The organism is Pseudomonas sp. RGB (assembly GCF_007713445.1).
Lineage (GTDB): Bacteria > Pseudomonadota > Gammaproteobacteria > Pseudomonadales > Pseudomonadaceae > Aquipseudomonas.
Genome location: NZ_VMSH01000010.1, coordinates 114324 through 170026, shown reverse-complemented (window position 1 = coordinate 170026; position 55703 = coordinate 114324). Strand labels below are relative to the sequence as shown.

The window sequence follows — 55703 nt, the reverse complement described above, 5'->3', positions numbered from 1 at the left end:
AAGACCTGGACCGTGCTGGAGACGTTGATCTCGGTGGTCGCGTTCGGTCTGACATACGGTCTGTCACTTGTTTTATGAGCCTCATTGTGTAATCCGGAGCCCCGATGGACATCCTCTACCAGATCCGCGCCCGCCAGGACTCTTTCAGCGCCGGTGAAGGGCGTATCGCCAAGCTGATGCTCGATGACGTGGGCTTCGCCGCGTCGGCCAGCCTGGAGGAGTTGTCCCAACGCGCCGAAGTCAGCACGGCGACCTTGTCGCGGTTTGCCCGCAGCGTCGGCTGCCGCGACTTGCGCGATTTACGCTTGCAACTGGCCCAGGCCAGCGGGGTGGGCAGTCGCTTCCTGGACCCGGCGGGGTTGCCGGAGCAGTCGGCGTTTCATCGGCAGATTCTCGGCGATATCGAATTGACCTTGCGTCAGCATCTGTCGGGGTTCAACCAGGCGAGTTTTGTCGATGCCGTCAGCCTGTTGGGCAAGGCGCGGATGATTCACTCATTCGGCATGGGCGGCCCGTCGAGCCTGTGCAGTGAAGAGTTGCAAGTGCGACTGGTGCGCCTGGGTTACCCGATTGCCGCTTGCCGCGACCCGGTGATGATGCGCGTCACCGCCGCGACCTTGGGCCCTGAGCAGGCGCTGATCGTGTGCTCGCTCTCTGGCCTCACGCCCGAGTTGTTGGACGTGGTGAGGCTGGCGCGCAATTACGATGCGCCCATCGTCGCCATCACCTTGGCCGATTCACCGCTGGCGCAGCTGGCGGACGTGTTGTTGCCGCTGCAGCCGGCCGAAACCAGTTTTATCTACAAGCCCACCGCGGCGCGCTACGGAATGCTGTTGGCCATCGACCTGCTCGCCACCGAGCTGGCGCTGGTCATGCCGGACGAGAACCAGGAACGCCTGCGCCGGATCAAGCTGGCCCTGGACGATTATCGCGGCGGCCCCGATAGCCTGCCGCTTGGAGATTGATATGAAGTACGACACGCTGATTCGCCAGGCGCTGATCATTGATGGCAGCAACACACCAGGTTATGTCGCCGATGTAGGGCTGCGTGACGGGCGTATCGAGACAATCGGCGACCTGGCGACTGCGCAGGCCGAGCATGAGATCGAGGCGCAGGGGCGTGTTCTGGCGCCGGGGTTTATTGACGTGCACACCCACGACGACACGGTGGTGATCCGCCATCCGCAGATGCTGCCCAAACTCAGCCAGGGCGTGACCACGGTGATTGTCGGCAACTGCGGCATCAGCGCCTCGCCGGTGAGTTTACGTAGTGATCCGCCGGACCCGATGAACCTGCTGGGCACGCGTGAGGCGTTCGCTTACCCGCGGTTTGCCGATTACCGCGCTGCTGTAGAAAGCGCTCATCCGGCGGTCAACGTCGCGGCGTTGATCGGCCATACGGCGCTGCGCAGCAACCATATGGACGACCTGCACCGCACCGCCACGCCGGATGAAATCGGTGCCATGCGTGTGCAGTTGCGAGCAAGTCTTGAGGCTGGCGCGCTGGGTTTATCCACAGGCCTGGCCTACGCCAGCGCGTTTAATGCCCAGACCGATGAAGTGCTGCAACTCAGTGAAGAACTGACGGCGTTTGGTGCGGTGTACACCACGCATTTGCGCAGCGAGTTCGAGCCCGTGCTGGAGGCGATGGACGAAGCGTTTTTGATTGGCCGACACGCCAAGGCACCGGTGATTATTTCCCACCTCAAGTGTGCCGGAGCAGGCAACTGGGGACGCAGTCCACAGCTATTGGCGTCGCTGGAACTGGCTGCAAAAACCCACCCGGTGGGCTGTGATTGCTATCCCTATGCGGCCAGCTCTTCGACCCTGGACCTCAAGCAGGTCACCGATGCGTTTCGCATCACCATCACCTGGTCGACGCCGCACCCGGAAGTCGGCGGGCGCGACTTGCAGGATATTGCCGCCGAGTGGGACGTTTCGCTGCTGGACGCAGCACGTCGCCTGCAACCGGCGGGGGCGGTGTACTACGGGATGGATGAGGAGGATGTACGACGCATCCTCGCGCATCCGCTGTCGATGGTGGGCTCTGATGGCTTGCCGGAAGACCCGTTCCCGCATCCACGCTTGTGGGGCGCGTTTCCACGGGTGTTGGGGCATTTCAGCCGGGACGTGGGGTTGTTCCCGCTGCACACGGCAGTGCACAAGATGACCGGGCTGTCGGCGGCGCGCTTTGGCTTGGCCGAGCGTGGCGAAATTCGTCAAGGGTATTGGGCTGACCTGGTGTTGTTCGACCCATTGCGGGTGCGTGACGTGGCGGACTTCAAGGCGCCACAACGCGCGGCTGAAGGCATTGATGGCGTGTGGATCAATGGCGTGTTGAGCTACAGCGATGGGCAGGCCAATGGTCAGCGGGCAGGGCGGTTTTTGGCGCGCAATGGGGATTTGCGTGGTGGGTTTTCGACTCTATAGTGGGCGCTTTCATACACGGAGCTGTCGTCATGCACTTAGGAAAAGTCACCCCCATTCTGCGGATATTCGACGAAGCCAAAGCGTTGGAATTCTACGTCGACTTCCTCGGGTTCAAGGTCGACTGGCAGCATCGCTTCGAAGCGAATTTCCCGTTGTATCTGCAGGTGTCGTTGGGTGAGTGCGTGCTGCATTTGTCCGAGCATCATGGCGATGCGTCGCCGGGGTCGGCGGTGCGGATTCAAGCGCAAGGCGTGGACGCCTATCAGCAGCAATTGCTGGCCAAGGATTATCGGTACGCCAAGCCTGGCGTTGAAGAAACGCCGTGGGGCTCGCGGGAGATGAGCATCGGCGATCCGTTTGGTAATCGGCTGGTGTTTGTCGAGGAAGGCGAGGGCTGATCGGTCAATTGCAGGCAATAAAAAACCGCCTTAGTAGGGCGGTTTTTTATTGCAAACCCAGTGAGTGGCTGGGGTTGCTATCTCAAAGGACGCATCGACCCGCGGGTGGATACTACCTGCCAGTCACATCGTCACGCAAGACGGAAAGGATGGTCGGCAGGGAGCGCTTTTCGGACTTCATCCCTGGACAGATTTGATCGCAAAAGCTTGCAATGAATCTATCGATAAATGCTGGATGTTTGACCACTGTTGGACACACCTCCGGCAGGAATGTTGGTTAGGCTCTTCCTCGTTCTGCGTTTGTCGCTTTTCAGGTGAGCCGGGTATGCGCGCGAATTCTGGACCGACCGCCACGGGCTAGTAATCCGTGCCGGATTGATGCGGAAGGACCACTAGCCCGGCCACCTCAAAGGACGCATTGACCCGCGTCCAAAGGCTCACGTGTTCCGGTAAGTGCGCTGGAGGTAAGGCCCAACGCTTGGAGGGCCGAGTATGTCTAAGTTTGCACGACGTACGTGGAACCTCGTAGTGAGTGCCCTGCGTGTTTATCACGTGTGGACATTCCTGCGGGACAGCTTCGATGACTTTTAAGGTCTGAGAAGTGGAGCCGCCTCGGTTTCGGCCGAGGCGGCTTTTTGGTTTTTTAAACCCGGAAGTGGCTGACCATCTGCTGCAATTGGCTGCCCAAACGCGCCAGTTCCACGCTCGACTTGGCCGTTTCGTCGCTCGCCGTTGCGGTCTGCTCGGACACATCACGCACGTTCACAATGCTGCGGCTGATCTCTTCGGCCACGGCACTTTGCTGCTCGGCCGCGGCTGCAATCTGCTGGTTCATCGACTGGATGTTCGACACCGTACGGGTGATGTTTTCCAGCGACACACCGGCCTTGCGCGTCAGCTCAACGCTGCTGTCGGTGAGGCTGCGGCTGTTGTTCATCACGCTGGCCACTTGCTGAGTACCGTTTTGCAGGCCGGCGACCAGGCCTTCGATTTCTTCGGTGGATTTCTGTGTGCGCTGCGCCAGGCCACGCACTTCGTCGGCGACCACGGCAAAGCCGCGACCGGCTTCACCGGCACGCGCCGCTTCAATCGCGGCGTTGAGTGCCAGCAGGTTGGTTTGCTCGGCCACGGCCTTGATCACGTCCATCACGCTGCCGATCTTGTTGCTCTCTTGCTGCAGGTGCGTCATGGCGTCGGTGGAGCGCGCCACTTCAGCCGCCAGGCGTTCGATCTGGGCGATGGCCTCGGCCACCACTTTGTCGCCTGCGCGGGCTTGGCCGTCGGCGTCGGCGGCGGCCAGGGACGCTTGCTCGGCGTTGCGTGCGACTTCCTGCACGGTAGCCGTCATTTCGTGCATCGCCGTGGCGACTTGATCGGTCTCGATCTTCTGGCTGTTGACGCCGGCACTGGTCTGTTCGGTTACGGCCGACAGCTCTTCGGCGGCGCTGGCGATCTGGGTCACGCCATCGCGAATACCGCTGATCAACTCACGCAGGGTGGTGCCCATGCGCTGGATGCCTTGTTGCAACACGCCCAGCTCGTCACGACGGGTCACCTGGATGTTGTGGCTCAAGTCGCCGGAAGCGATACGCTCCACCACGGCCAGGGTGTCCTGGATCGGGCGAGTGATTTGGCGGGTGATCACCAGCGCAGCAATGATGCCGACCAGCAGGGCGAGCAACGTGCTGATCAGTTGCAGGCTGCGGGCCTGGGTACTTTCGGCGTCACGACGGTCCAGCTGAATGTCATACAGTTTGTCGCTGATGGTGACGATATCGGCGCCTTGAGTGGTCATTTCGGCGCGGGCGCTGACGATGTTGGCGTTGGCCGCCTTGTAGCTCTGCACGGCGCTGCGATAGGCGCCCAGGGCGGCTTCCAGCGAGGTCAATGCGCTTTGCTGGCTGGTGCCGAACACCGCGCTGAGGTCTTTCAAACTACTGATGGCTTTCTCGATTTGCGCAGCGGCGCGAGCTTCGGTCTCGGCATTGACGGTGTTGGTGTAACCGCGCACCTCGTAACGGGCCAACTGGAACTCTTCCTTGGCGTGAGTCACGGCCTGGTACTGGGTGAAGCGCTCCGGGCTGTCGGGCATCTGCTGCACGCTGGTATCCAGCGCATTGATCTGTGCGTTGGCGATGTCGGCTTTGTCGCCCATGACCTGGCGCGCGGCGTTACCGTTACGGTAGGCCTCGCGCATTTTGTTCAGGGACTGCTGGTACGCGGTGATGACGGCTTTCTGCTCGTTGAGCAGCTTGAGGTTTTCCGGGCTCTTGAAGCTGTCCAGCAGTTTCTGTTGCTGGGCGGCGAAGGCGTCCAGGCTGGTCTGTACGTTCTGTGCCACGGCTTCGTCGCCATTGGCCAGCATGTACTGCAGGCGCACGATGCGCAGCTTGGTCAGTGAGGCATTGAGCTGGGTGATGTCGCTCATCCAGTTGCTGCGGTCGATCAGGCTGCCCAGGCTGGTCCAGCCGGTCAGTGCCAGGATCGACGTGAGGACCAGCACCAGGCCGAAGCCCAGGCCGAGTTTGAGGTTGACGCTGATGTTGCCGAACCAGCTATTCATCGAATGCTCCGCAAGAATGATGTGTGTCTGCTGGACGGTGTTGTTGTTTGAGCCAGCCAAAGTGTGTAGGGCTGTATCGGCGCAGGCGGGGGATTCTGAAATGTTTTTAATCCGGGTGCGACAAAGGGTCGCCATCGCCGTAGAGCAATCGATTCCCTGCCGGCCCTCAGAGGCCGGGGACGGGGGGCTCATCATCGGCGGGTCTTGTGTGCTAGTCTGCTGGCCCTTTTAGTTCAGGGTCGCCACGCAAAACAGCGTTTTTCGTAACGGCCCTACAGCGGAGCCTCTTCATGTCCGAAGTTAATCTGTCCACCGACGAAACCCGCGTCAGCTACGGTATCGGCCGTCAGTTGGGCGACCAACTGCGCGACAACCCGCCACCGGGCGTGAGCATCGACGCCATCCTGGCTGGCCTGACCGACGCGTTCGCCGGCAAGCCAAGCCGCGTTGATCAAGAGCAAATGGCGGCCAGCTTCAAAGTTATCCGTGAAATCATGCAAGCCGAAGCGGCTGCCAAGGCTGAAGCCGCGGCTGGCGCTGGCCTGGCGTTCCTGGCTGAAAATGCCAAGCGTGATGGCATCACTACCCTGGCTTCCGGCCTGCAGTTTGAAGTACTGACTGCCGGTACAGGCGCCAAGCCGACCCGTGAAGACCAAGTGCGTACTCACTACCACGGCACCCTGATCGACGGCACTGTGTTCGACAGCTCCTACGAGCGCGGCCAGCCTGCAGAATTCCCGGTTGGCGGCGTGATCGCCGGCTGGACCGAAGCCCTGCAACTGATGAATGCCGGCAGCAAATGGCGTCTGTACGTGCCGAGCGAACTGGCTTACGGCGCTCAAGGCGTTGGCAGCATCCCGCCGCACAGCGTTCTGGTGTTCGACGTCGAGCTGCTCGACGTTCTGTAAGACCTGATAGCACTGGCATCGGCTTTATGTGGGAGCCGGGCTTGCCCGCGATGCAGACGACTCGGTCTGACGCCTTACCGAGTTGAGGCTATCGCAGGCAAGCCAGCTCCCACATAGGGCCTGTGTGTTGGCTCGCTCATGGATGGAACTTGCCATTGACCTCAGTCGTCGGGCGCAACGCTCGGGCATAGCAGAACAGAAACAGATTACGCACCACTTCCTTCAGCACCCCAGGTTCACTGGAACTCAGGCCATTCACGTCCAGATCGCCCTGGTCCTGCAGCTCATTCAGCGCTTCTTCTTCCAGCACTGCACAGACTTCACCGGTTTCCCGATGCAGGATTCGCAGGTATGGGTGTGGGCGGTCCAGCCAGGCATCTATCAAATAAGTCATGAGTCGTTCTCCTTGATGAGTTTCAATGAGAATAATTCTTATTCGTAGAATAGCAAGTGCCTATTGGCGGTTTCCTGGTTTTTCTGTGTGGATATTGCGCGTGATCAACGCAGAGGGCGAAACGCCATCCCGCGGCGGGCGCGGGATGGAGGCAGCAGATTCAGACTTTGCGCACAAACTCGGACTTGAGTTTCATCGGGCCGATACCGTCGATCTTGCAATCGATATCGTGATCGCCGTCGCACAGGCGGATGTTTTTGACCTTGGTGCCCACCTTGACCACCAGGGAAGTGCCCTTGACCTTGAGATCTTTGATCACGGTAATGGTGTCGCCGTCTTGCAGGACGTTGCCTGCAGAGTCTTTCTTCACGGTTTCATCACCGGCTGCTTCGGCCTCGCCATTGGCGGACCACTCATGGGCGCATTCCGGGCAGATCAGCTGGGCGCCATCTTCGTAGGTGTATTCGGAATTGCATTTCGGGCAGGGTGGCAACGTGCTCACTAAAGCTCCTTGAAAGTCAGGAATTGCTAAAGTCGCACATTATATAGGGATTTGAAGCGCGAGCGGGTAGTGGTTGGCAATGGGATCTAGATGTGGGATCGGGCTTGCTCGCGAAGGCGGCGGATCAGCTGGATATTTCTCACCGATCCACCGCCTTCGCGAGCAAGCCCGCTCCCACACAAGCCCACTGCATCAATCGTCGTCAGTGCGTACGGGCGACCGCGAACTCACTCAGCTCGACCAGGGCGTCCCGGTATTCGCTGGCAGGCAGGGCTTCAAGGCACTTGATGGCGCGGGCGACGTAGTCACGCGCCAGTTGCGCGGTGTACTCCAGAGAGCCCGAGGCTTCCACGGCTGCGCGGATGGCCTCCAGGTCTTCGATCCCGCCTTTCTGGATCGCCTTGCGCACCAGGGCAGCCTGTTCCGGCGTGCCTTCGCGCATGGTGTAGATCAGCGGCAAGGTCGGCTTGCCCTCGGCCAGGTCGTCACCGACGTTCTTGCCCAGGGTTTCGGCGTCGCCCTTGTAGTCGAGCAGGTCGTCCACCAACTGGAACGCCACGCCCAGGTGATCACCAAAGGTGCGCAGGGCTTCGGCCTGTTCGGCAGTGGCGCCGCACAGGGCAGCAGCACTGTGAGTGGAGGCTTCGAAGAGCATCGCGGTTTTGCCGCGGATCACTTCCATGTAGGTTTCTTCGGTGGTGCTGGCGTCGCGGATCTTCGACAGCTGCAACACTTCGCCTTCGGCAATGATGCGCGTGGCTTGTGAAAGAATCTTCATCACCGGCATCGAGCCCAGTTCGACCATCATTTCGAACGAGCGCGAGTACAGAAAATCGCCGACCAACACGCTGGGGGCGTTGCCCCACATGGCATTGGCGGTCTCACGGCCACGGCGCATGCCGGACATGTCGACCACGTCGTCATGCAGCAGGGTGGCGGTGTGCAGGAATTCGATGGTGGCGGCCAGCAGGCGCAGGTCATCGCCTTCGCGGCCCAAGGCCTTGCCACACAGCAACACTAATAAAGGACGCAGGCGTTTGCCGCCCGCCGACGTAATATAGTCGCCAATTTTGGAGACCAGCGGCACTTTAGAAGTCAGCTGCTGCTTGATGATGCCGTCGACGGCGCTAAAATCGTCCGCGACCGCGCGGTAGAAAGCTTGGGGTTGCATCAGCGACAGTCGCTCCAGAAGGGTTGCGCGGCATGCTAGGACCCTCACCCCCGGGTGTCAAGGCGCGATAGACGGCCTCTTGCAACGCTCCGTTGCCTTGCGTACAATCGCGCACCCTGAACTTCCTGGGCAGCACCTGCCTTACGCAATTGCATTCGGGACGTCCATCCCATGCAGCCATGCCAGCCAATACCTCTTCTTATAAAGCGCTGGGTGAGCAGGATTATCGGAGAAATACCATGTCGTACGCAGTAATTGTTACTGGTGGCAAGCAATACAAGGTCGCCCCAGGTGAATACCTGAAGATCGAAAAACTGGAAGTCGCCACTGGCGAATCCGTTACCTTTGATCGCGTTCTGTTGGTCGCCAATGGCGATGACGTGAACATCGGCGCTCCAGTTGTTGCTGGCGCTACCGTTGTGGCTGAAGTGATCTCCCAAGGTCGTCACGATAAAGTCCGCATCATCAAGTTCCGTCGTCGTAAGCACCACATGAAGCGTATGGGCCACCGCCAGTGGTACACCGAGATCAAAATCACCGGTATTCAGGCTTAATTTCAGCCTAATTCCTCACTAGGAGAATTGACTCATGGCACACAAAAAAGCTGGTGGTAGTACCCGTAACGGTCGCGACTCAGAAGCCAAACGCCTTGGCGTGAAGATGTATGGCGGCCAGAAAATCATTCCGGGCAACATCATCGTGCGTCAGCGCGGCACCCAATTCCACGCCGGTTACGGTGTTGGCATGGGTAAAGATCACACCCTCTTCGCTAAAATCGAAGGCGTGATCAAGTTTGAAGTAAAAGGCGCTTTCAACCGCCGTTACGTGAGCGTTGTCGCCGCTTAATTGCGCGATCGCTGGAAAAGCCCTGTCTCGCGACGGGGCTTTTTCGTTTGTGGAGTGAGTCTCTTGCAAAGCTGTTTGTAATGAGCTCAGGCGCTGGATACGCGGTCATTGTTTGAGGTCGCTGCGCTCATTTTTGCAAGAGTCTTATGTCTTGGTTTCTTAAGCTCGTCCATGCGACGAGAGGCGTTTTGTTATGAAGTTCGTTGATGAAGTTTCCATCCGAGTAAAAGCAGGCGACGGCGGTAACGGTTGCATGAGTTTCCGTCGCGAAAAATTCATCGAAAACGGTGGCCCCAACGGTGGTGACGGCGGTGACGGCGGTTCTATCTACATGATGGCCGACGAAAACCTCAACACCCTGGTCGACTACCGTTACACCCGGCACTTCGATGCCGAACGTGGCTCCAACGGCGGCAGCACCGACTGCACCGGTAAAAAAGGCGAAGACCTGGTACTGCGCGTACCGGTCGGCACCACGATCATCGACTCAGCCACCCAGGAAGTGATTGGCGACCTGACCAAGGCCGGCCAGAAACTGATGGTTGTGCAGGGCGGCTGGCACGGTCTGGGTAACACCCGATTCAAGTCCAGTACCAACCGTGCACCACGCCAGACCACGCCGGGCAAGCCGGGCGAGCAGCGTGACCTCAAGCTGGAAATGAAAGTACTGGCAGACGTCGGCTTGTTGGGCCTGCCGAATGCTGGCAAAAGTACCTTCATCCGCTCGGTCTCGGCCGCCAAGCCGAAAGTCGCCGACTACCCGTTCACCACCTTGGTGCCAAACCTGGGCGTGGTCAGCGTGGACCGCTGGAAAAGCTTCGTGATCGCCGACATTCCAGGCTTGATCGAAGGTGCTTCCGATGGCGCCGGCCTGGGGATTCGCTTCCTCAAGCACTTGTCGCGTACCCGTTTGCTGCTGCACCTCGTCGACATGGCGCCGCTGGATGACACCAGCGCACCGGACGCCGCCGAAGTGATCGTCAGCGAACTGACCAAGTTCAGCCCGGCCCTGGCCGAGCGCGATCGTTGGTTGGTGCTCAACAAGTGCGACCAGATCCTGGAAGAAGAGCACGAGGAGCGCGTCAAGGAAATCGTCGACCGCCTGGAGTGGGAAGGTCCGGTCTACGTGATCTCGGCCATCGCCAAAGAAGGCACCGAACGCCTGACCCGCGACATCATGCGTTACCTGGAAGACCGCGCCGACCGCCTGGCGGCCGACCCGGTATTCAAGGCCGAACTCGCTGAGCTCGATCAACAGATCGAAGACGAAGCCCGTGCCCAGCTGCAGGCTTTGGATGACCAGCGTGCCCTGCGCCGCAGCGGCGTGAAGTCGGTCCATGACATCGGCGACGATGATTGGGACGAAGAAGACGTGGATGATGAAGACGGTCCGGAAATCATTTACGTGCGCGACTGATTCGTTGCAGTAAACTTAAGCGCCGCTCACTCGAGCGGCGTTTTGGTATCTGGGTATACGAGCAGTCACTAAAGTAGTCACGAATAACGTTATGGGCCGCGCTGGGTCGCGCAGCCCTCAATCTAAGGTTGAAGATGATGCGGAGCAAAGTGACAGGTGCGCAGCGCTGGGTCGTAAAGATCGGAAGTGCGCTGCTGACGGCGGATGGCAAAGGTCTGGATCGCGCAGCCATGAGCGTCTGGGTCGAGCAGATGGTGGCCTTGCATGAGGCCGGTGTCGAGTTGGTGCTGGTGTCGTCCGGGGCTGTGGCCGCCGGCATGAGCCGCCTCGGCTGGACCGCGCGACCCAGCGCGATGCACGAGCTGCAAGCCGCCGCTGCCATCGGCCAGATGGGCCTGGTGCAAGCCTGGGAATCCAGCTTTGCCGAGCATGGCCGCCACACGGCGCAGATCCTGCTGACCCACGACGACCTGTCCGACCGCAAGCGCTACCTCAACGCCCGTAGCACCCTGCGCGCGTTGGTCGAGCTCAAAGTGATCCCGGTGATCAACGAGAATGACACGGTGGTCACCGACGAAATTCGCTTCGGCGACAACGACACCTTGGCCGCGCTGGTGGCCAACCTGGTGGAGGCCGACCTGCTGGTGATCCTCACCGACCGCGACGGCATGTTCGACGCCGACCCGCGCAACAACCCCGATGCCCAACTGATCTACGAAGCCCGCGCCGATGACCCGGCGCTGGATGCCGTGGCCGGCAGCGTCGGCGGCGCGCTGGGCCGTGGCGGCATGCAGACCAAGCTGCGTGCTGCACGCCTGGCCGCGCGCTCCGGTGCGCATACCATCATCGTCGGCGGGCGCCTGGAGCGTGTGCTGGACCGTCTCAAGGCCGGTGAGCGCATTGGCACGTTGCTGTCGCCGGAACGCGGCATGCTGGCGGCGCGCAAGCAGTGGCTGGCCGGGCACCTGCAAACCCGTGGCACGCTGGTGCTGGACGAGGGTGCCGTGTCGGCGCTGTCCCAAGGCAACAAGAGCCTGCTGCCAGTGGGCGTCAAATTGGTGCAGGGCAGCTTCCGCCGTGGCGAGATGGTGGTGTGTGTGGCGCCCGACGGTCGTGAGATCGCCCGTGGCCTGGCCAACTACAGCGCCCTTGAAGCGCAGAAAATCATTGGACAATCGTCTGACGCGATTGTCGGACTATTAGGTTACATGGCCGAACCCGAACTGGTTCACCGCGATAACCTGATCCTGGTCTAAATAAAGGGAATACACGATGCGCGTCATGAACGGAGTACTCGGCCTGTTGCTGGCTCTGCCGCTGCTGGCCTCGGCTGAAGAAATTGGCCAGGTGTCGACGGTGTTCAAATTTGTCGGGCCTAACGACCGGATCGTGGTCGAGGCGTTTGATGATCCCAAGGTTGATGGCGTGACCTGCTACCTGTCGCGCGCCAAGACGGGCGGCGTCAAAGGCGGCCTGGGCCTGGCCGAAGACCGCGCCGAAGCCTCGATAGCCTGCCGCCAGGTTGGCCCGATTCATTTCAACGGTGAGCTCAAGGATGGCGACGAAGTGTTCAAGGAACGCACCTCGCTGGTGTTCAAGACCATGCAGGTGGTGCGCTTCCTCGACAAGAAGCGCAATACCCTGGTTTACCTGGTCTACAGCGACCGTTTGATCGAAGGCAGCCCGCAAAACGCAGTCACGGCGATTCCGATTTTGCCGTGGCCGACCGCTCAGTAACCGGCGGGCGAGTTTTGTAATCGGCGTCTATGATTGCAGGCTTGCAGTCTGTAATCTCGAACGGCCGCAACGCGAAGAACATGGGATATCTGGAGTTCGTCATGAGTGCTTTCCACGACCTGAAACTCAAAGCTTTGGACGGTCAAGAGCTACCGCTGGCGCCCTTCAAGGGGCAAGTTGTGCTGGTGGTGAATGTGGCCTCCAAATGTGGCTTGACCCCGCAATACGCGGCGTTGGAAAACCTCTATCAGCAGTACAAGGGCCAGGGATTTACCGTATTGGGCCTGCCGTGCAACCAGTTTGCAGGCCAGGAACCGGGTACCGAGGAAGAAATCCAGGCGTTCTGCAACGTGAACTACGGCGTGACCTTCCCATTGGGCAGCAAGCTCGACGTCAACGGCCACGATCGCCACCAGTTGTACCGCTTACTGGCGGGCGAGGGCGCCGAGTTTCCCGGGGATATCACTTGGAACTTCGAGAAATTCCTGCTCGGCAAGGACGGCCGAGTGCTGGCTCGATTCTCGCCGCGTACCGCGCCAGATGATCCGACGATCGTGCAGGCCATCGAAAAAGCCCTGAGCTGAACGCTGCCAGAGGCTTTATCGGCAAGCGCGCTCCTTGTAGCGAGCGCTCTTGTCGTGGCGAGCGGGCTTGCCCCGCGTTGGGCTGCGAAGCAGCCCCAAAACCCACACCGCATTAAGCCGATAACCGCGCTAGCTTCAAACAGGGCCACTACGCCGCCCAACCCGAGTCAAGCCCGCTCGCCACACGTTCGTGGTGCTTCACTTCCTGACTTTTACCCCTTAATCACCCAAATCAATAGTGCTTTCACGCGCTGCGCACTGCCCATATTATCCGCATCATAAATACCTCTTCCGCGGAGTGCTCCCATGCCTGTCCAAGCCTTGTTCAAACCTTTCCAGCTCGGTGCACTGCAACTGTCGACCCGCGTGGTCATGGCGCCCATGACCCGTTCGTTTTCGCCGGGTGGCGTGCCCAATGCCAAGGTCATCGAATACTACCGCCGCCGCGCTGCCGCCGGCGTGGGCCTGATCATCACCGAAGGCACCGTGGTCGGTCATCAGGCCTCCAACGGTTACCCGAACGTTCCGCATTTTTACGGTGAGGCCGCGCTGGCCGGCTGGAAAGAAGTGGTCGACGCCGTACACGCCGAAGGCGGCAAGATCGTGCCGCAACTGTGGCACGTGGGCAGCGTGCGCCGTATCGGCACCGAGCCTGACGCCAGCGTACCGGCCTACGGCCCGATGGAAAAACTCAAGGACGGCAATGTGGTCGTCCACGGCATGACCACCCAGGACATCCAGGACGTGATCAATGCCTTCGCCCAAGCCGCCAAGGATGCCCAGCGCATCGGCATGGACGGCGTGGAGATCCACGGCGCCCACGGTTACCTGGTTGATCAGTTCTTCTGGGAAGGCACCAACCAGCGCACCGACGAATACGGTGGCAGTCTGGCCAACCGTTCGCGGTTTGCCATCGAATTGATCCAGGCCACCCGCGCCGCCGTAGGCCCGGACTTCCCGATCATCCTGCGTTTCTCGCAGTGGAAGCAGCAGGACTACACTGCGCGCCTGGTGCAAACACCCGAGGCGCTGGGTGAGTTCCTCAAGCCGTTGTCCGACGCGGGTGTGGATATTTTCCACTGCTCCACCCGTCGTTTCTGGGAGCCGGAATTCGAAGGCTCCGACCTCAACCTGGCCGGCTGGACCCGCCAGCTCACCGGCAAGCCGACCATCACCGTCGGCAGCGTCGGCCTGGACGGCGAGTTCCTGCAGTTTATGGTCAACACCGACAAGGTCGCGCAGCCCGCCAGCCTGGAAAAGCTGCTGGAGCGCCTCAACAACGATGAGTTCGACCTGGTCGCTGTGGGCCGTGCCTTGCTGGTGGACCCGGATTGGGCGGTGAAGGTGCGCGAGGGGCGCGAGGGCGACATCCTGCCGTTCAGTCGTGAGGCGTTGACGACCCTGGTGTAAGAGGCGAAAGGGCGGGCACCGGGTGTCCGTCCTTGCACACTCCGCGTAACTGGCGTTCGAACTGTTCGATAATCGCCGGCCAGCCCTGGCGGCTCGCATGTTGGCGAGCATTCAGGCGCATGCGGCGCAGGCTCTCTGCATCTTCCAGCAGCCAATTGGCGGCATCGCAAAACGCAGCCTCATCCCCCGGCATCGCCAGCACGCCGTTGTAGCCATGGCGGATATGCTGGGTTGCGGCCGCCTGGTCGTAGGCCACCACCCCCAATCCCGAGGCCATCGCCTCCAGCACCACGTTGCCGAAGGTTTCAGTGAGGCTGGGGAACAGGAACACATCGCCTGAGGCGTAATGCCGGGCCAGTTCTTCACCGCGCAGGGTGCCGCAGAAAATCGCCTCCGGCAGTTCCTTTTCCAGCATCGTGCGTTGTGGGCCATCGCCGACGATGATCAGTTTCATCTGGCGCAACGGATACGTGTCTTGCAAGGTTTCAAAGCAGCGCTTGAGCAGCCCCAGGTTTTTCTCCTGCGCCAGTCGACCTACGTGCAGCACGGCGATCTGTTCAGCGTTCAATGCCCAACTTTCCCGCAACGCGTGGTCGCGTTTCGCCGGGTGGAACAACTGGCTGTCGACCCCGCGCGCCAACATTCCCAGACGCTCGAAATTCCGCCGCTCCAGCTCCAGGCGCTGACTGGTGCTGGGGACCAGCGTCAGCGTCGAGCGGTTATGGAACCAGCGCAAATAGTGCGTGACCATGCGGCTGAGCAGGCTCAAACCGTATTGGTTCGAGTACTGCTGGAAGTTGGTGTGAAAGCCACTGACCACGCTGATGCCCAGGCGCCGTGCTGCGCGCAACGCCGACAAGCCCAATGGGCCTTCGGTGGCGATGTAGAGCACGTCGGGGCGCTGACGGGTCCAGCGGCGCAGCAACTTATGCATCGACGACTGGCCCCATTGCAGGCCGGGGTAGCCCGGCAGCGGCCAGCCGCGGCACAGCAACAACGCGTCATCGCTGGGGCGGCTTTGATCGCTGCCCTGGCGTGGGCGCACCAACTCGACCTGATGGCCGCGCGCGCGCAAACCTTCACACAGGCGGCCAAGGGTATTGGCCACCCCGTTGATCTCTGGCGGGAAGGTTTCGGTGATCAGGGTGATGTGAAGCGAAGCTGTCGTCATGACCCACAGTGTCACCGTGGGCCATGTCGTCATTGTGTCATTGGCATGATGGATTTATGACCGGGTCACTTTCTGCATTGCCATCGCCTCGGCGCCTTGCTCGCGCACCCAGAACAGCGTGGCCCCGGCCACCGCCGCCGGCATCATCAGCAGGTTGACCACGGGCACCAGCAGCACCAGGTAAACGATCCCGCCGAAGCTCATGCTCTGCCAGCGCTTCTGGCGCAGCCAGGCGAGCATTTCGTTCCAGCCCAGCTTGTGGTTGTCTGCCGGGTAGTCGATGTACTGGATCGCCATCATCCACACGCCGAACAGCAGCCACAACGGCGCGGCGATCAGGTTGACCACCGGAATGAACGACAGGATAAACAGGCCGATGGCGCGTGGCAGGAAGTAGCCCAGCTTGCGCATTTCCCGCGCCAGCGTGCGGGGCACCATCGCCACCAGTTCGCCCCAGCTGAACGGCGGGAAGTCGTCGGTGCCGCGCACCACCACTTCAACTTTCTCTGCGAGAAAGCCGTTGAAGGGCGCCGCGATGATATTCGCCAGCATGGTGAAGGTGAAAAACACCATCAGCACCACCAGCACCACAAACAGCGGCCACAGGATGTAACTTAGGAAACTCAACCAGCCCGGCAGCGTCGGCATCAAGGTGTCGACCCACAGGCTGAACTGATGGCCGGCGAAGTAGATCAAACCGACGAACAGCACCAGGTTGATCGCCAGCGGCAGCACTACAAACAGGCGCAGGCCTGGGCTCAATACCAGTTTGAGGCCTTCGCGCAGGTATTGCGGGCCGGAAAGAGCAGGGGCGGGCATGGAGAACTCCGAGCAGAATGACAAACGCGCCGACCTTACCGCCTTTGCATCTTGGGCGAAAGCAGCGACATCACAGGTAACATCTAAGCACAATGGCGTCGATTAATCGGGTGGCAGGGATAGAGACCACCTATGAGCTGGATTGTTATTCCGTATTTCCTTAATCTTGCCCCCCTCGATACGCTGCACCCATTATTTTTCAGGACCGGCGAGTTCAAGCCTTCCCCAAGTGCTTCGCGGTCCTTTTTTATTCCAGCCGTTCTGTAGTCCGGACGGTCGATAGGAGTGAGTCATGTCTGATACCCGTCATTCGCGAGTGATTATTCTCGGTTCCGGCCCTGCCGGTTACAGCGCTGCCGTTTACGCTGCCCGGGCCAACCTCAAGCCGCTGCTGATCACCGGCATGCAGGCGGGCGGTCAGTTGACCACCACCACTGAAGTCGACAACTGGCCGGGCGACGTCCATGGCCTGACCGGCCCGGTGCTGATGGAGCGTATGAAAGAACACGCCGAGCGCTTTGAAACCGAGATCGTTTTCGACCATATCAACCAGGTCGACTTCTCGAAAAAGCCTTACAGCCTGACCGGCGACAGCGGTGTGTACACCTGTGACGCGCTGATCATCGCCACTGGCGCCAGCGCCCGTTACCTGGGCCTGCCGTCGGAAGAAGCGTTCATGGGCAAAGGCGTATCCGCCTGCGCGACCTGCGACGGTTTCTTCTACCGCAACAAGCCTGTTGCCGTGGTCGGTGGTGGCAACACCGCCGTCGAAGAGGCGCTGTACCTGGCCAACATCGCCAGCACCGTGACCCTGGTTCACCGCCGCGAAACCTTCCGCGCCGAGAAGATCCTGATCGACAAGCTGCACGCCCGTGTCGCTGAAGGCAAGATCATCCTCAAGCTCAACGCCACCCTGGACGAAGTCCTGGGCGACAACATGGGCGTGACCGGCGCTCGCCTGAAAAACAACGACGGCAGCTTCGACGAGCTGAAAGTCGACGGCGTGTTCATCGCGATCGGCCACACCCCGAACACCTCGCTGTTCGAAGGCGTGCTCGAAGCCAAAGACGGTTACCTGGTGGTGCAAGGCGGCCGTGAAGGCAATGCCACCGCGACCAACATCGAAGGCATCTTTGCCGCCGGTGACGTGGCTGACCACGTCTATCGCCAGGCCATCACCTCGGCGGGCGCCGGCTGCATGGCGGCCCTGGACGCCGAGCGTTACCTCGACGGTTTGAAGGACGCTTCGTTCTGAACCCGTTGAAATGAAAAAACCGGCTGCGAGGCCGGTTTTTTTATGCGCGGGATTTGATGATCACCGCCGTTCAAATGTGGGAGCGGGCTTGCTCGCGAAAGCGGTGTGTCAGGCCGTAAATGTATTGACTGATCTACCGTCTTCGCGAGCAAGCCCGCTCCCACATTTTGATCTATGTTCGACTCAGGATTTACGGCTCAGTGGCTGCGCGGCAAATGTCACACCGGCCAAACCGTGCGCAATCAACGCGCGAATATTGCCGTGGTCGCTGCCTTCCGGCGTAGCCACCACCGAACGGTAATGCTCACCAAACGCCAGCAGCGCTTCCTGATCGCTCAGACCTTCCAACAGCGCCAGACCCAGCGTCTTGCACGACCCTTCGTTCTGCCCGGCGGCGTTTTCCACGCTGCCATTGGTGAAGGCTTGCGGCTGGTAGTCGTAACCGGCAGCGACAAAAGCCAAGGTGTCGGCAAAAACGTGTTCGCCGCTGTTGAGGCTGGCGCGCAGGGTGTTCAAATCAGTCATGGGGTTTTCCTTGGGCAAATGCCGCCTGTTGCTCGGCATTGGCTTCTTTCTGGTATTGGGCTTTCCACTCGGCGTACGGCATGCCGTACACCACTTCACGGGCGTCATCGAGGCTCAGCTCGATGTGGCGCTCGTCGGCCTCGGCCTTGTACCACTTGGACAAGCAGTTACGGCAGAAGCCCGAGAGGTTCATCAGGTCGATGTTCTGTACATCCTTGCGGCTGTCCAGGTGTGCCACCAGCCGGCGGAAGGCGGCGGCTTCGAGTTCGAGGCGTTGTTGATCGTTCATGGTGGTCTCTTTGAGACAGCTTCAAGCGGGCAAGCTTCAAGCTGCAAGTTGGAGTGTGGTCGGCCTTTAGCTTATCGCTTGCCGCTAACGGCTTGCAGCCAGCGTTATCGACACCGACTCGGCAAAGCGCAGCGCGTGAGGCTTGTCCACTTCGACTTCGGCGTACAGCACCGACTCGTTGCTCATCACCAGGTCCAGCAGCTCCTGGGTCAGGCGCTCGAGCAGGGCGAAGCGGTTGCCTTCTACGTGGGCGATGATGGCCTTGGTGATGGTGCGGTAGTTCAGCGCGTGGTCGATGTCGTTGTCGCGCACGGCTTCCTGGGCGGCATACAGGATGGTCAGGTTGATCAGCACGTCCTGCTTGTTGAGGATTTCGTCCTCGTTGATGCCGATAAAGGTGCGCAGGCACAGGTCCTTGACCCGGATGCGCGCCATGCCTGGTTGAAGTTGTGGCATTGCTACTTGCTCCGTCCAATCAGTTGCAGGAACTCCATGCGCGTGGTGTTCGACTCGCGGAACGCGCCGAGCATCACCGAGGTGTTCATGGTTGAATTCTGTTTTTCCACGCCGCGCATCATCATGCACATGTGCTTGGCTTCGATCACCACCGCCACGCCGGCGGCCTGGGTGACCTGCTGAATTGCGTCGGCGATTTGCCGCGTGAGGTTTTCCTGGATCTGCAGGCGCCGGGCGTACATGTCGACAATGCGCGCCAGCTTCGACAGCCCGAGCACCTTGCCGGTCGGAATATAGGCCACATGGGCCTTGCCGATAAAGGGCAGCAAATGGTGCTCGCACAGCGAATACAGCTCGATGTCCTTAAGGATCACCATCTCGTCATTGTCGGACGCGAACAGCGCACCATTGACGATTTCGTCCAGGTTCTGCTCGTAGCCGTGACACAGGTACTGCATGGCCTTGGCAGCGCGCTTGGGGGTGTCGAGCAAGCCTTCGCGTTGCGGGTCTTCGCCCAGGCCTTTGAGAATTTCGCGGTAGTGTTGGGGCAGGGACAAGGTCATACAACATCCTCACAAACGGCTTACTTGATATGCCGCCCGCCGTTGACGGTCAGGGTGGTACCGGTGACATAAGGGTTGTCCAGCAGGTAACGCACGCTCTGGTAGATCACCTCGGGCCCGGGCTCGATGCCCAGTGCCGATTTGGCCAGAACCTTGGCGCGGTAAGCCGCGTCGTCGCCCTCGTTGAACATCACCATCGCCGGCGCAATGCCATTGACCTTGATCAACGGCGCGAACTGCGCAGCAAACGACAACGTGAGGCTGTCGAGCCCGGCCTTGGTGGCGCAATAGGCAATATGCTGACGGCTGCCTTTGCGCACCACGTCGTCGCTGATATGCACAATATCGGCAGGTGAAGAGCGTTGCAGCAAGGGTGAACAATGCAGGTTGATCAGGTACGGCGCAAGCATGTGCACGCTGAACATGTCGGTAAATGCGCGGCTTTCGTCGCCGGGCGTTTCCGCGACCCACGCCGAAGCGTTATGGATGATCGCGCGCAGGCTGTTGGTGTGGGTTTGCAGTTGGGCGATGAAGGCCAGAATCCCGGCTTCACTGGAGAAGTCGGCAAACACGCCGATCGCGCCACGCTCGCGCAAGGCCTCAACGCCTGGACGCTCGCTGCGGTAGCTGAAAATAACCGGCTGGCCCTCGTCCAGCAGGCGCTCGGCGCAATGCAGGCCGACACGCTGGCCGGCACCGGTGATCAGGATCGGGGCGTTCGTTGCAGTCATGGGAGGCTCAAGTCGCTGGCAGGTTGAAACTATACCAGCGACCGGCCGCCCCTGTACTCAAGCGGCAGCTTCGGCGACCTTGCGCGGCGGCGGTGTGGGGTGCAGCCAGTTCGCCAGCAGGTGCGTCGACAGCGGAATGAACCAGAAAACCATCAAGGGCGTGAGCGCCAGGGTGCTGACCAGTACGCGTGGGGCCAGGTCCAATTCGTTGAGCAGCGGCCCAAGGACGAAGTTGAACAGCAGCGACACCGGGAAAAACGCCAGCCAGATCGCCACAGCCTGTTTCCAGCGCGGCGGCCGTGCGCCCACGGCGCCGAACCAGCCATCAATGCCACTGACGCGATGCTCGGACGGGTCGGCGAACAGCTCGCTGCCACGGCTCAACCAGGCACTGCGCGAGGCGGAAAACTCCCAGGCATGCAGGGTTTTTTCGTCGGCAAAGCGGAAGATGATTTGAAATTCGTCGTCATTGGGCGGCGGTGCCAGTACACCGGAACCCAAATAGCCGGGGAAGTCAGTGGCCAATTGCTCGCCTTCGCGCAGCCAGGCCATCAACTCTTCATAGCGCCCTTTGGCCACGCGGCGCGCAACCATCAGGGTGACAGGGGAGGTAGACATCGTGTATCTCCAAATAATCAGGTGCGCTGAGCCGGGTAGGCGGCGCACGAAGGTGGCGGCCGGGTAGGCCATCACCTGAAAAACAGGCAAGGATTATTCCTGTTTTGCAAAATTACGCCAGTGACATTGGTCAGAAGGGGGCGGGCCTTGAAAAGGACAAGTAGAAAGGCGTTAAATGGGATCCAAATCTACACGGATGTTTTTGATCCCCGATGCCTGAAATTACTGCTCCTGTTCACGAAATCGCCCATGGCAGCCTTGCCGATTCCAGCGAGCTTTTTCCGATTCGTGAAGTCTCGAGATTGACAGGTGTCAATCCGGTCACCTTGCGAGCCTGGGAGCGACGGTATGGTCTGATTCAGCCCGCGCGCACCGAAAGTGGGCATCGCCTCTACTCCAAGACCGATATTGAGACCGTCAACAGGATCCTTGATTGGATTGAGCGCGGTGTTGCGGTAAGCAAGGTCGGCAAAATCCTCGCACGCGATGATCAGCAAGCCGATGTGGTTCGCGCCGAGCGAGACTCGGTCGAGGACACGCAATGGCAAGCGCGGTTGAGACAGGCCATCAGTGCCTTCGATGATCGCGCCCTTGAACACGTGTACGGTCAGTTGTCAGCGACCTGTGCGCTGAGTGTGGCGTTTCAAGACATCCTCATGCCCCTTTGGTACGACTTGCTGCGGCATCAAGGCCGTTTCGGCCAAGCCAGCGAGTGGTTATTTTTCGATGCTTTCCTGCGTGAGCAAGCCTGGCTGCGCTTGCAACTGGGCAGCGGCTCGCCCGGGTCCCGGGTCTTGCTGGCGGCGTTGCCCGGCGAATGCCGTAAGTTGGAATTGCTGGTGGCGGCGCTATTGGTCGGTCGGCAGGATCTGCCCATGAAGGTGCTGGAAGTGGGCCAGCCCCTGGACGAACTGACATTGGTCTGTGAAAAAATCCGGCCCCAGGCGCTCGTCATCTTCTCCAACCATTCACACAACCATGAGCTGGCCGAGCGCCTGAGTCGCTTGGCGATGACGCTCGATTGCCCACTCTTTCTGGCGGGCGCCGCGTCTGACTTCGCCGAAAAAGACCTGGCAGGTTCCTCGGTCGGTTGCCTGGGCAGCGATGGGCTGGTGATGCAGCGCCGCTTGCAGCAGTTTCTGAGTGGGCAGCTGGATACCTGAGCTCAGGCGTGTACGTGCGGATGAACCAGGCGGTGCTGGTGCAGGATGAACTGGCGCAGCCGCTCGATCTCATCGGCATCACTTTGGCTCAAGCGGTAAGCGAATAAGCCGCGGGCCGTTTCCCGCTCCAGCGTGCCGCGCAAGGCAATGCGTTCGTAGCCGGAAGGGCTGAACCACAGGGAAAAGGTTTTCGGCGGTTTGACCCGGCCGCGAATCTCAACCAGTACGCCTTTGAATGACACCTCGTGAACCCATAACGCGGCAGGGTTGCCCTTGACGTTTTCCAGTGCCACCGGGGTTTCGAGGGCCAGGCGCCACGGCCGGATCATCGGCCCGTCTTCAAAAATGCTCGGCACACCCAGGCGCAGATGCACTGCGTGAAACTCGTCTTCGACCAGGTGCAGCGGGAACGTGAGTTGCTGGTTATCGAACTGCGCCTGGATGGTGACATGGTCGTGAGCGGCCAAGCGCGTGAGCAAATCCCGAATCTGTGCACCGCCGTTGACCGTCAGGCTCGACCACGCATCCCGCAGGTTGAGCTGCGGGTTGTGTTGCATGTCCTGGATAAAATCCAGTTCGTCCTGCGTCAGTAGCGCGTCGCGGTGCATTGATGTAGCTCAACGATGAGACATTAAAAAGCCATTATCGCTCTAAAGACCGTATTTTTTACACTTTGTTAATTCCGCTCGTCGCTTTGAGCGCCGCCAACTCGCCTTTAAGCTCGGTCACCTGTGCTTCCAGCTGGGCCACGCGTAGTTGTGCTTTGACCTGCGCGCTGACGTCTTTTTGCACGCCCACAAAATAGGTCTGCTTGTCGGCTTCGTTGTAAACCGTCGACAGCGATAGCTCGTTCCAGAACGCAGTGCCGTCCTTGCGGTAATTGCGCAGGATCTCCCGGCACGAACCGCCGTTGTCGAGGGCTTCACGAATCGCCATCAAGGCGGGCTGGTCGCGGTCGCCCGCCTGCAGGAAGCGGCAATCCTGATACAGGATGTCGTCCAGTGCATAACCGGTCATGCGCTCGAAGGCCGGGTTAACGTAGATCAGCGGCTTGTCTTTGCCTTCGCGTTCGGCGACTACGATGCCGTCGTTGGAGGCGTTGATGACCAGTTGCATCAGTTTGGCGTTAATCATAGAGCGGTCCATGGCTTGTTTTTAGAGATTGCAGTGTATGGCATGCCCTGAATGTTGCGCGGCATGCGCCGAAATATTTGCGCCAGCTGCTAACATCCCACGCTTTGGCTCAACTACAGGATCAGATTGATGAAAGTCGCCATCCTTTCCGGCTCGGTCTACGGCACCGCTGAAGAAGTCGCCCGCCACGCCGCCGGTATCCTCAACGCGGCCGGTTTTGAAGCCTGGCACAACCCGCGCGCCACCTTGGCCGATGTGCAGGCCTTTGCTCCCGACGCCTTCCTGGCGGTGACATCCACCACCGGCATGGGCGAGTTGCCTGACAACCTGCAACCCCTGTATTCGAGCATTCGCGACCAACTCCCCGCCGCCTGGCGCGGGCTGCCCGGTGCCGTCATCGGGTTGGGCGATGCCAGCTACGGCGACACCTTCTGCGGCGGCGGTGAGCAAATGCGCGAGCTGTTCGGCGAGTTGGGCGTGCGTGAAGTGCTGCCGATGCTGCGCCTGGACGCCAGCGAAAGCGTCACCCCGGAAGCCGATGCAGAGCCGTGGCTGGCCGAGCTGGTCACTGCACTGCGCGGTTGACCGGGAATTCGCGCAGCAGCGCCAGCCAGGCCTGGGCGGCTTTGGACAAATAAGCGCCCTCACGCCAGATAAAGGCAATGTCCCAGCGTAAAAAGTCGGGCGCCTTGAGTGTCAGGCGCACCACGCCCGGTCGCACCAACCCACGGGCGACCACGCTGGGCAACAGCACCACGCCCTGACCGGCCGCGACCAGAGCGACGAGAAAATCCGCCTGGCCGCTGCGGCCGATCTCCTTCGGCGTAAAGCCCAATTGCTGACAGGCCTGCATCAGTCGGTCATTGAGCACAAAACTGCGTTGGTACATCAGGAAGGGCGTGTCCGCCAGTTCCTCCAGGCGCACCTGGGCATTGTCAGCCAGTGGATGATCCATCGGCAGCAAAGCATCCAGCGGCTCGTCGCAAAAGGGTTGCCAGGCAAAGGCCGGATCACTGGGCATCAGCGTGCCACCCACGTCCAGCTCACCACTGAGAATCGCCTGCTCGATCGTGCGGCTGCCGCCTTCGAGCAATTGGATGGTGACCTTGGGGTAACGCCTGCGGTACTCGGCAAACAGCCCGGCGAACAGAGTGTCGCCCGCCAACAACGGCAAGCCCAGGCGCAGCTCGCCACGGGCCAGTTGCTGCATGTCATCCAGCTCGCTGAGCAGCTCTGTTTGCAGGCGCAACATGGCCTCGGCGCGCTGCAACACCACCTCGCCGGCGGCCGTCAGGCGAATGTGCGAGCCCGTGCGCTCCAGCAACGGCGTACCGAGGCTCTGCTCCAACTGTGCCACCTGCTTGCTCACGGCCGATTGGCTGATGTGCAAGGTTTTACCGGCCTGGGTAAAGCCGCCCCGGTGGATCACTTCGACAAAACTGCGCAGCTGTTTGAATTCCATGACTCTGATTCCAGTTTGGAATAGCAGGCAGTCTAACAATTCGCTGTGGGGATGGGAGGGCCGTCTTTAAACTGAGCGCCTGCGAGGATCAACGCTTATGAACCGTTTCAGCTTCAAACATATCGCCCGCCTGCTGATTGAGCTGGTGGTGCTGCTGGCTATCTATTTTCTGGGCACCCAGCTTGCCGTGTGGTTGGCGTGGCCGATTCCGGGTGGCGTGGTGGGCTTGGGCCTGTTGCTGGCGACATTTGCCACCGGTCTGGTCAAGCCGGCCGCCCTGCAACTGGGCGCCGGGGTGTTGATGGCAGAGATGCTGCTGTTTTTTATCCCCGCGCTGATGAGCCTGCTTGATTACGGCGGCCTGGTGCGCAACGACGGCTGGCGCATCCTGCTGGTGATCGGTTTCAGCACACTGTCGGTGATGCTGGTAACGGCGTTTACCGTAGAGATGGTCTGCCGCTGGAGCATGCGCCGTGAAGCTTGAGTTGATGCCAGTGTTCTGGCTCGCCCTGACCTTGGGCGCCTATATCTTCAGCCGCTGGATCTATCGCCGCACCGGGCGCTACGTGCTGTCACCCTTGATTCTCGTGCCGGCGCTGCTGCTGGCGGTGGCCGCGCCGATGCACACCGCCTACGCCGAATATGCCGCCGACACCCATTGGCTGATGCTGGTGCTGGGCCCGGTCACCGTGGCGTTTGCGGTGCCGATCTGGCAGCAACGCCGCTTGCTGGCGCGTCATTGGTCGGCGTTGCTGCTGGGCATGGTCGCCGGCAGCGCGGCCTCCATCGGCACCTCGTTCGGACTGGCCAAGGCGCTGGCATTGAACAGCTCGGTGACGATGTCGCTGTTGCCGCGCTCGATCACCACGCCGTTTGCCATGCCGGTTTCCTCTGACCTGGGCGGTGTACCGGAACTCACCGCTGTGTTTGTGATGTTCACCGGCGTGTTCGGTGCCATGCTCGGCGGCGTGCTGCTCAAGTGGTTACCGTTGCGCACACCCCTGGCGCGTGGCGCGTTGTTTGGTGTGGGCGCCCATGGCGCGGGCGTCAGCCGGGCGCGGGAAGTGGGCGGTGAAGAAGGCTCGGTCGCGGGCCTGGTGATGGTGTTGACGGGCTTGCTCAACCTGTTCGCCGTGCCTTTATTGGCGGCGCTTCTCTGACGCGGCGCCCACTGACTTCAACTATTCTTGTTACTGACTCGTTCGGTCATCAAGCTGGCTGCGAAGGCGACTACTTGCGCGATGGCGTCTGACTAGACTGGCCCTCCACCCAAAAAAACAATAAGAAAATGCGCCAAGGAGGTCGTTGCCGTGAGCCTAGCCCCCGTTCTATCGCCACAGAATGTCAAAGACCAGGTCAGCGCTGCCGAATGGCAAGCCCGTGTCGACTTGGCCGCCTGTTATCGCCTGGTCGCGCTGCATGGCTGGGATGACCTGATCTTCACGCATATTTCGGCCAAGGTGCCGGGCACCGATGATTTCCTGATCAACCCTTACGGGCTGATGTTTCACGAGATCACGGCGTCGAGCCTGGTCAAGGTCGACCAGGCCGGCAACAAACTGATGGACAGCCCCTACGAGATCAACCCCGCGGGCTATACCATCCACAGCGCCATCCATGAAGTGCGCCACGACGTGGCATGCGTGATACACACCCACACGCCCGCCGGTGTTGCCGTTTCGGCGCAGAAGCAGGGCGTGTTGCCGATCAGCCAGCAATCGTTGTTCGTGCTCTCAAGCCTGGCCTATCACGCCTACGAAGGCGTGGCGCTGAACCATGAGGAAAAGGCGCGCTTGCAAGCGGACCTGGGCCAAAGCAATTTCCTGATGCTGCACAACCACGGCCTGCTGACTTGCGGCGGTACCATCGCCGACACGTTCCTGATGATGTTTACCTTCCAGCGCGCCTGCGATATCCAGGTGCTGGCGCAAAACGGCGCGGCTGAGTTGATTGCCATTGAGCCGCAGATTCTTGCCGGGGCCAAGGCCATGGTGGCAGCGGTCACCAAGAGCGCCCAGGGCATGGGCGGCGCGCTGGCCTGGCCGGCGCTGCTGCGTAAATTGGACCTGCAAGATCCCGGGTATAAAAGCTGATGCCACTCGCCGAAATCCCGCTCAGAGCCTGGCGCAAACGCGCCCAGGAATTCGTCTTCCGTGGTCGCACGATCCGTTACTGGGTGGCCGGGCAGGGCGAGCCCCTGCTGTTGATTCACGGCTTCCCCACGGCGAGTTGGGACTGGCACTACCTGTGGCAGCCACTGGCCCAGCGCAACCTGGTGATTGCCTGCGACATGCTGGGGTTCGGCGATTCGGACAAGCCGGTGGATCACGACTATTGCCTGTTGGAACAGGCCGACCTGCAGCAGGCGCTGCTCGACCACCTGCGCGTAGAGCAACCGGTGCATGTGTTGGCCCATGACTACGGCGACAGCGTCGCCCAGGAGTTACTCGCCCGTCATTACGAAGGCCGTTTTCAGATGGCCAGTTGCGTATTCCTAAACGGCGGGCTGTTCCCGGAAACCCATCGCCCGGCGCTGGTGCAAAAACTGCTGCTCAGCCCGCTTGGCTGGATGATCGGCCGAGCCTTCGGGCGCAATGCCTTGTCGAACAGCTTCAGCCAGATTTTTGGCCCGAATACGCGGCCCAGTGAAAGCGCGCTGGATGATTTCTGGAGCCTGATCAAGTGCAATGACGGCACGCGCATCCTGCACAAACTGATTGCCTACATTCCCCAGCGCCGCCGCTTGCGGGAGCGCTGGGTGGACGCGTTGCAGCGCGGCGAGGTGCCGTTGCGCGTCATCGACGGCGAAGTCGACCCGATCTCCGGTGTGCATATGGTGGAGCGTTATCACCAGTTGGTGCCGCACGCCGACACGGTGTTGCTGGCCAATATCGGCCACTACCCGCAGATAGAAGCGCCGGTGCTGGTGCTCAAGCATTACCTGGCGTTTCGCGAGCGCCTCGGCCAGCCCGCGCCACGAGTGGCCTATTCCTGAGCCACCTGTTGTGGCGAGCGGGCTTGCCCCGCGTTGGGGCGCGAAGCGGCCCTAAAACCTGCCACCGCGATACGCCAGACACTCTGCAGTAACCTTATCGGGGCGGCTTCGCCACCCAACGCGGGGCAAGCCCGCTCGCCACTGAGAAGGCGATGCCCTGCGAAAACCTGGGCCGCACAATCATCCCGCTGCCTTATCGAGCACCATTCAGCCTCGGCCGACTTTATTGTGACCAGAGGCTGTGTGCCTGACACTCATGCCATTCCCATTGTCGCCAGCGGAGTTCGGTATGAGTGAGTCAGTGCAGTTCCAGGATAAGGTCGTGATCGTCACCGGTGCCGGCGGCGGGTTGGGCCGGGCGCATGCGCTGCTGTTCGCCCGACACGGGGCCAAGGTGCTGGTCAACGACCTTGGCGGTTCCACCCAGGGCGAGGGCGCCAACGCCTCGGCTGCCGATCGCGTGGTCGCCGAGATCCGCGAAGCAGGCGGCATTGCCGAAGCCAACCATGACTCCGTCACCGACGGTGACAAAATCGTGCAGCACGCGCTCGATGCATTCGGCCGCATCGATGTGGTGGTGAACAACGCCGGCATCCTGCGCGACAAGACGTTCCACAAAATGGACGACGGCGACTGGGACCTGGTGTATCGGGTGCATGTCGAAGGTGCCTACAAAGTGACCCGCGCCGCCTGGCCGCATTTGCGTGAGCAAGGCTATGGTCGGGTGATTTTCACCGCGTCCACTTCGGGCATCTATGGCAACTTCGGTCAATCCAACTACGGCATGGCCAAGCTGGGCTTGTACGGCTTGACCCGCACCCTGGCGCTGGAAGGGCGCAAGAACAATATTCTGGTCAATGCCATCGCCCCCACGGGCGGCACGCGCATGACCGAAGGCCTGATCCCGCCGCAAGTGTTCGACCGCCTCAAGCCGGAGCTGGTCAGCCCGTTGGTGGTGTACCTGGGCAGCGAAGCGTGCCAGGAAACCTCCGGCCTGTTTGAAGTGGGTGGCGGCTGGATCGGCAAGACCCGCTGGGAGCGCAGCCTGGGCGTGGGGTTTGACCCCGAAGCCGGGTTCTCACCCGATGATGTGGCCGCGCATTGGGCGCAGATCTGCGACTTCGAAGGCGCCGCGCACCCCAAGGACAATATTGAGGCATTGAAGGAGATGATGGCCAACTTGCAGAAATTCAGCCTCTGATCGTTGCTGGAACACTATCCAATACTGCGGGGCGCTGATGGCGCCCCGTTTTTGTTCAGGCATAAAAAAGGCCGCTGCAAAGGCAGCGGCCGAAGTAAGACGTTGGATCAAGGAGCGACAAATCAACGTCAGTGAACACGGGTAACAGATTGAATAAATTAGCCAATCCGTCGAAATTCAGCTGTTCTCCCCAGGTTGGGAGCGGGCCGTTTGCCCTGAGAGCGAGGTCAGAATAGTCGGTTGTAACAAATTGAGTAATAGCGGTTCGAGACAAGGACTGTTACAAAATTGGCAACAGTCGCTGCGCATGCCATCCATTCCCCTGATAACGCGCTATCTACCCCAGTCATGGCCCGGTCAAAACCCCGGCCAGAGCGGCTGCTAATCCTTTCGAGCGACACTGCGAATACCCCTTTGGTGCGCTTATCGCTCCTCGCGGGCGGCAGTAGGGTGGGGCCTTCTGTCACTCACCGGGGAAGACGCATGACAAAAACAACAATGCGCGCCATCTTCACGCCACAGGCGCTCGCCGCGGCGGTTGCGCTGGGCTGCTGCGCCCAGGCACAGGCTGTTTCGTTCAACATTGGCGAGATCGAAGGGCAATTCGATTCTTCGCTGTCGGTCGGCGCCAGCTGGGGCATGCGCGATGCCGACAAAAAGCTGGTGGGCATTCCCAATGGCGGCACGGGGCAGGCCTCCACCGGTGATGACGGGCGGCTCAACTTCAAGAAGGGTGAAACCTTCTCCAAGATCTTCAAAGGCATTCACGACCTGGAGCTCAAGTACGGCGACAGCGGCGTGTTTGTGCGCGGCAAGTACTGGTACGACTTCGAACTGCAGGACGAAGACCGCGAGTTCAAGCAGATCAGCAATAACCATCGCGACGAAGGCGCGCGGTCGTCCGGCTATGAGCTGCTGGATGCCTTCGTCTATCACAACTATTCGATTGGCGACCTGCCCGGCAACGTGCGCGTCGGCAAGCAAGTCGTCAGCTGGGGCGAAAGTACGTTCATCGGTAACTCGATCAACAGCATCAACCCGATCGACGTGTCGGCCTTTCGTCGCCCCGGCGCCGAAATCAAGGAAGGCCTGATCCCGGTGAACATGCTGTTCGCGTCCCAGAGCCTCACCAATCAGCTGTCGGTGGAAGGTTTCTACCAGTTGAACTGGGAAAACACCGTGGTGGACAACTGCGGCACTTTCTTTGGCAACGACGTGGTTGCTCACGGCTGCAACAACAACTACACCGTCGGCAGCCCGGCGATTGCGCCGCTGCAGCCGGTGGCCGCCGCGTTCGGCCAGGGCTTTCAAGTCACCCGCGAAGGCGTGGTGGTGCAGCGTGCCAAAGACCGCGAAGCCCGTGATGGCGGGCAGTTCGGTGCGGCCTTGCGCTGGCTCGGCGATGACACCGAGTACGGCCTGTACTTCATGAATTACCACAGCCGCACGCCCACCGTGGGCACCATTACCGCCAACACCAACCTGGCCACCATCGGGCGTATCGCGGCCACCGCCAACGCCATCGCGCCCGGCAGCGGCTCGGGCCTGGCCCAGAGCACCATGCTCGGTCGTGGTCAGTACTACCTCGACTACCCGGAAGACATTCGCCTGTACGGCGCCAGTTTCTCCACCACCTTGCCCACCGGCACGGCGTGGACCGGCGAGATCAGCTACCGCCCGAATGCGCCGGTGCAGCTCAACACCACCGACCTGACGCTGGCGCTGGTCAACCCGATTGCCGGCCAAACCGCCTCGCCGATCCGCAGCTCGTTCGGCTCGGATAACTCAGGCTACCGTCGCAAGGAAATCACCCAGATCCAAAGCACCATGACTCAGTTCTTCGATCAGGTGCTGGGCGCCGAACGCCTGACGTTGGTGGGCGAGGCGGCCTACGTGCACGTCGGCGGTCTGGAGGCCAAAACCAAACTGCGCTACGGCCGCGACTCGGTGTATGGCGCCTATGGTTTCGGCGGCGATACCGACGGCTTCGTCACCGCCAATTCCTGGGGTTATCGCGCCCGCGCAATCCTGGATTACAACAACGTGTTTGCCGGGGTGAACCTCAAGCCCAACCTGTCCTGGTCCCATGACGTCAGCGGCTATGGGCCGAACGGGATATTCAATGAAGGCGCCAAAGCGATCAGCGTTGGTGTGGACGCGGATTACCGCAACACCTACACCGCGAGCCTGAGCTACACCGACTTTTTCGGCGGCGACTACAACACCCTCACCGACCGCGACTTTATCGCCCTCAGCTTCGGCGTGAACTTCTGATCTGGTTTAAGGAAGGACAAGAACCTATGCGTAAGATATTTGCAGTGATGGCCCTGAGTGTGCTGGCCGCCCACGTCATGGCGGCGGTGTCGCCCGAAGAAGCCGCCAAGCTTGGCACCACCCTGACGCCGGTCGGCGCTGAAAAAGCCGGCAACGCCGACGGCTCGATCCCGGCCTGGACCGGCGGCATCCCCAAAAATGCCGGCGCGGTGGACAGCAAGGGGTTTCTGGCCGACCCGTTTGCCAATGAAAAACCGCTGTTCGTGATCACCGCCGCCACGGTCGACAAGTACAAAGACAAGCTTTCCGACGGCCAGGTGGCGATGTTCAAGCGCTACCCCGAAACCTACAAGATCCCGGTGTACCCGACCCACCGCACGGTCAACCTGCCACCGGAGATCTACGAGTCGATCAAGCGCAGCGCGCTCAACGTGCATGCGATTAACGACGGCAATGGCCTGGAGAATTTCACCGGCAACCGCTATTACGCGTTCCCGATTCCGAAGAATGGCGTGGAAGTGTTGTGGAACCACATCACCCGTTACCACGGCGGCAACCTCAAGCGCATCATCACCCAGGCCACCCCGCAAACGAACGGCAGCTACACGCCGATCCGTTTCGAGGAAGAAGTGGCAGTGCCGCAAGCCATCCCGGACATCGACCCGGCCAAGGCGGCCAACGTGCTGAGCTTCTTCAAGCAATCGGTCACCGCCCCGGCACGCCTGGCGGGCAACGTGTTGCTGGTGCACGAGACGCTTGATCAGGTGAAAGAGCCGCGCCTGGCCTGGATCTACAACGCCGGCCAGCGCCGGGTGCGCCGCGCGCCGCAAGTCTCCTATGACGGCCCGGGCACCGCCTCCGACGGCCTGCGCACCACCGACAACTTCGACATGTTCTCCGGCGCGCCGGATCGCTATGACTGGAAGCTGGTCGGCAAAAAAGAGGTGTACATCCCCTACAACAGCTACAAGCTCGATTCGCCGACCCTCAAGTACGACGACATCATCAAGGCCGGGCACATCAACCAGGACCTGACCCGTTATGAGCTGCACCGCGTGTGGGAAGTGATCGGCACCGTCAAGCCGAGCGAGCGGCACATCTACGCCAAACGCCACATGTACATCGACGAAGACAGCTGGCAGGTCGCGCTGGTTGATCACTACGACGGCCGTGGCCAACTGTGGCGGGTAGCCGAGGGCCACGCGCAGTTCTACTACGACCATCAGGTGCCGGCCTACACCGTGGAAACGCTGTACGACATCATCGCCGGGCGCTACATCGCGCTGGGGATGAAAAACGAGGAGAAGAGCAGCTTTGTGTTCGGCTTTGCGGCCAAGGCGGCCGATTACACCCCGGCAGCGTTGAGGTCTGAGGGCGTGCGCTGATCTTCAATTGCAATGCGATCACCCTGTGGGAGCCGGCAAGCCAGCTCCCACATTGACCGGGTTCCACTTTATGGTGGAGTGGAATCCCGGGTTTTGTGCATGGCTACCAATCACCCCGCTGAATACTTCTTCAACAACCGCCGACCACAGGACTAGGGTAGGCGCCAGGTTGCATAACAATAAAAAGCAGGATGCAGCAATGACCGCCATGACACGCTGCCTGGACCGTCCTGGATTCATGCCACGGCTGTCCGCTCATCATCTGTTGCGCCCGCGCCTGGCCGGGCCTTTGCTGGCGGCGCCGGTCAGGGTGAAGCTGCTCTGCGCGCCGGGTGGCAGTGGCAAGAGCGCGTTGCTCGCCGAGTGTGCGTTGCAGGCGCCGGCGGAGTGTCAGGTGTATTGGCTGGCGCTCAATGGCGCCGTGCTCAGCCCCGATGATTTTTGCGCGCGGTTGGCGCTACACCTCGGTTTGTCGTTTGTCGACGAAGCCACCTTATTGCTCGACCTCAGCCGCTGGCACAGCCCGGCGTGGATATTTCTCGACGATTTCTGCCGCCTGCCGGCCCCCGAACTGGACGCCTTGCTCGACCGTTTGCTGAGCGCCGCCAGCCCGGCGCTGACTTGGTGGCTGGGCGCCCGGCGGCGCCCGCTGTGCAACTGGCCGCGTCTGCTGCTCGACGATGAGTTGCTGGAATGCAGTGAGTTGATGTTCAACCCGGCGGAAATCCAGCAATTGCTCGGGCCCACGCACACCGTCGACAGCGTGATGCAGTTCAGCGGCGGTTGGTGCGCCGGCGTGCGCATTGCCTTGCTCGGTGACGGGCACCCGGACAAAACCTTGCTCGACTACCTGCAACACGAACTCTTCGGCACCTTGCCCGCCGAGCTGGCGGAGGCCTGGCGCGTGTTGGCGCATATGCCGCGCTTCAACCCGGGCCTGTGTGAGCACCTGTTCGGCTTTGGTGACGGCGATCACTACCTGCGCGACCTGCAAGCGCTGGGCGCGTTTATCCAGCCGTGGGAGGACACCACCGATTGGCTGCAAATTTTTGCGCCACTGGCGCAACTGATCCGCGATGAGCCCTGGCCGGCCAAGCGCTCCTGGCACCGGCGCGCCTGCCAATGGTTCACCGCGCAGCAGGACTGGCAGGCCGCCTTTGAACAGGCGCTGCTGGCCGAAGCCTACGAAGTGGCGGTAAGCCTGTTGCAGCATTTCAGTTTTGAAGACTTGTTCCGTCAGCACAACGCCTTGCTGCTGTTGCGTCTGCATGAGCAGCATGGCGATGAATTGATGCTCGGCTCGGCGCAACTGGTGGGGCTGGTCACGGCGGCGCTGCTGTTTGCCGGACGCTTCGACCAGGCAGCCTTGTGTATCGATCAATTGGCGCGGTTCGCCCCGCAACCGACGGCGGCGCAACAGCGTTATCTGTTGGCCCGCTGGCAGGCGCAATGGGGCTGGCTGTTGCACTTGAGCGGCGATGCCCAGCGCTCCCGCGAGCATTTTCTCGAAGCGCTGCAAGCCTTGCCCGACAGCGCCTGGACCTCGCGCCTGATGTGCCTTTCGGGCCTGACCCAGCAAGCCCTGCTGCGCGGTGAACTGGACGTGGGCCAGGCCTTGAACCGCGAAGCCCTGTGCCTGGCGCGTGCACAGGGTTCGTTGGTGCTGGAGGCATTACTGGAGCTGGATCACGCGCAACTGCTGGAACAACGCGGCGCGCCCTATCGGGCACAAAGCCTGTTGGAGCAGGTGCAGGCGATGCTGATGGGGCAGCGGCTCAAGGCCGGCCCGCTGGTGGGACGGATTGCCTTGCGGCGCGGGCATCTTGCGTTGCGTCAAGGGCAGGATGCGCTGGCCACCGAGTGCTTTGAGGCCGGGTTGGAAATGTGCCTGCACAGCCAGGACAAACGCGTGCTGTACGGGTTTCTCGGCCTGGCGCTGCTGGCAGCGAACCGAGGCGATTACGCCCAGGCGTTCATCCAGTTGCGTGAGGCCGAGCGCTTGATGCAGCAACGCCAGGTACCGGACACGGTGTATCGCGCGGTGCTGCTGTTGGTCAGCGGGCATTTCTGGTTGCAGCAGGGCCGCGCCGAATTGACGCTGGAAGCGGTGCGCCGGGTGCTGCGCCACTTTCGCGGGCCCGGTGCCAAGCAGGCGCCGCCGGCCACGCTGGAACTGATCCCGCGCCTGGAGTACTTGCTGGTGCTGGCCGAAGTGAAGCTGGGCTGTGCCGAGCAGCCGATTGCACGGCTCAATGATTTGCTCGACACCACTCGGCAGCGCGGCATGCTGTGCCTGGAGACCGAGTTGCAACTGGTGCTGGGCGAGGTGGCCTGGCAGCTCAGCGATCCGCTGTTGGCTCGTCGGGCCCTGGAGGCAGGGCTGGCGCTGGCCGGGCGCTGCCAGGTGCAGCAGGCGATTCGCGAACTGCGGTTGCGCTCGCCAGGGCTATTGAGTGAACTGGGCCTGGAGGCGCAGGCGGCGCCCAGCGGCGTGGCGGAAAACCCCCTGAGCCAGCGCGAGCTGCAAGTGCTGGAGTTGATCGCCCTGGGCAACTCCAACCTGGAAATCGCCGACCGGCTGTTTATCTCGTTGCACACCGTCAAGACTCACGCGCGGCGCATCCACAGCAAGCTCGGCGTCGAGCGGCGCACCCAGGCGGTGGCGAAAGCCAAGACATTGGGTTTGATGGCGTAGGCAGCGGGGTCTACATAGCGTTTGAATGACGTCTCATGCTTTCGTGGCGAGCCCGCTCGCCACGGGAGTGGGGCGGCTGGTGGGGCTGTGTTTAGGCGTGGAAGGCTTGGCGGTATTCGCTGGGTGTGGCGCCTCATGTTTTTGTGGCGAGCGGGCTTGTCCCGCGTTGGGCTGCGCAGCGGCCCTGTAAGGACATTGAGATTTTCCTGGTGGAGGGCGGTGGCTGTTTTAGGGCTGCTGCGCAGCCCAACGCGGGGCAAGCCCGCTCGCCACGGGAGTGGGTTTTAGGGCTGCTGCGCAGCCCAACGCGGGGCAAGCCCGCTCGCCACGGGAGTGGGTGTGCTGGAGGGGTTGTGTTTAGGCGTGGAGGGCTTGGCGGTATTGGCTGGGTGTGGCGTCTCATGTTTTTGTGGCGAGCGGGCTTGTCCCGCGTTGGGCTGCGCAGCGGCGCTGTAAGGATATTGAGATTTTCCTGGTGGAGCGTGGCGGTTGTTTTTAGGGCTGCTGCGCAGCCCAACGCGGGGCAAGCCCGCTCGCCACGGGAGTGGGGCGGCTGGTGGGGTTGTGTTTAGGCGTGGAAGGCTTGGCGGTATTCGCTGGGGGTGGCGTCCATGGCTTGGCGAAAGCGATGGGTGAAGTGGCTGGCGCTGGAGAAGCCGCACATCCAGGCGATGTCGCTCAGGGGTAGCGTCCCGGCACGCAGCAGGCTTTGCGCGCGGGCCAAGCGTCGCGCCAACAGGTATTGATGGGGCGGCAGGCCGAAGCTTTGGCGGAACATCCGCGCGAAATGGTATTCGGACAGCGCGCACATCCCGGCCAATTGCCCCAGGCTGATCGGGTCTTCGAGGTGATGGTCGATGTAATCCACCAACAGCCGGCGCTGATGCGCGGCCAATCCGCCTTTCAAACGCAGACCGTCGCGCGCGCCAACCTGGCTGAGCAAGGTGTGGCTGAGCATTTCATGGGCCAGGCTGCTGGTCAGCAGACGCTCGGCGGGCTCGTGCCAGTTGAGGGCGATCAACTGGTGAAAACGCCGGGCCTGGCTGGCGTCTTCCAGAAAGGTGCTTTCGCGCAATTGCAATTCACGCGGTTCGCGGTCCAGCAGGGTGACGCAGCCGAGGGCAAATTGTTCCGGGCTGAAGTACACATGGGCCAGGCGAATTTCACCATTGATCACCCAGGCTGACTGATGCTCGGCCGGCAGGATACAGAGTTTGTCGGGGCCACCTTTGGTGCCGGGCTGATCACGGCGAAAGGTGCCGGTGCCGCCGCCGATGTAGCAGGACAAGGTGTGGTGGGTGGGCGCCTGGTAGTCCTGAGCGTCGTGATGGTTGCTCCACAACGCCGCAGACAAGCCGTCACCGAGCTCGGCGCAGGCTTCGAGGCGTGCATTGGGCGAGCGGTTTAGGGCTTGAAAGACTTGCAGGGATTCCAGCTCTGGCATGGTTGTTCTCTCCGACGCCTTGCATCCTACTCCGCAGCGCGGGCGCTGTGATCCCGCCGCCCGACAAAAGCGCAAGAATGTGCAAGAGCGCGAGCCGGTCTGCGGGCAACACTGTGGCTCAATCGACGGAGCCCGCTATGAACCTTTTCCTGTACTTACTCACCGTGCTGATCTGGGGCACCACCTGGATCGCCCTCAAGTGGCAATTGGGCGTCGTGGCGATTCCCGTGTCGATCGTCTATCGCTTTGGCCTGGCCGCGCTGGTGCTGTTTGCGCTGTTGCTGCTCAGCCGCAAGTTGCAGGTGATGAACCGGCGCGGGCACTTGATTTGCCTCGCCCAGGGCGTGTGCCTGTTTTGCGTCAACTTCATGTGCTTTCTGACGGCCAGCCAATGGATTCCCAGCGGCCTGGTCGCGGTGGTGTTTTCCACGGCCACGCTGTGGAATGCCCTCAATGCGCGGCTGTTTTTCGGTCAGCGAGTGGCGCGCAACGTGTTGATGGGCGGCGCGCTTGGATTGATCGGCCTGGGTTTTCTGTTCTGGCCAGAGCTGGTCGGGCACACCGCCAGCCCGCAGACGTTGCTGGGCTTGGGCTTGGCGCTGTTGGGGACGATGTGTTTTTCGGCCGGCAACTTGCTGTCGAGCCTGCAGCAGAAGGCCGGGCTCAAGCCGTTGACCACCAATGCCTGGGGCATGGCCTACGGTTCGGTGATGCTGGCGACCTATTGCGCGGTGCGCGGGATACCGTTCGACATGGATTGGAGTGCGCGTTACGTCGGGGCGCTGTGGTATCTGGTGATTCCGGGGTCGGTGATTGGTTTTACCGCCTACCTCACGTTGGTGGGCCGAATGGGCCCGGAGCGGGCGGCGTATTGCACAGTGCTGTTTCCGGTGGTGGCGCTGAATGTGTCGGCGTTTGCCGAGGGGTATCAATGGACGGCACCGGCGTTGATGGGGCTGGTGCTGGTGATGCTGGGGAATGTGTTGGTGTTTCGTAAGGTTAAACCGAGCCAGCCTGTGAACCCGATGCTCAAGGCAAAGCAAATCTGATGTGGGCGCTGGCTTGCCGGCGATGGCGGTAAGTGGATGAGCCGGCAGGTACACCGCTATCGCAGGCAAGCCAGCTCCCACATTGGAGCGAGTTGTTCCTACATTCAGGCTGAGTGATCGTTCTATTTGAGACCCAGACGTTTGGCCATGCGGCCGAGGTTGGCGCGGTCGAGGCCCAGTTCGCGGGCGGCGCTGGCCCAGTTGTGCTGGTGGCGCTCCAGGCAGGCGCTGATGACTTGGCGCTGGTAGTGCTCGGTGGCCTGGCGCAGGTCGCCGGTGACAACAGGGGCCACATCGGCCGGAGCTTCGATTGCTGGCGGCGCGCTGACGTCGGGCAGGTCCAGGTCTTGGGCACTCAGGCTCAGGATCTTCGGACGTTCGCGACAGTTTCCCAGGGCTTTTAGCGCGCTGCGTCCGATCAAATGTTCCAGCTCCCGCACATTGCCCGGCCAGTTATAAGCCAGCAGCGCCGCCTGCGCGTCGCTGGTCAGGCGCAGGCTGCCCAGGCCCATGCGTGAACGGTTCTGCTCAAGGAAAAAGCCCGCCAGCAATAACACGTCACGGCCGCGTTCACGCAGCGCCGGTACTTGCAGCGGGTACACGCTCAGGCGGTGATAAAAGTCGGCACGGTAGCGGCCGTTGCGCACCTCTTCGGCCAGGTCGCGGTTGGTGGCGGCGATCAGGCGCACGTCCACTTGATGCTCCTTGTCCGAGCCCAGGCGCTGCAGTTGGCCGCTTTGCAGCACGCGCAACAGCTTGGCCTGCACGGTCAGCGACAACTCGCCCACTTCATCCAGAAACAGCGTGCCGCCATTGGCCAATTCGAATTTGCCGCGGCGCTCGTTCAGCGCGCCGGTAAAGGCGCCGCGCACATGGCCGAACAGCTCGCTTTCCACCAGGGTTTCCGGGAGTGCGGCGCAGTTGAGGCTGATCAGCGGTTTGTCTGCACGCGGCGACGCGGCGTGGAGAGCCTGGGCGACCAGTTCCTTGCCGACGCCGGTTTCGCCGGTAATCAACACGGTCAGGTCGCTGCCGCCCACCAGCTTGATTTCCTCGACCAGGTGCTTGTGGGCCTTGCTCTGGCCAATCATTTCCTTGTGCTGCTGGCCGCTGGCTTGGCGGTAGATCTCGGCGCGCTGATGCTCATCGTCGGCGCGCAAGGCCAAGCGCTCGATACGTTCGGCGACGTTGACGGTGGCCGCTGCCAGGCTGGCGAAGGCTTGCAGGGCGTCGAGTTCGACACGCTCGAAGCGCTCGGTGTCCAGCGCATCAAGGGTCAGCAGGCCCCAGGGTTTGTCGTCGATAAACAGCGGGCAACCCATGCAGTCGTGCACTTGCAGGTGGCCGTGCAGGCCATCGACCAAACCATCGTAGGGGTCCGGCAGTTCGCTGTCGGCGTCAAAGCGGGTAGGGCCGGGGCTGCTCAGCAGCACCGCAAAGCGTGGGTGCTCGCTGACCTTGAAGCGTCGGCCGAGGGTGTCGGCGCTCAAACCGTCCACCGCCAACGGCACCAGCCATTCACCGTCCAGGCGCAACAGCGCGGCGGCATCGCACGGCAGCAGCGCGCGCATGGCCTGTAACAGGCGTCGGTAGCGCTCGCCTTCAGGCAGGTCGCGCGACAAGTCGGCAACCAGAGGCAGCAGGGTGGTGAGCAGCGATTGTGCAGTCATAATGACTCCTTGTAGTCCTTATGACTATAAAACGTAGGAAGTCATATTGACTACATTATATTTAACTCATTGAAAAATAACGGTTTATAAATTGGCACGAATACTGAGTACCTAAGGGCAATCAGTAAAAAGACCCAGGAGTCTGCCATGCTTAGTACCCAAGACCGTGCCATCGTCAAATCCACTGTGCCCCTGCTGGAAAGCGGCGGCGAAGCGCTGATCACGCACTTCTACCGCCTGATGCTCAGCGAGTACCCGGACGTTCGCCCGCTGTTCAACCAGGCCAATCAGGTAAATGGCGACCAGCCCCGCGCCTTGGCCAATGGCGTGCTGATGTACGCGCGGCATATCGACCAGTTGGACCAACTGGGCGATCTGGTCGCGAAGATCATCAACAAGCATGTGGCCCTGCAAATCCTGCCGGAGCACTACCCGATTGTGGGGACGTGCCTGCTGCGGGCCATTTCCGAGGTGCTGGGCAGCGAGATTGCCACGCCCGAGGTGCTGAGCGCCTGGGGCGCCGCCTACGGCCAACTGGCCGATATCCTGATTGGCGCCGAAGCCGCCATCTACGACGAAAAGGCCCAGGCCCCGGGCGGCTGGCGCGGTGCGCGGTCGTTCCAGTTGGTCAAGCGCGTGGAGGAGAGCAACGAGATCATTTCGTTCTATTTTGCCCCGGTGGATAACGGCCCGATCCTGGCGGCCGCGCCGGGCCAGTACATCGGCATGAAGCTGATGATCGATGGCGAAGAAGTGCGCCGCAATTATTCCTTGTCGGCCCTGAGCGATGCGGGGCTGTACCGCATCAGCGTCAAGCGCGAGGCCGGTGGGCGGGTCTCCAACTACCTGCATGACCAGATGCACGTCGGCGCGACCCTCGACCTGTTCCCGCCATCGGGAGAATTCACCCTGGTCGCCAGCGACAAACCGCTGGTGCTGATCAGCGGCGGGGTGGGCATCACACCGACGCTGCCGATGCTCGAAGCAGCCCTGGCCACCGAGCGCCCGGTGCACTTTATCCACTGCGCGCGTAACGGCGGCGTGCATGCCTTCCGTAACTGGGTCGACGCCCTGGCGGCCAGGCACCCGCAACTCAAGCGCTTCTATTGCTACGCAGAAGACGATGGCGTGAGCCCGGCGGCCGACAAAGTCGGGATGCTGAGCCAGGCGCAACTGGCGGCGTGGTTGCCCGAGCAGCGTGACCTCGACGCCTACTTTCTCGGCCCTAAAGGCTTCATGGCAGCGATCAAGCGCCACCTCAAAGCCCTCGGTGTGCCGGAGAACCAGGCGCGCTATGAATTCTTCGGCCCGGCCGCGGCCCTGGAATAAGGTTTAACCGGCGCACCGAAGCGGCACCATCGCGGGCAAGCCCGGCTCCCACATGGAAAGGCAATCCACTGTGGGAGCCGGGCTTGCCCGCGATGGCGTCCGCACGGCCGCAACATTCCTCCCGATTAATCCGCCGTTAACCCCTCTCTGTTTTAACCATCCCCTGTGTGTAAACTTGCGGCCATCAGGCACAACCATAATCAGGCAAAGGGAAACGGGGATGAGTGACGAATTGCGTTTAGGCAGGGAGCGGCGCTTTCTGGTGTTGCTGGGCATCATCTGCCTGGCGCTGATTGGCGGTGCGTTGTACATGCAGGTGGTACTGGGCGAGGCGCCATGCCCGCTGTGCATCCTGCAGCGCTACGCCTTGCTGTTGATCGCGGTGTTCGCGTTCCTCGGTGCCGCCATGCGCCGCAAAGGCGCGGTCACCTTCTTTGAAGGGCTGGTGGTCCTCAGCGCCTTGGGCGGCGTGGCTGCGGCCGGCCATCACGTGTACACGCAGTTTTTCCCTGCGGTCAGCTGTGGCATCGATGTCCTGCAGCCGATTGTCGATGACTTGCCGCTGGCCAAAGTCTTTCCCCTGGGCTTCCAGGTTGATGGCTTTTGCAGCACGCCATACCCGCCGATCCTTGGCCTGTCCCTGGCACAGTGGGCGCTGGTAGCGTTTGTGCTGACGGTGATCCTGGTTCCGCTGGGCATCTATCGCAATCGCCAACGCACGGCCTGACCCGGCCCACTGAAACGCCCTGTTCTTGCTTAATCGAAGGACGGGGCGTTTTTGTATGTAGGGTTTTGTGAAAGGGACGTGACGAAGGGCAACTTGAGGTGCGCACAGCGTGCGACATGTTGTCACACGGACGCTTTCGCAGGACGTTTCTGACGCACCGCGCCGGCCCATAAATTTGCATAAAAAGGCCAAGATGTGCTGTCAGTTCGTCGATTGAGCGGTGCCGCGAACGTCGCACCGTTCGCATCATTCGGTGATGTCCGAATGCCTTGTTTTATGGGGACTTGGATACGTTTTGCATGCCCTTACAAGGTGTAAGGGAAGGGCGCCCTCACACAATAACACGGCAATTTTTGTGGTTTTTGTTGAGAATCGAACACGATAAGATCCCGAACCTTTGCAAGATTGGTGAAGGATTGTTGCTGGAATCGATAAAAATTATTTCTTTATAAGACATGGTTTATACATCGCTAGCTAACTACAATCGCCCGCACTGAATGTCCGGTGCTGTTCAATATTTGAGCATTGGAGCGGTCGAGGGGCAGATGGATGGCTCTGTGCGACCCCAGGTTCCGGCAGCCTTTCAACTATCCGCACCAAATGGAATTGGTCTGTAACAAGGCCTTTAGCCACGAAATCGAATAAGAACTCACCGCAGGTCCGTGAAACGTCCATGTATGGCGTGCCGGGCAGGCTCTTATTCAATCGAAGAGAAATGCCAACCCTTGGCAGGGTGAAGTGTTGGCGATCAAAACCCAACTGCATTGCGCAAGCTGCTTTAGAGGTCGTGAGATGAGTAAAAACAGGTACCCCCGATTACTAGGCTTTTTGCCGCTGCTTGGCATGTTGTTAATGCTGGGAGGCTGCAAGTGGACCTTGCTCGACCCAAAAGGACAGGTCGGTCTGGATGAACGAAACCTGATCATCACCGCCACCCTGCTGATGCTGCTGGTCGTGGTCCCCGTGATCATCATGACCTTCGCCTTCGCCTGGAAATACCGCGCGTCGAACACCAGCGCTACCTACGCGCCGAAGTGGTCGCACTCCACCAAGATCGAAATCGCAGTGTGGCTGGTGCCGATCCTCATCATCATTGCCCTGGGTTATGTGACCTACAAGTCCACCCACGCACTGGACCCGTACCGTCCGCTGGAATCCGACGTCAAGCCGATCAACATCGAAGTTGTCGCGCTGGACTGGAAGTGGCTGTTCATCTACCCGGACCTGGGTATCGCCACTGTTAACGAAATCCAGTTCCCGGAGCACACTCCGCTGAACTTCAAGATCACCTCCGACGCTGTGATGAACTCGTTCTTCATCCCTGCTCTGGGCGGCCAGATCTACGCGATGGCAGGCATGCAGACCAAGCTGCACCTGATCGCCAACCAGAAAGCTGAAATGGAAGGCATCTCCGCCAACTATAGCGGCGCTGGCTTCACCGGCATGAAATTCAAAGCGATCTCGACGAGCCAGGAAGATTTCGACGCCTGGGTAGCCAAAGTCAAGGCCGCACCTAAACAGCTTGATCAAGCTGAATACGATGCTCTTGCCAAACCAAGCCAGAACAACCCAGCCACTCTGTACTCCGCGTACACGCCGGACCTGTTTCAGAAAATCGTCGACAAGTACGAAGGTATGAAACCAGGCAAGCCGGTCAAGCACGAGAAGAAAGAAGTGGCCGCGGTTGAAGGTTCTGACACGGGCTCGCATTCAACTGCTGGGGCAGAGGAGTAAACGATGTTTGGTAAATTAAGTTGGGATGCGGTCCCGTTCCACGAGCCGATCGTGATGGTGACCATCGCCATGATCGCGCTGGGTGGTCTGGCACTGTTTGCTGCAATCACGTATTTCAAGAAGTGGACCTACCTGTGGACCGAGTGGTTGACCTCTGTCGACCACAAAAAAATCGGTGTCATGTACGTCATCGTTGCCATGGTCATGCTGCTGCGTGGTTTTGCCGACGCCATCATGATGCGTACCCAGTTGGCCATGGCCACCGAGGGTTCGCCTGGCTACCTGCCGCCTGAACACTATGACCAGATCTTCACCGCTCACGGTGTGATCATGATCATCTTCATGGCGATGCCATTCTTCACCGGCTTGATGAACCTTGCCTTGCCGCTGCAGATCGGTGCGCGTGACGTTGCCTATCCGTTCCTGAACTCCTTGAGCTTCTGGCTGCTGGTTTCCGGCGTGGTACTGATCAACCTGTCCCTGGGCGTCGGCGAGTTCGCCAAGACCGGTTGGGTTGCGTATCCGCCGCTGTCGGGCATTCAGTACAGTCCGGGCGTGGGTGTGGACTACTACATCTGGGCGCTACAGTTATCAGGACTCGGGACGACACTGACGGGGGTCAACTTCCTGGCCACCGTCCTGAAAATGCGCGCCCCTGGCATGAAACTGATGGACATGCCGATCTTCACCTGGACCTGCACCTGGGCCAACGTCCTGATCGTGGCTTCGTTCCCGATCCTGGCCGCTACCATGGCGCTGCTGTCGCTTGACCGTTACCTGGATTTCCACATTTTCACCAATGAACTTGGTGGCAATCCGATGATGTACGTGAACCTGTTCTGGGCATGGGGTCACCCTGAGGTGTACATCCTGATCCTGCCAGCGTTCGGTATCTTCTCTGAAGTGATCTCGACCTTTACCGGCAAGCGCCTGTTCGGTCACCACTCGATGGTTTACGCATCGGGCGCGATCTCTGTACTGGGCTTCATGGTGTGGCTGCACCACTTCTTCACCATGGGCTCGGGGGCCAGCGTCAACGCCTTCTTCGGCCTGGCGACGATGCTGATTTCCATCCCGACGGGGGTGAAGCTATTCAACTGGCTATTCACCATCTACCACGGTCGTCTGCGTATCACCAGCCAGGTTCTGTGGACCCTGGGCTTCATGGTGACCTTCGCAATCGGCGGCATGACCGGCGTACTGCTGGCCATCCCGGGTGCTGACTTCGTACTGCACAACAGCCTGTTCGTGATCGCTCACTTCCACAACGTGATCATCGGTGGTGCTGTATTCGGTTACATCGCTGGTTTCAGCTTCTACTTCCCGAAAGCGTTCGGCTTCAAGCTGCACGAAGGCTGGGGCAAAGCTGCATTCTGGTTCTGGATCTCGGGCTTCTTCGTCGCGTTCATGCCGCTCTATGCACTGGGCTTCATGGGCATGACCCGTCGTCTGAACGCCACTACCAACCCTGAGTGGGTGCCGTACCTGTACGTCGCCATGTTCGGTGCGTTGATGATCGCTGCCGGTATCGCCTGCCAGCTGATCCAGCTGTACGTGAGTATCCGTGACCGTAAGCAGAATGCTTGCGAATCCGGCGACCCATGGAATGGCCACACCCTGGAATGGTCGACCTCGTCGCCACCTCCGTTCTACAACTTCGCTGTGATTCCTACTGCGAACACGATCGATGCGTTCACCGAAGCGAAGGAAGACGGTACTGCGTACCAGCAACCCAAGCATTACGAGCCGATCCACATGCCGAACAACACCGCCACTGGCGTGGTGATGGGCGCGCTGTTGACCGTGTTCGGTTTCGCGATGATCTGGCACATCTGGTGGCTGGCAATCGTGGGCCTGGCAGGCACCATCGGTTACTTCATCATTCACGCTGCCCGTGATGATCAAGGCTACATGGTGCCGGTCGAAACGATCGAGCGCATCGAAGCCGAGCAACACGCTCGCCTGGTAGCCGAGAAGAAAATCCCGGCCAACCGTGTAGAAACCTCGTTGGAACAGGCTTAAACCATGTCGAACTTAGTGACCAATGCTGGACACGCCCATGTCGATGACCATGGGCACGATGACCATCACCACGACTCGGGGCCAATGACCGTATTCGGTTTCTGGCTCTACCTGATGACCGACTGCATCTTGTTTGCGTCGATCTTCGCGGTGTACGCGGTACTGGTAAACAACGTAGCGGGTGGCCCGTCGGGCCACGACATCTTCGAACTGCCTTACGTGCTCGGCGAAACCGCCTTGCTGTTGTTCAGTTCGATCACCTACGGCTTCGCCATGCTGGCCTTCTACAAGGGCAGCAAGAAAGGCGTACTGAGCTGGTTGGCACTGACCTTCCTGTTCGGCCTGGGCTTCATCGGCATGGAGATCAACGAGTTCCACCTGCTGATCTCCGAAGGCTACGGCCCGCACCGTTCCGGCTTCCTGTCCGCGTTCTTCACGCTGGTAGGCACCCACGGTCTGCACGTATCTGCCGGCCTGCTGTGGATGGCGGTGATGATGTATCAGGTCAATAAACACGGCCTGACCAACACCAACAAGACTCGCCTGAGCTGCCTGAGCCTGTTCTGGCACTTCCTGGACGTGGTCTGGATCTGCGTCTTCACCGTTGTTTACCTGATGGGGACCCTGTAATGGCTAATGCACACTCCCATGACCATGACAGCCATGATGCGAGCCACGGCAGCGTTAAGTCGTACGCCATCGGCTTCATCCTGTCGGTAATCCTGACGCTCATCCCGTTTGGTCTGGTGATGTACCCGACCCTGCCGAAGTCCATCACGTTGATGATCGTTCTGGCCTTCGCGGTGATTCAGGTTCTGGTTCACCTGGTGTACTTCCTGCACCTGGATCGTTCCAAAGAGCAGCGCGATAACGTGATTGCATTTGTGTTCGCAGGCCTTGTGATCCTGCTGCTGGTTGGTCTGTCGATATGGATCATGTTCAGCATCCACACGTTCATGATGGCGAAGTGAGGTAAGACCCGATGTCGCTTAAGCACTTTATCCAAATCACCAAACCGGGGATCATTTTCGGTAACGTGCTTTCTGTGGCAGGCGGTTTCTTCCTGGCCTCCAAGGGACATGTCGATCTGGCCATCTTCCTGGCTGCAATGATCGGCACCTCCCTGGTGGTAGCTTCCGGTTGTGTATTCAACAACTGCATTGACCGCGACATCGATATCAAGATGGAACGCACCAAGAACCGCGTGCTGGTCCAGGGCCTTATCTCCCTGAAACTGGCACTGCTGTTCGCGACCGTCCTGGGTGTTGCCGGCGTCGTGTTGTTGTACAAGGTGGCCAACCCGTTGGCGGCGCTGTTTGCCGTGATCGGCTTTGTCATCTACGTCGGCCTTTACAGCCTGTACCTCAAGCGCAAGTCGGTTCACGGCACGCTGGTGGGCAGTCTGTCGGGGGCGATGCCGCCGGTGATTGGTTATGTGGCTGTGACCAATAGCTTCGACATGGCCGCGCTGGTGCTGCTGGTGATGTTCAGCCTGTGGCAGATGCCGCACTCTTATGCCATCGCGATTTTCCGCTTCAATGACTACCTGGCTGCGTCGATTCCGGTTCTGCCGGTCAAGCGTGGCATTCAGGTGGCCAAGAAACACATCCTGCTCTACATCCTGGCCTTCCTCGTGGCGACCTTGATGTTGACCTTCAGTGGCTATGCCGGCATGAGCTACCTCGCCGTCGCTGCCGCCATGGGCATGTACTGGTTGTACATGGCCTGGACCGGCTACAAGGCGGTGGATGACACCGTCTGGGCGCGCAAGCTGTTCGTGTTCTCGATCTTCACCATCACCGCGCTCAGCGTGATGATGTCCCTGGATTTCCAGGTACCGAAAGAGCTGTTGCTGACCTACGCACACTGAGTCATCGAGCATTAAAAAGCCCCGCCTTCGCAAGAAGTGCGGGGTTTTTTATGGAGTGGCCTTTAAACTATTCCCGAATTTTACAAATGCAGGAAGCAAACCGATGAGTAAAAAAGCCGTTATCGTATTCAGTGGCGGGCAGGACTCGACGACCTGTCTGATCCAGGCACTGCCGCTGTATGACGAAGTTCACTGCATTACCTTCGACTATGGCCAGCGCCATGTGGCAGAAATCGAGGTCGCCCAGAAGCTCGCCAAGCAGTTGGGCGCTACCGTTCATAAAGTCATGGACGTGTCCCTGCTCAACGAGTTGGCCATCAGCAGCCTGACCCGCGACAACATCCCGGTGCCGACCGTGAACAGTTCAGGCGACAGCCTGCCCAGCACTTTTGTGCCGGGTCGCAATATTCTGTTTCTGACCCTGGCGTCGATCTACGCCTATCAGGTAAAGGCGCAGACCGTCATTACCGGGGTGTGCGAAACCGACTTCTCAGGCTATCCCGATTGCCGCGATGAGTTCGTCAAAGCGCTGAACAAGGCGCTTGAACTGGGCATGGAGTACACGCTGCGCCTGGACACCCCGCTGATGTGGCTGAACAAGGCCGAAACCTGGGCCCTGGCGGATTACCATAATCAGTTGGACCTGGTTCAGCACCAGACCCTGACCTGCTACAACGGCATCCTCGGCAGCGGTTGCGGTAACTGTGATGCATGCAACTTGCGGGCTCGCGGCCTGAATGACTACCTGCAAAACAAGGCCGCTGTGATGCACAGCCTCAAGCAGAAGTTGCAGCTGAACTAAATCAGCCCATACCTGCCTCGTCATACTCCTCTGTACGTGCTGTGCGAATCCAACACACGACTACAAGGAGTAGTTCCATGGTCAGCGTAAGTCGTCGGTCACTTCTCGCCTTTGGCGCGGCCTTGCCGGTGCTGGGGCGCCTGGATTGGGCGGTGGCCAGCCCGCCGCCGGCACCCGCTGACAAGGTGCGGCTCAATTACAACGAAAGCCCCTACGGCCCCTCAGGCGCTGCCCGTGAGGCGATGCAGCGTGGGGTGGCCATCTCCGGGCGGTATCCCTATGACCACATGTACGCCTTGGCTGGGCTGTTTGCCCAGCAGCAGGGCATCGCCGAAGAACAGGTCGCCGTGTTTGCCGGCTCCATGGCCGCGCTGCGCTATGCCGTGCTGGCGTTTACCAGCCAAACACGCGGGCTGGTGATGGCCACACCGTCCTACGAAGTACCGCGCCAGGCCGCTGAGTCGTGGAAGGCGCCGGTGCGCGAAGTGAGCCTCAATGCCGAGCATGCGCACGACGTGCCGGCCATGCTTGCTGCCGATCCGCAGGCGGGCATGCTGTACCTGTGCAATCCCAACAACCCTACCGGCACCCTGACGCCAACCGAGGCGATCCGCCAGGCGCTGGCGAACAAGCCCAAAGGCAGCGTGCTGGTGGTGGACGAGGCGTACATCGACTTCTCTGATGCCCCGAGCTGCGTGAGCTGGGTCAAGGACCACGACGATTTGCTGGTGCTGCGCACCTTCTCGAAAATCTACGGCATGGCCGGCGCGCGCCTGGGCTTGGCGATTGGCCACCCCGCGCTGCTGGCACGGCTGGCGGTGTTTGGCGGCGACAACGTGCCAGCCGCCTCCACCTTGCTCGGCGCCCGGGCGAGCCTGGAAGACGTCAAGCTGCTGCCCCATCGCAAGGCGCTCAACGCGCAGTTGCGGGATGAGACCGTGGCGTGGCTGAAGGCGCGGGGGTTTGCCTGCACCGCGTCGCACAGCAACTGCTTCATGATCGACGTGAAGCAACCGGCCCAGCAGGTCATCGAAAAGCTCGCAGCACACAATGTGTTGATCGGGCGGGTCTGGAAAGACTGGCCGCAATGGGTACGGGTGACGGTGGGCAGTCAGCAGGAGATGCAGCGGTTTCGCGAAGTATTTGCGGCGCAGATGGCCTGAGCCTGGGCGCTCGGCAGCGCAAATGGCCATTGCGTGCTGATGGTCGGCTCGGCCCAGGAAGCACTGGACAAGGTCTGTACGGCATGTTTCATTCTTGTCTTTGTGTAGAGATATTTCCTACAGTATGGGTCGACTCTGACCAGAGGCTTCGGGATTGAAGCGTTCCCGTCAGAGCATTAGCCTCATACGTTGTCACTCATCAGGGACGATATTCATGCGAAGCGATGGCCAATCCAGCAACACCATGTCCATACAGCCCGCCGATGTGCGCCAATTGCTCGATGCCGAACTGACCCGGCGCGGCCTGGGGCACTTCGAGGTGTATCAGTGTGGGCCGACACTGGATGAAGCAGAGATCATCACCAATTACCCCGACGCGCTGGACCGCTCCGACTCGGCGGACGATTTTTACCAGCGTGGCCAACTGCTGTCCTTGTCCAAGGAGCGGGTCAAACCTTTTTTCTGGAGCGATGAAAACATCCTCGCTCCTGCCGCAGAAGCGGTGCCGGTGCCTGGGCCCTGTGCACCGGTGGGCGAGGGCGCGAGCTTTATCGTGCATGGCAACCGCGGTTTTTACTCGATCCTCAACCTGTGCAGCTTCGGTGAAGACCAACAGTTTCGCGACACGGTGTTGGCCAACAAAAGTGAGCTGCAGATGCTGCTGGTCTCGGTCTACGACGAGGCCCTCGAAAGCTGCACCACGGTCGCACCTGCGCCGATACAGGAAACGGTACTGACCCCACGAGAAACCGAAGTGTTGTCCTGGACCAGCCTGGGCAAGACCTACAACGAAATAGCCGTCCTGACCTCAATGAGCCCGCGTACCGTCAAGTTTCATATGAAGAATATCTTCAGCAAGCTGGACGTCACCAACGGCAAGTCGGCGATTCGCAAGGCCCTGAACCTGGGGTACATCCGCGAAAAGGCCTGATCTACAGGCTTCCCTCCTCATAAACGCTACGCTCGCCGGTGATTTTTCAGCGGCGAGTCTACGCGTGCGCCTCGTCGCAGCCTACCTGTCTAAAAGGGCAGCTTGTTCGCCATCGAGCGGTGCTTTAGTTTTTTTTGCAGCCGATGAGTCTAGCTCAGGCAAAAAAAACAATAGCCGCACCACCTGAAAAAATTCCTTTGCCCAGCAATGAGACGGGTGTTGCAGCGTGCCGCTTAATTATGGAGTGATTATGCTGGTCGATAAAAACAAAGAACCTGCTGGCGAATACGCCGCGGGCATTTCCCGTGAAACGTTCGGAATGCTCAAGCACCTGTGCAAAAAAGATAACTATCACTGGGCCATCGCGTTGGGTAAGGATTACGCAATCATTGCCTTTGCCATCTACCTGTCCTTGGGCATCAGCTACTGGTTCTACCCGGTTTCGCTGTTTCTGATCGGCACCACGCAACGCGCCCTGGCGAATGTGCTGCACGAGTCAGCGCACAAGATGCTGGCCAAGAACCGCGTGATCAATTGGGTCTCCGGCACGTTTCTCTCAGGCTACCTGATCTTCCACCTGCATCAGTCCTACAGCACGTCGCACATCAAGAATCACCACGTGCACCTGGGCGATCCGGAAAAAGACCCTGACTACGCCTTCCACCTGCAGTGCGGCCTGTACGACGTCCAGCAAAGTGAACGTGAGTTCTTCCTCAAGAACGTTTTGCTGGCGCTGTCCGGCTACCGGACCGTGCAGTACATCCGGTACATCATCAAAGACCGCGTCAAAGCCCAGGGTGCGGATAAAACCATCCGCAACGAACGCATCATGCTGTGGGCTTACTGGGCGGTGATCTTCGCCGTCGCCGCCTGGTTCGGTGTTGTCGCGCAACTGTTGCTGTTCTGGCTGGTGCCGCTGTTCACCACCGCCGTGGCCGTGGGCTGGATCATCGAGTTGGCCGAGCATTACCCATTGCCGGCTGCTGAGACCGAGAAGCTGCTGCTCACCCGCAATCGCAAGGGTAACGCCCTGGAGAACTTCTTCTTCGGCCGCCATGACGACAACTACCACCTCGTGCACCACCTGCACCCGGCCATTCCTCACTGGAACATGCGCAAGGCTCATGAGCTGCTGATGTCGCACCCGGAATACGCGCGTTGGGACAACCTGTGGGCGGGGATCTTTACCCGTGACCGCCATGGCCGCCACAAGGAAACCATGCTCAGTTACGCGGCCAAGTTTCGTGCTCACAAGATTGCCAACCACACCGACGATTCGAGCTTCGCACGTCGGATGCTGAACCAGGCCTACGGGGTTTAACGCCATGAATGACATCGACAACAGCCTGCTGGCGACCCTGGCCCTGAAGAAACTGGCGGCGAACAAGACGTACCGCGACCTGTTCCTGGCCAGTGACACGCTGCGCGACTTCCTGCGCCCGGCCGCCCTGCGCTACATCATTTCCGAAGACCGCCTGGAGATGCTCGACAAGCTCGCCGCCCTGCAAGGCAAAGGCTATCGCACCGGCGTCGAATACGTTGGTGAAGAGGCCACCACCCTGGCCGAGGTGACCACGGCCACCGACGAATACCTGAAGCTGATCGACCTGATGGCGCTGCACCCCACGCTGGCCGAGCCACCACAGCTGGGTTTTGACCTGTCCAACGTCGGCACGATCATTTCCAGTGAACTGGCGATCGAGAACTGCTCGAAGATCCTTGCCCATGCAGCCGACAAGGAGGTCGGTGTGATCCTCAGCATGGAGCGGTCCCAGTGGACCGACTCGATCCTGGATATCTTCATGCACCTGAGTGCACGTTTTGCCAACTTGGGTATCACCCTGCAGGCGCAGTTGAACCGTACACCCGATGACCTGGGGGAAGTCCTCGCAACGGGCTGCAAAGTGCGTCTGGTCAAGGGCGTCTATGCTGAGCCTGCTGCTATTGCCTTGCCGCGCGGTGCGCAACTGAACGAGCGTTACCTGGGGCTGTTGGACCGCATCAACGGCGCCAGCACGAACTACGCGTTCGCCACCCAAGACCCGTTGCTGGTGAAGGAGATTCTCGCCAGTGGGATTGCCAGCCGAGGCGAGCTGGAGATGCTGCACGGCGTGCGCCCCGAGCTGATCAAGGCGGTCAAGGACCAAGGTCAGGTCAAGACGCGTGTTTCAGCGGTCTACGGCACCAACTGGTACCTGCACCTGCTGCACCGCGTGGCCGAGTTCCCACAGAATATTTTTCTGGCGCTGGATGACGTGGCCTCGCCACGGCCTTCCGAAACCGCCAATCACTACTGAAAAGGACATTCTCATGAAGCAGTACGTCGCGTTGGTCGATGTCTATTCGAGCGGTAACTTCCTGCCGCAGTTCTTCCATGAGGCGGGCATCGGCCTGATCCATGTGCAGAGCACGCCGGAACTGATGCCGAGCATGCTGGGGCCGAACCTTTCGGAGTTCGAGCACAACCTGATTTTCAACGGCAACCCCGAAGACGTCGTGCGTCGCCTGCGTGAATTCAACGTGATTGCCGTGATCGCCGGCCAGGAACCCGGCGTGCCGTTCGCGGACTACTTGAGCGAACAGCTGCAACTGCCGTCTTCCAACGGCAGTTCCGGTTCCCGGGCACGTCGCGACAAGTTCGAGATGATCAGCAAAGTGGCGGCCGCCGGCCTGCTGACCGCGCGGCAGATCAAGTCCGCCGACCCTGCCGAGCTGCTGGCCTGGGTGCAGGACGGCCAAGTGTTCCCTTGCGTAATCAAACCGCTGAGCTCGGCCTCAACCGACGGCGTGTCGATCTGCCACAACGTCGACGACGTGAAACGCGCTTGCGAGGAAGTGGTGTCCAACCTGGATATCTTCGGCCTGGCCAATACCGAAATTCTTTGTCAGTCCTACCTCAAGGGCCCGGAGTACATCGTCGACACCGTCAGCCGTGACGGGCAGACCTATGTCTGCGGTATCTGGCGCTATGTGAAGCGCGAGATCAGCGGTGGCAAGAACATCTACGACCGCGACGTGCTGATTGCTCCGGACAGCGCCGAGGCCAACGTGCTGGTGGACTACATCGTGCAAGTGCTCAAGGCGCTGGGAATCAACAACGGCCCAGCCCACTCGGAAGTGATCCTCACCGAGGCCGGCCCTGCGCTGGTGGAAGTAGGCGCACGCTTGAATGGCAACATGGAACCCAGGTTCCATGACATCAGCCTGGGCGGCAACCAGGCGCAGCTCACCTACCTGGCGTACTGCGACGGTGAGGCGTTCAAAGCCGGTTATGCCGGCAAGCGTTACCACAAGCTCAAGGAAGCCTGTGTGATCAATACCGATACCACCTTGCAAGGTGAGGTCACCGGCTTCAATGACGCCGCCATCCACCTGATCGAGGCATTGCCCTCGGTGCATAAACTGAGTGTCAAATACAAGGCTGGCAAGTTGATGAAAAAGACCGTGGACCTGCTCAGCAGCCCGCTGCGCGTGTTCCTGGTGTCGGAAAACCAGCGCGATATCGACAAGGACTATGAGCAGATCCGCCAGTACAAAGACAACGTTTACGTGATCCGCTGATGATGGGCACCTATCGCGCGTTACGCGGGCTCAACGGTCGGTTGCAGTCGCTGTTCCTGATTACCCTGGTGTTCCGCATGGGCACCATGGCGTTCCCTTTCTATGCGGCGTACCTGATTCATCAGCACGCCGTGTCGGCGGGCACGGCTGGCTTGCTGGTCGGGGTGTACGGCGCGGGTGCGCTGTTTGTGGACTTGATCATCGGCGCGGTGATCAAGCGGTTTTCCGCCAACCGGGTGATCCTCGGTTCGTTGCTGCTCAATGCCGTGCTGTTGCTGATCATTCCTTCAGTGGAAAACACGGCCGCGCTGTTTGTGTTGTCGTTTCTGTGGGGCGCCTGTTATGAGGCGTTCACGCCGGCGACGTTCTCCGAAACCGTCACCCACAGCAGCAGTGAGACGCGCAAAGTGGCGTTCTCCTGCAACCGACTGGCCATCAACATCGGCATGGCCATCGGGCCACTGTTGGGCAGTCTGATTTTCCTCAGCAACGCCGACGCGGTGTTCTACCTCAACGCGGCGTTGTCGTTGGTCTCGTTCGTCGCTTGCCTGCGGTTTGGACGCGCGGTTCCGGTGGCGCCGGTGACCACGCTCGCCGGCAAGGGCAATGGGTTGCCGGAGCGCGCGCCGCATGAGCGGTCGCGGTTGCTGGTGATCCTGTTGGCGGCATTGCCGGTGCACATCGCCTACGCGTTGCCGCCGACGTTCCTGTCGGCCTACATCATCAATTACACCGAGTTGCCGGCTTACTACGTCGGCATCATTTTCTTTATCAATGCATTGTTGGTGATTCTGTTCGAGGTGCCGATCAACCAACGCATGTCGCACCTGTCGAGCAGCCGCTCGTTGGTGGCCGGTTTCCTGGTGGCCGGCGTGGGGTTTTTCCTGATGGGGTTCAGTCACATCGGCGCGTTGCTGCTGGTGGCCACTGTGCTCTGGAGCCTGGGCGAAATGATCGTGTTTCCCGGCATCACCCACTACGTCAGCAGTATTTCCAGTCGCCATACCGTGGACCGCAACCTCGGTTACTACTCGGCGGGCGTCAACATCGGGGTCATGATCACCCCGTCGCTGGCGTTCATGTTGGTGTCCCAGCCGTCCTTGCCTTCGCCGTGGCTGCTGGCCGGCACCGTATTGCTGCTGTTCGCGGTGGCGGTGGGCGTGATGAAAAGCTCGACACTTTTGTGGAACAAGGAAGCGTGAAATGAATATCGTGCATTTGAACACTGCCGGTGCCGGCCTGATGTCATCGGCCACCCTGAACGCGATCCAGCGCTTCACGGCCATCGAAGCCCAGATGGGCAGTTATGAGACCGAACTGGCCTACGACGAGTTGCTCAACGTCGACCTGTATCGGGCGGCAGCCGGGCTCTTGAATGCACAGCCTGCGGACATCGGTTTTTTCAGCAGTGCCACCGAAGCCTGGACCAGCATCCTCGGCAAACTGAAATTTCCCCGTGGCAAGCGCGTGTGGGTGTCGACCTCGGAGTACGCCGCGAACCTGATCTTTTTCAACTACCTCAAGCTGTCGCGCGATATTCGCGTTGAAGTGATCCCGACCACCGCCACCAGCCCGCTGGACCTGGAATGGGTGCGACGTCATCTGGACGACGATGTGTTCCTGGTCAGCGTGTCGCACTTGCCGTCGTGCTGCGGCGTGATCAACCCGGTGGAAGCCCTGGGCGCGCTGCTTAAAGAGACGAACACGCTGTATGTGGTGGATGCGTGCCAGTCGCTGGGGCAGCTGCCGCTGGACGTGCGGGATATCCATTGTGATTTGCTGACCGGCGCGGGCCGCAAGTTTCTCTGTGGGCCACGCGGCAGTGGGATCGCCTACGTGTCGCCACGCCTGCTCAGCCAGTTGTCGTTGAATTTCGCTGACTTGCACGCGGCCAGCACGGATGGCCAGGTCAACCGGATCGAGGTGTCCGGGGCTCGGGTGCTGGAAATTGCAGAAAAAAGCTTTTCAGCGTTGGTGGGGTTGCACACCGCGTTGAGTGAATACACGCAGGTCGCAGCAAAGGTGAGCACCGAGCCCTACACGCTGCTGGCGCAGGAGCTACGGCGCCTGCCGCAGTTGACGCTGCTGTGCGATCAGTTCCAGCAGACCGGGATTGTCTCGTTCGTGCCGCACAACCTGTCGGCCAAGGCGTTTGTCAGCCAGGCCCGCGAGCTGGGGCTCAACCTGTGGGCGGGCACTGCCGCTCATACACCGCTGCTGTTGAAGGACCTCGGCGCGACGCATTTCGTGCGCGCCTCGGTGGGCCGGCATGTCACCCAGGCCCAGGTTGAGCAGGCCCTGGTGA

The 55703-nt window shown here is 60.5% G+C and carries 56 protein-coding genes and 2 pseudogenes (2 of these 58 cut by a window edge); 39 read left to right on the top strand and 19 right to left on the bottom strand.

Annotated features, from left to right (window positions below):
* The 4 genes in view from FPT15_RS21215 to FPT15_RS21200 are tightly spaced (at most 29 nt apart) and all read left to right on the top strand, a layout consistent with a single transcriptional unit that may run on beyond the window.
* Positions 1 to 78, top strand: partial view of a gluconate:H+ symporter gene (locus tag FPT15_RS21215; RefSeq protein WP_256676504.1) — the 3' end only. It extends 1272 nt beyond the left edge of the window; 78 of the gene's 1350 nt are visible here — the last part of the coding sequence; its start codon lies off the left edge, out of view; it ends in the stop codon at positions 76 to 78.
* 26 nt (positions 79 to 104) lie between these two features.
* Positions 105 to 965 (top strand): MurR/RpiR family transcriptional regulator, encoded by an 861-nt coding sequence (locus FPT15_RS21210; protein ID WP_145164338.1) that lies wholly within the window; start codon positions 105 to 107, stop codon positions 963 to 965.
* 1 nt (position 966) lies between these two features.
* Positions 967 to 2430 (top strand): amidohydrolase family protein, encoded by a 1464-nt coding sequence (locus FPT15_RS21205; RefSeq protein ID WP_145164336.1) that lies wholly within the window; start codon positions 967 to 969, stop codon positions 2428 to 2430.
* 29 nt (positions 2431 to 2459) lie between these two features.
* Positions 2460 to 2828 carry a glyoxalase superfamily protein gene (locus FPT15_RS21200; protein WP_106578200.1) on the top strand — a complete coding sequence of 123 codons (369 nt, stop codon included), beginning with the start codon at positions 2460 to 2462 and terminating at the stop codon, positions 2826 to 2828.
* Between the two features lie 643 nt (positions 2829 to 3471).
* Here FPT15_RS21200 and FPT15_RS30430 read toward each other — a convergent pair.
* Together FPT15_RS30430 and FPT15_RS30425 are read right to left on the bottom strand one after the other, a co-directional pair.
* Positions 3472 to 4065, bottom strand: a pseudogene (locus FPT15_RS30430) (methyl-accepting chemotaxis protein); the annotation flags it as partial.
* Between the two features lie 309 nt (positions 4066 to 4374).
* Positions 4375 to 5391 (bottom strand): annotated as a pseudogene (locus FPT15_RS30425) (methyl-accepting chemotaxis protein); the annotation flags it as partial.
* A 290-nt stretch (positions 5392 to 5681) separates the two neighbouring features.
* Between FPT15_RS30425 and FPT15_RS21190 the strand changes: the two are divergent.
* Positions 5682 to 6299, top strand: a complete 618-nt coding sequence (locus tag FPT15_RS21190) for an FKBP-type peptidyl-prolyl cis-trans isomerase (protein WP_106578202.1) — start codon at positions 5682 to 5684, stop codon at positions 6297 to 6299.
* 136 nt (positions 6300 to 6435) lie between these two features.
* Here FPT15_RS21190 and FPT15_RS21185 read toward each other — a convergent pair whose 3' ends face one another.
* The 3 genes from FPT15_RS21185 to FPT15_RS21170 form a co-directional block, all read right to left on the bottom strand.
* The gene (locus tag FPT15_RS21185; RefSeq protein ID WP_145164332.1) at positions 6436 to 6693 is read right to left on the bottom strand and encodes a hypothetical protein; all 258 of its coding nucleotides are present in this window, start codon (positions 6691 to 6693) and stop codon (positions 6436 to 6438) included.
* 160 nt (positions 6694 to 6853) lie between these two features.
* Positions 6854 to 7195 carry a zinc ribbon domain-containing protein YjdM gene (locus FPT15_RS21180; protein WP_145164330.1) on the bottom strand — a complete coding sequence of 114 codons (342 nt, stop codon included), beginning with the start codon at positions 7193 to 7195 and terminating at the stop codon, positions 6854 to 6856.
* Positions 7196 to 7397: 202 nt separating this feature from the next.
* Positions 7398 to 8366: a polyprenyl synthetase family protein gene (locus tag FPT15_RS21170; protein ID WP_145164326.1), complete on the bottom strand. Its 969-nt coding sequence runs from the start codon at positions 8364 to 8366 to the stop codon at positions 7398 to 7400.
* A 239-nt stretch (positions 8367 to 8605) separates the two neighbouring features.
* On the opposite strand from FPT15_RS21170, the gene rplU reads away from it, so the two are divergent.
* From rplU to FPT15_RS21135, 7 genes are all read left to right on the top strand, one after another.
* On the top strand, positions 8606 to 8920 hold the full coding sequence (gene rplU, locus FPT15_RS21165) for a 50S ribosomal protein L21 (RefSeq protein ID WP_007950961.1): 315 nt from the start codon (positions 8606 to 8608) through the stop codon (positions 8918 to 8920).
* A 34-nt stretch (positions 8921 to 8954) separates the two neighbouring features.
* Positions 8955 to 9212: a 50S ribosomal protein L27 gene (gene rpmA / locus FPT15_RS21160; protein ID WP_003176049.1), complete on the top strand. Its 258-nt coding sequence runs from the start codon at positions 8955 to 8957 to the stop codon at positions 9210 to 9212.
* A 193-nt stretch (positions 9213 to 9405) separates the two neighbouring features.
* Positions 9406 to 10629, top strand: coding sequence for an Obg family GTPase CgtA (cgtA, locus tag FPT15_RS21155; RefSeq protein WP_016976186.1), 1224 nt, complete (start codon positions 9406 to 9408; stop codon positions 10627 to 10629).
* Between the two features lie 137 nt (positions 10630 to 10766).
* Positions 10767 to 11885 (top strand): glutamate 5-kinase, encoded by a 1119-nt coding sequence (gene proB / locus FPT15_RS21150; protein ID WP_005791305.1) that lies wholly within the window; start codon positions 10767 to 10769, stop codon positions 11883 to 11885.
* 16 nt (positions 11886 to 11901) lie between these two features.
* Entirely contained in the window at positions 11902 to 12366 is a 465-nt protein-coding gene (locus FPT15_RS21145; RefSeq protein WP_145164324.1) for a CreA family protein, read from the top strand.
* A 101-nt stretch (positions 12367 to 12467) separates the two neighbouring features.
* Positions 12468 to 12950 (top strand): glutathione peroxidase, encoded by a 483-nt coding sequence (locus FPT15_RS21140; protein ID WP_106578205.1) that lies wholly within the window; start codon positions 12468 to 12470, stop codon positions 12948 to 12950.
* Between the two features lie 306 nt (positions 12951 to 13256).
* Positions 13257 to 14360: an NADH:flavin oxidoreductase gene (locus FPT15_RS21135; RefSeq protein WP_145164322.1), complete on the top strand. Its 1104-nt coding sequence runs from the start codon at positions 13257 to 13259 to the stop codon at positions 14358 to 14360.
* Here the strand turns inward: FPT15_RS21135 and FPT15_RS21130 are convergent.
* A complete protein-coding gene (locus tag FPT15_RS21130; RefSeq protein ID WP_119736716.1) occupies positions 14329 to 15531 on the bottom strand; it encodes a glycosyltransferase family 1 protein in 1203 nt (400 codons plus the stop codon). The two genes, FPT15_RS21135 and FPT15_RS21130, sit on opposite strands and share 32 nt — an antisense overlap.
* Before the next feature lie 54 nt (positions 15532 to 15585).
* A complete protein-coding gene (gene cysZ, locus FPT15_RS21125; protein WP_106578208.1) occupies positions 15586 to 16350 on the bottom strand; it encodes a sulfate transporter CysZ in 765 nt (254 codons plus the stop codon).
* 292 nt (positions 16351 to 16642) lie between these two features.
* On the opposite strand from cysZ, the gene trxB reads away from it, so the two are divergent.
* A complete protein-coding gene (gene trxB / locus FPT15_RS21115) occupies positions 16643 to 17605 on the top strand; it encodes a thioredoxin-disulfide reductase (RefSeq protein WP_010206474.1) in 963 nt (320 codons plus the stop codon).
* A gap of 183 nt (positions 17606 to 17788) precedes the next feature.
* Here the strand turns inward: trxB and FPT15_RS21105 are convergent, their stop codons facing one another.
* The 6 genes from FPT15_RS21105 to FPT15_RS21080 all read right to left on the bottom strand — a co-directional run bounded on the left by FPT15_RS21105 (position 17789) and on the right by FPT15_RS21080 (position 20787).
* Positions 17789 to 18130, bottom strand: coding sequence for a HopJ type III effector protein (locus FPT15_RS21105; protein ID WP_145164318.1), 342 nt, complete (start codon positions 18128 to 18130; stop codon positions 17789 to 17791).
* Positions 18123 to 18419 (bottom strand): DUF1244 domain-containing protein, encoded by a 297-nt coding sequence (locus tag FPT15_RS21100; RefSeq protein ID WP_145164316.1) that lies wholly within the window; start codon positions 18417 to 18419, stop codon positions 18123 to 18125. Before FPT15_RS21100 ends, FPT15_RS21105 begins: the two co-directional genes overlap by 8 nt.
* Before the next feature lie 84 nt (positions 18420 to 18503).
* Positions 18504 to 18875, bottom strand: a complete 372-nt coding sequence (gene folX, locus FPT15_RS21095; RefSeq protein WP_003194073.1) for a dihydroneopterin triphosphate 2'-epimerase — start codon at positions 18873 to 18875, stop codon at positions 18504 to 18506.
* 2 nt (positions 18876 to 18877) lie between these two features.
* The gene (folE, locus tag FPT15_RS21090) at positions 18878 to 19438 is read right to left on the bottom strand and encodes a GTP cyclohydrolase I FolE (protein ID WP_145164314.1); all 561 of its coding nucleotides are present in this window, start codon (positions 19436 to 19438) and stop codon (positions 18878 to 18880) included.
* Between the two features lie 20 nt (positions 19439 to 19458).
* On the bottom strand, positions 19459 to 20169 hold the full coding sequence (gene folM / locus FPT15_RS21085) for a dihydromonapterin reductase (protein ID WP_145164312.1): 711 nt from the start codon (positions 20167 to 20169) through the stop codon (positions 19459 to 19461).
* A 57-nt stretch (positions 20170 to 20226) separates the two neighbouring features.
* Positions 20227 to 20787 (bottom strand): antibiotic biosynthesis monooxygenase, encoded by a 561-nt coding sequence (locus FPT15_RS21080; RefSeq protein WP_145164310.1) that lies wholly within the window; start codon positions 20785 to 20787, stop codon positions 20227 to 20229.
* A gap of 212 nt (positions 20788 to 20999) precedes the next feature.
* On the opposite strand from FPT15_RS21080, the gene FPT15_RS21075 reads away from it, so the two are divergent.
* Positions 21000 to 21950 carry a MerR family transcriptional regulator gene (locus FPT15_RS21075; RefSeq protein WP_145164308.1) on the top strand — a complete coding sequence of 317 codons (951 nt, stop codon included), beginning with the start codon at positions 21000 to 21002 and terminating at the stop codon, positions 21948 to 21950.
* Positions 21951 to 21952: 2 nt separating this feature from the next.
* Here the strand turns inward: FPT15_RS21075 and FPT15_RS21070 are convergent, their stop codons facing one another.
* Together FPT15_RS21070 and FPT15_RS21065 are read right to left on the bottom strand one after the other, a co-directional pair.
* A complete protein-coding gene (locus FPT15_RS21070) occupies positions 21953 to 22558 on the bottom strand; it encodes a hypothetical protein (protein ID WP_145164307.1) in 606 nt (201 codons plus the stop codon).
* 58 nt (positions 22559 to 22616) lie between these two features.
* The gene (locus tag FPT15_RS21065; protein ID WP_145164305.1) at positions 22617 to 23084 is read right to left on the bottom strand and encodes a PAS domain-containing protein; all 468 of its coding nucleotides are present in this window, start codon (positions 23082 to 23084) and stop codon (positions 22617 to 22619) included.
* Between the two features lie 129 nt (positions 23085 to 23213).
* On the opposite strand from FPT15_RS21065, the gene FPT15_RS21060 reads away from it, so the two are divergent.
* Positions 23214 to 23669: a flavodoxin gene (locus FPT15_RS21060; RefSeq protein WP_145164303.1), complete on the top strand. Its 456-nt coding sequence runs from the start codon at positions 23214 to 23216 to the stop codon at positions 23667 to 23669.
* Here FPT15_RS21060 and FPT15_RS21055 read toward each other — a convergent pair.
* Positions 23650 to 24546 carry a LysR family transcriptional regulator gene (locus tag FPT15_RS21055; protein WP_145164301.1) on the bottom strand — a complete coding sequence of 299 codons (897 nt, stop codon included), beginning with the start codon at positions 24544 to 24546 and terminating at the stop codon, positions 23650 to 23652. The genes FPT15_RS21060 and FPT15_RS21055 overlap by 20 nt on opposite strands.
* A gap of 97 nt (positions 24547 to 24643) precedes the next feature.
* Between FPT15_RS21055 and FPT15_RS21050 the strand changes: the two genes are divergently transcribed.
* From FPT15_RS21050 to FPT15_RS21005, 8 genes are all read left to right on the top strand, one after another.
* The gene (locus FPT15_RS21050; protein WP_119736732.1) at positions 24644 to 25030 is read left to right on the top strand and encodes a CidA/LrgA family protein; all 387 of its coding nucleotides are present in this window, start codon (positions 24644 to 24646) and stop codon (positions 25028 to 25030) included.
* Positions 25020 to 25706, top strand: coding sequence for an LrgB family protein (locus tag FPT15_RS21045; RefSeq protein WP_145164299.1), 687 nt, complete (start codon positions 25020 to 25022; stop codon positions 25704 to 25706). The genes FPT15_RS21050 and FPT15_RS21045 overlap by 11 nt, the downstream gene beginning before the upstream one ends.
* 150 nt (positions 25707 to 25856) lie before the next feature.
* Positions 25857 to 26639: a class II aldolase/adducin family protein gene (locus FPT15_RS21040; RefSeq protein ID WP_145164297.1), complete on the top strand. Its 783-nt coding sequence runs from the start codon at positions 25857 to 25859 to the stop codon at positions 26637 to 26639.
* Positions 26639 to 27541 carry an alpha/beta fold hydrolase gene (locus FPT15_RS21035; RefSeq protein WP_145164295.1) on the top strand — a complete coding sequence of 301 codons (903 nt, stop codon included), beginning with the start codon at positions 26639 to 26641 and terminating at the stop codon, positions 27539 to 27541. Before FPT15_RS21040 ends, FPT15_RS21035 begins: the two co-directional genes overlap by 1 nt.
* Positions 27542 to 27830: 289 nt before the next feature.
* Positions 27831 to 28742 (top strand): SDR family oxidoreductase, encoded by a 912-nt coding sequence (locus tag FPT15_RS21025; protein WP_145164293.1) that lies wholly within the window; start codon positions 27831 to 27833, stop codon positions 28740 to 28742.
* A 483-nt stretch (positions 28743 to 29225) separates the two neighbouring features.
* Positions 29226 to 31016, top strand: coding sequence for a DUF1302 domain-containing protein (locus FPT15_RS21020; RefSeq protein ID WP_145164291.1), 1791 nt, complete (start codon positions 29226 to 29228; stop codon positions 31014 to 31016).
* 26 nt (positions 31017 to 31042) lie between these two features.
* Positions 31043 to 32401: a DUF1329 domain-containing protein gene (locus FPT15_RS21015; RefSeq protein ID WP_145164288.1), complete on the top strand. Its 1359-nt coding sequence runs from the start codon at positions 31043 to 31045 to the stop codon at positions 32399 to 32401.
* Between the two features lie 199 nt (positions 32402 to 32600).
* Positions 32601 to 35096 (top strand): LuxR C-terminal-related transcriptional regulator, encoded by a 2496-nt coding sequence (locus FPT15_RS21005; RefSeq protein WP_145164284.1) that lies wholly within the window; start codon positions 32601 to 32603, stop codon positions 35094 to 35096.
* Between the two features lie 568 nt (positions 35097 to 35664).
* Here the strand turns inward: FPT15_RS21005 and FPT15_RS21000 are convergent.
* A complete protein-coding gene (locus FPT15_RS21000) occupies positions 35665 to 36540 on the bottom strand; it encodes a helix-turn-helix domain-containing protein (RefSeq protein ID WP_145164282.1) in 876 nt (291 codons plus the stop codon).
* Positions 36541 to 36677: 137 nt separating this feature from the next.
* Here FPT15_RS21000 and FPT15_RS20995 point away from each other — a divergent pair, with 137 nt between their 5' ends.
* A complete protein-coding gene (locus FPT15_RS20995; protein ID WP_145164279.1) occupies positions 36678 to 37589 on the top strand; it encodes a DMT family transporter in 912 nt (303 codons plus the stop codon).
* A gap of 122 nt (positions 37590 to 37711) precedes the next feature.
* Here the strand turns inward: FPT15_RS20995 and norR are convergent, their stop codons facing one another.
* On the bottom strand, positions 37712 to 39259 hold the full coding sequence (gene norR, locus FPT15_RS20990; RefSeq protein WP_145164277.1) for a nitric oxide reductase transcriptional regulator NorR: 1548 nt from the start codon (positions 39257 to 39259) through the stop codon (positions 37712 to 37714).
* 147 nt (positions 39260 to 39406) lie between these two features.
* On the opposite strand from norR, the gene hmpA reads away from it, so the two are divergent.
* Both hmpA and FPT15_RS20980 read left to right on the top strand, forming a co-directional pair.
* Complete coding sequence (gene hmpA / locus FPT15_RS20985) at positions 39407 to 40588, top strand: NO-inducible flavohemoprotein (RefSeq protein ID WP_145164275.1); 1182 nt, start codon at positions 39407 to 39409, stop codon at positions 40586 to 40588.
* A 220-nt stretch (positions 40589 to 40808) separates the two neighbouring features.
* A complete protein-coding gene (locus FPT15_RS20980) occupies positions 40809 to 41315 on the top strand; it encodes a disulfide bond formation protein B (RefSeq protein ID WP_145164273.1) in 507 nt (168 codons plus the stop codon).
* Positions 41316 to 41789: 474 nt separating this feature from the next.
* Here FPT15_RS20980 and FPT15_RS30265 read toward each other — a convergent pair whose 3' ends face one another.
* Positions 41790 to 42080, bottom strand: coding sequence for a hypothetical protein (locus FPT15_RS30265; protein WP_145164271.1), 291 nt, complete (start codon positions 42078 to 42080; stop codon positions 41790 to 41792).
* A 27-nt stretch (positions 42081 to 42107) separates the two neighbouring features.
* On the opposite strand from FPT15_RS30265, the gene cyoA reads away from it, so the two are divergent.
* From cyoA to FPT15_RS20910, 13 genes are all read left to right on the top strand, one after another.
* Positions 42108 to 43049 (top strand): ubiquinol oxidase subunit II, encoded by a 942-nt coding sequence (gene cyoA, locus FPT15_RS20970; RefSeq protein ID WP_119736759.1) that lies wholly within the window; start codon positions 42108 to 42110, stop codon positions 43047 to 43049.
* 3 nt (positions 43050 to 43052) lie between these two features.
* The gene (gene cyoB / locus FPT15_RS20965; RefSeq protein WP_145164269.1) at positions 43053 to 45071 is read left to right on the top strand and encodes a cytochrome o ubiquinol oxidase subunit I; all 2019 of its coding nucleotides are present in this window, start codon (positions 43053 to 43055) and stop codon (positions 45069 to 45071) included.
* Between the two features lie 3 nt (positions 45072 to 45074).
* Positions 45075 to 45701, top strand: a complete 627-nt coding sequence (locus FPT15_RS20960) for a cytochrome o ubiquinol oxidase subunit III (RefSeq protein ID WP_056858318.1) — start codon at positions 45075 to 45077, stop codon at positions 45699 to 45701.
* Positions 45701 to 46042 (top strand): cytochrome o ubiquinol oxidase subunit IV, encoded by a 342-nt coding sequence (gene cyoD, locus FPT15_RS20955; RefSeq protein WP_010206434.1) that lies wholly within the window; start codon positions 45701 to 45703, stop codon positions 46040 to 46042. Before FPT15_RS20960 ends, cyoD begins: the two co-directional genes overlap by 1 nt.
* Before the next feature lie 11 nt (positions 46043 to 46053).
* Positions 46054 to 46941, top strand: coding sequence for a heme o synthase (cyoE, locus tag FPT15_RS20950; RefSeq protein ID WP_106578233.1), 888 nt, complete (start codon positions 46054 to 46056; stop codon positions 46939 to 46941).
* Between the two features lie 103 nt (positions 46942 to 47044).
* The gene (gene queC / locus FPT15_RS20945; protein ID WP_145164267.1) at positions 47045 to 47743 is read left to right on the top strand and encodes a 7-cyano-7-deazaguanine synthase QueC; all 699 of its coding nucleotides are present in this window, start codon (positions 47045 to 47047) and stop codon (positions 47741 to 47743) included.
* A 77-nt stretch (positions 47744 to 47820) separates the two neighbouring features.
* The gene (locus FPT15_RS20940; protein WP_145164265.1) at positions 47821 to 48906 is read left to right on the top strand and encodes a pyridoxal phosphate-dependent aminotransferase; all 1086 of its coding nucleotides are present in this window, start codon (positions 47821 to 47823) and stop codon (positions 48904 to 48906) included.
* Between the two features lie 214 nt (positions 48907 to 49120).
* Positions 49121 to 49837 (top strand): LuxR family transcriptional regulator, encoded by a 717-nt coding sequence (locus tag FPT15_RS20935; RefSeq protein ID WP_145164262.1) that lies wholly within the window; start codon positions 49121 to 49123, stop codon positions 49835 to 49837.
* A gap of 250 nt (positions 49838 to 50087) precedes the next feature.
* A complete protein-coding gene (locus FPT15_RS20930) occupies positions 50088 to 51158 on the top strand; it encodes a fatty acid desaturase family protein (RefSeq protein ID WP_119736768.1) in 1071 nt (356 codons plus the stop codon).
* A gap of 4 nt (positions 51159 to 51162) precedes the next feature.
* The gene (locus FPT15_RS20925) at positions 51163 to 52134 is read left to right on the top strand and encodes a proline dehydrogenase family protein (RefSeq protein ID WP_145164259.1); all 972 of its coding nucleotides are present in this window, start codon (positions 51163 to 51165) and stop codon (positions 52132 to 52134) included.
* A gap of 13 nt (positions 52135 to 52147) precedes the next feature.
* On the top strand, positions 52148 to 53398 hold the full coding sequence (locus tag FPT15_RS20920) for an ATP-grasp domain-containing protein (RefSeq protein ID WP_145164257.1): 1251 nt from the start codon (positions 52148 to 52150) through the stop codon (positions 53396 to 53398).
* Complete coding sequence (locus FPT15_RS20915) at positions 53398 to 54600, top strand: MFS transporter (RefSeq protein ID WP_145164255.1); 1203 nt, start codon at positions 53398 to 53400, stop codon at positions 54598 to 54600. The genes FPT15_RS20920 and FPT15_RS20915 overlap by 1 nt, the downstream gene beginning before the upstream one ends.
* 1 nt (position 54601) lies before the next feature.
* Positions 54602 to 55703: the 5' portion of an aminotransferase class V-fold PLP-dependent enzyme gene (locus FPT15_RS20910; protein WP_145164253.1), read on the top strand. The gene runs 26 nt beyond the window's last position; 1102 of the gene's 1128 nt are visible here — the first part of the coding sequence; the start codon lies at positions 54602 to 54604; its stop codon lies beyond the right edge, outside the window.

Bases quoted from the DNA above. Each gene is read 5' to 3' on its own strand.
- FPT15_RS21185 (WP_145164332.1), bottom strand. From the start codon at position 6,693: ATGACTTATTTGATAGATGCCTGGCTGGACCGCCCACACCCATACCTG.
- FPT15_RS20920 (WP_145164257.1), top strand. From the start codon at position 52,148: ATGAAGCAGTACGTCGCGTTGGTCGATGTCTATTCGAGCGGTAACTTC.
- FPT15_RS21075 (WP_145164308.1), top strand. From the start codon at position 21,000: ATGCCTGAAATTACTGCTCCTGTTCACGAAATCGCCCATGGCAGCCTT.
- FPT15_RS21015 (WP_145164288.1), top strand. From the start codon at position 31,043: ATGCGTAAGATATTTGCAGTGATGGCCCTGAGTGTGCTGGCCGCCCAC.
- FPT15_RS20960 (WP_056858318.1), top strand. From the start codon at position 45,075: ATGTCGAACTTAGTGACCAATGCTGGACACGCCCATGTCGATGACCAT.
- FPT15_RS21005 (WP_145164284.1), top strand. From the start codon at position 32,601: ATGACCGCCATGACACGCTGCCTGGACCGTCCTGGATTCATGCCACGG.
- FPT15_RS20995 (WP_145164279.1), top strand. From the start codon at position 36,678: ATGAACCTTTTCCTGTACTTACTCACCGTGCTGATCTGGGGCACCACC.
- FPT15_RS21000 (WP_145164282.1), bottom strand. From the start codon at position 36,540: ATGCCAGAGCTGGAATCCCTGCAAGTCTTTCAAGCCCTAAACCGCTCG.
- FPT15_RS21055 (WP_145164301.1), bottom strand. From the start codon at position 24,546: ATGGAATTCAAACAGCTGCGCAGTTTTGTCGAAGTGATCCACCGGGGC.
- FPT15_RS20935 (WP_145164262.1), top strand. From the start codon at position 49,121: ATGCGAAGCGATGGCCAATCCAGCAACACCATGTCCATACAGCCCGCC.
- folM (WP_145164312.1), bottom strand. From the start codon at position 20,169: ATGACTGCAACGAACGCCCCGATCCTGATCACCGGTGCCGGCCAGCGT.
- cyoA (WP_119736759.1), top strand. From the start codon at position 42,108: ATGAGTAAAAACAGGTACCCCCGATTACTAGGCTTTTTGCCGCTGCTT.
- rpmA (WP_003176049.1), top strand. From the start codon at position 8,955: ATGGCACACAAAAAAGCTGGTGGTAGTACCCGTAACGGTCGCGACTCA.
- proB (WP_005791305.1), top strand. From the start codon at position 10,767: ATGCGGAGCAAAGTGACAGGTGCGCAGCGCTGGGTCGTAAAGATCGGA.
- FPT15_RS21170 (WP_145164326.1), bottom strand. From the start codon at position 8,366: ATGCAACCCCAAGCTTTCTACCGCGCGGTCGCGGACGATTTTAGCGCC.
- FPT15_RS21105 (WP_145164318.1), bottom strand. From the start codon at position 18,130: ATGACTGATTTGAACACCCTGCGCGCCAGCCTCAACAGCGGCGAACAC.
- FPT15_RS21060 (WP_145164303.1), top strand. From the start codon at position 23,214: ATGAAAGTCGCCATCCTTTCCGGCTCGGTCTACGGCACCGCTGAAGAA.
- queC (WP_145164267.1), top strand. From the start codon at position 47,045: ATGAGTAAAAAAGCCGTTATCGTATTCAGTGGCGGGCAGGACTCGACG.
- FPT15_RS30265 (WP_145164271.1), bottom strand. From the start codon at position 42,080: ATGCAGTTGGGTTTTGATCGCCAACACTTCACCCTGCCAAGGGTTGGC.
- trxB (WP_010206474.1), top strand. From the start codon at position 16,643: ATGTCTGATACCCGTCATTCGCGAGTGATTATTCTCGGTTCCGGCCCT.
- FPT15_RS21100 (WP_145164316.1), bottom strand. From the start codon at position 18,419: ATGAACGATCAACAACGCCTCGAACTCGAAGCCGCCGCCTTCCGCCGG.
- FPT15_RS21210 (WP_145164338.1), top strand. From the start codon at position 105: ATGGACATCCTCTACCAGATCCGCGCCCGCCAGGACTCTTTCAGCGCC.
- FPT15_RS21065 (WP_145164305.1), bottom strand. From the start codon at position 23,084: ATGATTAACGCCAAACTGATGCAACTGGTCATCAACGCCTCCAACGAC.
- FPT15_RS21205 (WP_145164336.1), top strand. From the start codon at position 967: ATGAAGTACGACACGCTGATTCGCCAGGCGCTGATCATTGATGGCAGC.
- FPT15_RS20930 (WP_119736768.1), top strand. From the start codon at position 50,088: ATGCTGGTCGATAAAAACAAAGAACCTGCTGGCGAATACGCCGCGGGC.
- FPT15_RS21200 (WP_106578200.1), top strand. From the start codon at position 2,460: ATGCACTTAGGAAAAGTCACCCCCATTCTGCGGATATTCGACGAAGCC.
- FPT15_RS20980 (WP_145164273.1), top strand. From the start codon at position 40,809: ATGAGTGACGAATTGCGTTTAGGCAGGGAGCGGCGCTTTCTGGTGTTG.
- folX (WP_003194073.1), bottom strand. From the start codon at position 18,875: ATGCCACAACTTCAACCAGGCATGGCGCGCATCCGGGTCAAGGACCTG.
- cysZ (WP_106578208.1), bottom strand. From the start codon at position 16,350: ATGCCCGCCCCTGCTCTTTCCGGCCCGCAATACCTGCGCGAAGGCCTC.
- FPT15_RS21020 (WP_145164291.1), top strand. From the start codon at position 29,226: ATGACAAAAACAACAATGCGCGCCATCTTCACGCCACAGGCGCTCGCC.
- FPT15_RS21035 (WP_145164295.1), top strand. From the start codon at position 26,639: ATGCCACTCGCCGAAATCCCGCTCAGAGCCTGGCGCAAACGCGCCCAG.
- folE (WP_145164314.1), bottom strand. From the start codon at position 19,438: ATGACCTTGTCCCTGCCCCAACACTACCGCGAAATTCTCAAAGGCCTG.
- FPT15_RS21080 (WP_145164310.1), bottom strand. From the start codon at position 20,787: ATGTCTACCTCCCCTGTCACCCTGATGGTTGCGCGCCGCGTGGCCAAA.
- FPT15_RS21050 (WP_119736732.1), top strand. From the start codon at position 24,644: ATGAACCGTTTCAGCTTCAAACATATCGCCCGCCTGCTGATTGAGCTG.
- cyoB (WP_145164269.1), top strand. From the start codon at position 43,053: ATGTTTGGTAAATTAAGTTGGGATGCGGTCCCGTTCCACGAGCCGATC.
- cgtA (WP_016976186.1), top strand. From the start codon at position 9,406: ATGAAGTTCGTTGATGAAGTTTCCATCCGAGTAAAAGCAGGCGACGGC.
- FPT15_RS20915 (WP_145164255.1), top strand. From the start codon at position 53,398: ATGATGGGCACCTATCGCGCGTTACGCGGGCTCAACGGTCGGTTGCAG.
- FPT15_RS21190 (WP_106578202.1), top strand. From the start codon at position 5,682: ATGTCCGAAGTTAATCTGTCCACCGACGAAACCCGCGTCAGCTACGGT.
- norR (WP_145164277.1), bottom strand. From the start codon at position 39,259: ATGACTGCACAATCGCTGCTCACCACCCTGCTGCCTCTGGTTGCCGAC.
- FPT15_RS20925 (WP_145164259.1), top strand. From the start codon at position 51,163: ATGAATGACATCGACAACAGCCTGCTGGCGACCCTGGCCCTGAAGAAA.
- FPT15_RS20940 (WP_145164265.1), top strand. From the start codon at position 47,821: ATGGTCAGCGTAAGTCGTCGGTCACTTCTCGCCTTTGGCGCGGCCTTG.
- FPT15_RS21070 (WP_145164307.1), bottom strand. From the start codon at position 22,558: ATGCACCGCGACGCGCTACTGACGCAGGACGAACTGGATTTTATCCAG.
- rplU (WP_007950961.1), top strand. From the start codon at position 8,606: ATGTCGTACGCAGTAATTGTTACTGGTGGCAAGCAATACAAGGTCGCC.
- hmpA (WP_145164275.1), top strand. From the start codon at position 39,407: ATGCTTAGTACCCAAGACCGTGCCATCGTCAAATCCACTGTGCCCCTG.
- FPT15_RS21130 (WP_119736716.1), bottom strand. From the start codon at position 15,531: ATGACGACAGCTTCGCTTCACATCACCCTGATCACCGAAACCTTCCCG.
- cyoE (WP_106578233.1), top strand. From the start codon at position 46,054: ATGTCGCTTAAGCACTTTATCCAAATCACCAAACCGGGGATCATTTTC.
- FPT15_RS21135 (WP_145164322.1), top strand. From the start codon at position 13,257: ATGCCTGTCCAAGCCTTGTTCAAACCTTTCCAGCTCGGTGCACTGCAA.
- cyoD (WP_010206434.1), top strand. From the start codon at position 45,701: ATGGCTAATGCACACTCCCATGACCATGACAGCCATGATGCGAGCCAC.
- FPT15_RS21145 (WP_145164324.1), top strand. From the start codon at position 11,902: ATGCGCGTCATGAACGGAGTACTCGGCCTGTTGCTGGCTCTGCCGCTG.
- FPT15_RS21025 (WP_145164293.1), top strand. From the start codon at position 27,831: ATGAGTGAGTCAGTGCAGTTCCAGGATAAGGTCGTGATCGTCACCGGT.
- FPT15_RS21140 (WP_106578205.1), top strand. From the start codon at position 12,468: ATGAGTGCTTTCCACGACCTGAAACTCAAAGCTTTGGACGGTCAAGAG.